The following is a 57,671-nucleotide window of genomic DNA, read 5'->3' as shown; positions in this document are numbered from 1 at the left end:
GCGCCATGCGCATGCCCGCCCTGCGCGCCTGGGAAGCCGCACCGGATCATAAAATCGCCATCTCCTACGGCGCGTGCGGCGTCGGTGGCGGGATTTTTCACGATCTCTACTGCGTGTGGGGTGGCAGCGACACTATTGTGCCAATTGATGTATGGATCCCCGGTTGCCCGCCGACGCCTGCGGCGACGATCCACGGTTTTGCCGTAGCGCTTGGCTTGCTGGAGCAAAAACTGCACGCCGTCGATCATCAACAAGCGGCTGATGAAATCGCCAGCGTACGTTGGCCGACGCTGCCGCTGGCATTACGCGTGACGCTTGAACGGCTGGCGCGCCAGCTGGCGGGTTATCGCCAGGGACGCGAAATTACCGACCAGCTTTTTGCTTTATTAACCGCAGGCGATCCCGCACAGGCCACACAGCGGGTGAATAACTGGCTGCAACAGGCGGCAGACCCGCGCCTGAGCTCCATTGTGCAGCAACTGATGAACGAGCTGGAGCGCGCCCATGTCTGAGCAGCAAGCGAAAGTGATGTTCTGGATGCTGCGGCAGAAGTTTGTCGATAACAGCGTCGAACTGGAAGAGAAAAGCCGCCAGGTGATGTACTACTCGCTGGCGATTGGTCACCACGTTGGGGTGATCGACTGCCTCAACGTGGCGCTTGAATGCCCGCTTGATGATTACCAGCACTGGCTGGCGTTGATCGACGACGCTGATGCCAGGCGCAAAATGCAGGGGTTATTAACCTTTGGCGAAATCGTCATCGATGCCAGCCACGTGAATACGCTGGCACCAACATTCGTGCAGTTATCAAAAACGGCGGAAGAACCCTGGCGGAGCTGGAGCCGCCAGTTGCTGCAACATTTACAGGATATGGCGCATGAACCGGCGATCTACCTGATGGTGCGGCTGCTGCGCTGAATGATTCATCATATAAATGTCACCCCAGTGATTTATACGTGAAGCTTGTAACACTACAAAAATAAGGGGTAATGTACTATTTACGCTCACTATTAAGGGCGACGTATCCATGATCTTACGGCAGTTGCTGGAACAGAATACTCACACTTCGTTACTCCGGGCGTTTATCCCTTTACCGCCGCCTTTCAGCCCCGTCCAGTTTATCGAATTACGCCTGAATAACGCCCACTTCTGGCGCTGCTTTGATGATGGCAGCGCCGAGAGTAGCGAGCATGAATACGGCGGAAAAGTCAGCGACAGTTCGCTGCATCTCGTGCTGCTGGCGCAAAGTGATGTGCTGGAGTTGCGTTTTGTTCGCACCGATAACGGCCAGTTCACGGAGCAGGACAACACGATGTTTAGCTGGCTGGCGCGGCTGGCAAGCCAGGCGCTGGAAGCACAACTTTCTCAGGTGGCATTGAGCGAGTCGATCGAAACGCTACGTGAAGAGCGCGACCATGATCGGGTGCTGGTCGACATTACCAACTCGGTGCTCTCGCATCTGGATCTTGACGATCTGATCGCTGATGTTTCGCAGGAGATCCACCGCTTTTTCGGTATCGATAATGTCCGCGTGGTTCTGCGCGACACGCTGCACTCCCGCCAGCTTATTTGCCATGCCACCCACTTTCCCACCTGCCCGCCGGAAACCGAGCGCTTTGCCCTGCGCAGTGATAGCCCGGTAGTGCTGGCGGCGCTCAATGAAAATCAGGGCGCACTGCTGCATCAGGTGCAGGATGCCGGGTTATGGCAGCGCGATCCGGTATTGCAACAGCTATTGATGCAGGGGTTAAACGTGGTGTTTATTTTGCCGCTGACCTTCAGCCACCACGCGCCTGGCGTACTGTTGCTGGCGCACCGGGACGCCTCGATTTTCAGTGAGCAAAACTGTCGATTGTTGCAGCAAATTGCCGACAGAATTGGCATTGCCGTCGATAATGCCGACGCCTACCGGCAGGTGATTCATTTAAAAGAGAATCTGAACAGCGAAAACCGCAAACTGAACGAGCAAATCGCCTCCAGCCAGAGTTTTGGCGACATCATTTACCAAAGTGATGCCATGCGCGACGTGCTTCAGCAGGTCAATATTGTGGCACTAAGCGACAGTACGGTGCTGATCCTCGGTGAAACCGGCACCGGCAAGGAGATCATCGCCCGCGCGCTACACCAGATGAGCCCGCGCAAAGATAAACCGCTGGTGAAAATCAACTGTGCCGCTATTCCCGCCAGCCTGCTGGAAAGCGAGCTGTTTGGTCACGATAAAGGCGCCTTCACCGGGGCGATTAACGCCCATCGCGGCCGTTTTGAGATGGCCGATGAAGGCACGCTGTTCCTCGATGAAATTGGCGATATGCCGCTTGAGCTACAACCCAAATTGCTGCGGGTGTTGCAGGAGCGCGAGATCGAACGCATCGGCGGCACAAAAACCATTCCGGTTAACGTGCGGGTTATTGCCGCCACCAACCGCGATCTGCGCCAGATGGTGATTGACCGCGAGTTCCGTAACGATCTGTTTTACCGCCTGAATGTCTTTCCGCTGGTGCTGCCGCCGCTACGCGAGCGACCAGACGATATTCCGCTGCTGGCGCGTTACTTCACACAAAAACTGGCGCGCCGCCTCAATCGCACCATTGATACCATTCCCGCCGATACTATCCAGCAACTGATGCGTTACGAGTGGCCTGGTAATGTGCGCGAGCTGGAAAACGTCATTGAACGCGCCGTACTGCTGGCGCGTGATAACACCTTAAACCTGCATCTGCACGCGCAACCGGTCAGCATGGTGCAGCCTGTCAGCCACGATCCCTTCCCCTTCACGTTGCCAAAAGTGGCGGAAATGATGCGCCCGGAGCCGCCGGAAAATGACGAAGCGGAACGCCAGCAGATTATCCAGGTGCTGCGCGAAACCAACGGCATTGTCGCCGGACCGCGCGGCGCGGCCGCCAAACTCGGCATGAAACGCACCACGCTGTTATCACGGATGCAGCGTCTTGGTATCGCCGTGCGCGAAGTGCTGTAACCCCCTTCGGGTTCTGTGAACCCGCTAACGCTCTCTGGTTTATCGCTGGTATGCGCTATGCATAAGACGGCGGGTGTCTACTATGCATTGAATCAGGAGAATCAAATGGATACCGGCAACGCGTTTGACCTGCGACTTCCTGCGGAAATGGCAAAAGTCGCCGAGCAGTCTGGATTGTATAAAGTCAGCAAACGAAAAGAGCTGTCGTTTTTCCTCGCGGTTACTGCGGGCGTATTTATCTCGATTGCGTTTGTGTTTTACATCACCGTTACCGCCGGGCCTGCGCCCGCGACTGCGCTGGCGAAGCTGGCGGGCGGCGTCTGTTTTTCCCTCGGGCTGATTCTGGTAGTAGTCTGCGGGGCGGATCTCTTTACCTCAACCGTGCTGACGGTGATGGCAAAAGCCAGCGGGTTGATTAGCTGGCGGCAACTGTTTACCAACTGGGTGATCGTCTATTTCGGCAACCTCGTGGGTGCGCTGTTTTTTGTGGCGTTGATATGGTTTGGCGGCCAGGCCATGAACGGCAACGGTTTGTGGGGGCTGAATGTGTTGCAAACCGCTGACCATAAAATGCACCACACCTTTATCGAAGCGGTGTGCCTGGGCACACTGTGCAATTTGATGGTCTGCCTGGCGGTGTGGATGAGTTATTCCGGTCATACGTTGACGGACAAAATCATGGCGATGCTGCTGCCGATCGGCATGTTTGTCGCCAGCGGTTTTGAGCACAGTATCGCCAACATGTTTTTGCTGCCGCTGGCGGTGATTATTCGTGACTTCTCACCGCAGAGTTTCTGGACCGCGGTACACAGCTCGCCGGATAACTTCCCGGCACTCACCATCAGTAACGTAATTACCGATAACCTGCTGCCGGTGACGATTGGCAATATTATTGGTGGCGGCGTGCTGGTGGGGGTGACGTACTGGATTATTTATCTGCGCCATCAGAACGACACGCATTGAGGAGAATGCCGGGCGGCAAGCTGGCTGCCGCCCGGTAAGTTTACTCTTCTGACACCGGCGGCGAATCCGGCCAGGCGTGGATCACCGCCTGAATCAACGTTGCCAGTGGAATGGCGAAAAATACGCCCCAGAAGCCCCACAGCCCGCCGAAGATAATCACCGATAAAATGATCACCAGCGGATGCAGGTTAACCGCTTCGGAGAACAGCACCGGCACCAGCAGGTTGCCGTCCAGCCCCTGAATAATCAGATACACCGCAAAGCAGCTCCAGAACTCGGTACCCAGCCCGAACTGGAACAGCGCCACGCCAACCACCGGAATAGTGACGACAAACGCGCCGATATAGGGGATTAGCACCGAGAAGCCGACCAGCACCGCCAGCAGCAGGGAGTAGTTGAGACCAAACAGGATAAAACCGATCCAGGTGGCGACACCGACGACAATCATCTCCAGCACTTTGCCACGGATGTAGTTGGTGATTTGCTGGTTCATCTCTTTCCACACCTGACCCGCCAGCCCACGGTTGCGCGGCAGCACGCGACGCACGGCGTTGAGCATCTGCTCTTTATCTTTTACCAGGAAGAAAACCATCAGCGGCACCAGCACCAGATAGACCGCCAGCGTCAGCAACCCGACCAGTGAGGCGAGCGAATATTTCACCACGGAATCGCCCATTGTCAGCATGCGGGAGCGCATGTTTTCCGCCATCGCATCGATGATCCCCGCATCCATTAACGCCGGGTAGCGGCGCGGTAAGGTGGCGGCAAAATCAGAGAGTTTGCTTAACATGCCGGGCATATCGCGGATCAGGTAAATCCCCTGCTGCCAGGCAACCGGCATCACCACAAACGCCATCACCAGCAGGATGCCGACAAACAGCACCAGAACGATGGTCGCAGCCCAGGTACGCGAACAGCCGATACGTTGCAGACGTGCGGTAGGCCACTCAAGCAGGTAAGCGATTACCAGCGCCACCAGCAGCGGCGCAAGAAGGCCGCTGAAGAAGAAGAGAATACAGAACCCCGCAAGCAGAATGACCAGCAGCGCAATCGCCTCCGGATCGCTGAAGCGGCGGCGATACCACTGCATTAACATTTCGAGCATAACGTTCTTTTATGAGCCTCTTGAGCGGGGGTAAGGAGTGGAATTGTATCGAAATGTCACAAAAAAGACTTCGCTTTTCGTATCCTTTGCGGGAAACATAGCAATCCACTGAATACAATGTTTTTCATCCCAAAAGGCGGCTACACTCGAAGGCCGGTGAGCCGGAACGACGCCGCCGAAAGCAGGTCAACAGTGTGTCACCCCAAATACAGGAAAGAGGTTATGTTCAGGCAGTTGAAACGAACACTGGTCGCAACCCTGATTGCCGCACTCAGTGCGGGTAGCGTTGCCCCGGCATGGGCTGATTCGATAGACAGCACATTGCCGGATATGGGCACCTCGGCGGGAAGTACGCTCTCCATTGGTCAGGAGATGCAGATGGGCGACTATTACGTTCGCCAGCTTCGCGGCAGCGCGCCACTGATTAATGATCCACTGCTGGTGCAGTACATTAATTCCCTCGGCATGCGTCTGGTGGCACACGCGGATTCGGTCAAAACCCCTTTCCACTTCTATCTCGTCAATAACGACGAAATCAACGCCTTCGCCTTTTTTGGCGGCAATGTGGTGCTGCACTCCGCGCTGTTCCGCTATACGGATAACGAGAGCCAACTGGCTTCGGTGATGGCGCACGAAATTTCCCACGTCACGCAGCGCCACCTGGCGCGCGCGATGGAGGACCAAAAACGCAACGCGCCGTTGACCTGGGCGGGCGTGCTGGGTTCCATTTTGCTGGCGATGGCTAACCCGCAAGCCGGGATGGGCGCGCTCACCGGCACGCTGGCCGGTACACAGCAAGGGCTTATCAGCTTTACCCAGCAGAACGAACAGGAAGCGGATCGCATTGGTATTCAGGTGCTGCAACGCGCCGGGTTTGATCCACAAGCGATGCCGACATTCCTTGAAAAACTGCTGGATCAGTCGCGCTACTCCACGCGCCCGCCGGAAATTCTGCTGACGCACCCGTTGCCGGAAAGCCGCTTGTCGGATGCCCGCAACCGCGCCAACCAGATGCGCCCGGTGGTGGTGCAATCATCCGAAGAGTTCTATATGGCGAAAGCCAGAACGCTGGGCATGTACAATTCCGGGCGTAACCAGCTCACCAGCGATCTGCTGGATGGCTGGTCGAAAGGTAATGTGCGTGAACAACGCGCGGCGCAATATGGCCGGGCGTTGCAGGCGATGGAAGCGAAAAATTACGCCGAGGCGGCAAAAATCTTGCAGCCGCTGCTGAGCGCCAGCCCAAACAACGCCTGGTATATCGACCTGGCGACCGATATCGATTTAGGGCAGAACAAAAGCGCGGATGCCATTAAACGCCTCAATGCTGCCAGCGAACTGAAAACCAACCCGGTGCTGCAACTTAACCTGGCGAATGCTTACCTGGAAGGCGGTCAGCCCGCTGAAGCCGCGCGCATTCTTAACCGTTACACCTTTACGTATAAAGAGGATGTCAACGGCTGGGATTTACTGGCGCAGGCCGAAGCGGCACTGAATAACCGCGATCAGGAACTGGCCGCGCGTGCGGAAGGATTAGCGCTGGTAGGCAAGCTGGATCAGGCCATTACTTTACTGAGCAGCGCCAGTTCGCAGGTGAAACTCGGCAGCCTGCAACAGGCGCGTTACGATGCGCGAATTGACCAGTTACGCGAGTTGCAGCAACGGTTCAAGCCGTACCAGAAAATGTAATAAGGAGAAGAGATGTCAGAGACGGTGAAGATTTACCATAACCCACGCTGCTCAAAGAGCCGCGAAACGCTGGCGCTGCTGAAGGAAAACGGCGTTGAGCCAGAAGTGGTGCTCTACCTCGAGACGCCGCCGGACGCAGCGACGGTGCAAAAGCTGGTGAAAATGCTCGGTATGTCCAGCGCGCGCGAGCTGATGCGCAGCAAAGAAGATCTCTACAAAGAATTACAGCTTGGCGATAGCGCACTGACGGAAGCGCAACTGGTGCAGGCACTGGTGGATAACCCGAAGCTGCTTGAACGCCCGATTGTTGTTAGCCACGGCAAAGCACGAATCGGTCGCCCGCCGGAGCAGGTTCTGGAGATTTTGTAAGATTAAAAAAACCCTCGCCGCGTGGCGAGGGTTCAGAGTTTGAGGATCTCTTTGACGAACGGAATGGTCAGCTTGCGCTGGGCAGTGATCGACGCGCGATCCAGTTCATCCAGCGTATCGAACAGTGTGCGCATTTCTCTGTCCAGCCGCTTTAACAAAAACCGCCCTACGTCTTCCGGCAGCTCAAACCCACGGATCCGCGCCCGCAGCTGTAAGGCTTGTAATTTGTCTTCGTCGGAGAGCGGTTGCAGCTTGTAGATTTGCCCCCAGTCCAGCCGTGAGGCCAGATCCGGCAAGCCCAGATTGAGCTGGCGCGGCGGTCTGTCGCCGGTTATCAGCAAGCGGGTTTTGCCCTGCTCCAGAATGCGGTTGTAGAGATTGAAAATCGCCATCTCCCACGGCTCGTCACCGGCCACGCATTCGATATTGTCGATACACACCAGCGAGAGTTGCTCCATCCCATCCAGCACTTCCGGCACAAACCAGGTGCGCTTATCAAGCGGCACATAGCCTACGGCATCGCCGCGCCGGGAGAGTTCGGCACACGCGGCATGCAGCAAATGGCTGCGCCCCGCGCCTTCACGCGACCAAAAATAGATGTATCCGCTGTGCGCCTGGCGCAGAACGTTTTGCAGTGCCGCCAGTAAAGAGGGGTTGTCACCCGGCCAGAAACTCGCAAAGGTTTCATCATCGGGTAAATACAATGGCAGGGAGAGCTGTGCCGGCGTGTTCAGAGGTACCTCAACAAGGCTTACAAAAAACGCAGTGAGTCTATCACAAAATGTTGCAAGGTTTGAACCGGGCACGAGGCCCGGTTCAATTCTGCACGATGATTACGACTTCGCGGCGTCATCTTCTGGCGCGTCCAGCACCACTTCTTCCGGACGCAGTACGCTAATCAGTTTAAAGATCAGGCTCAGACCCACACCAACGATCGTCGCCAGCGCCATGCCTTTCAGCTCGGCGGCACCAATGTGCACCTTCGCGCCGCTGACACCAATGATCAGGATAACGGAGGTCAGGATCAGGTTTTGCGCTTTGCTGTAATCCACTTTCGATTCGATCAGCACGCGGATACCGGAAGCGCCGATGACCCCGTACAGCAGCAGGGAAACACCGCCCATTACCGGCACCGGGATAATCTGGATAGCCGCCGCCAGTTTACCGACGCAGGAGAGCAGAATGGCGATGATCGCCGCGCCGCCAATTACCCAGGTACTGTAGACGCGGGTGATCGCCATCACGCCGATATTTTCACCGTAGGTGGTGTTCGGCGTTGAGCCGAAGAAACCAGAGATGATGGTTGAAAGGCCGTTGGCAAACATAGAGCGGTGCAAGCCCGGATCGCGGATCAGATCTTTTTTGACGATATTCGCCGTCACCACCAAGTGACCGACGTGCTCGGCAATGACCACCAGCGCCGCAGGCAGAATGGTGAAAATGGCAAACCATTCAAAACGCGGCGTATAAAACGTTGGCAGCGCGAACCAGTGCGCCTGGGCAATCGGCGTGGTATCAACAACGCCCATCGCGAAGGAGAGCGCGTAGCCCGCCAGCACGCCAATCAGGATCGGGATAATCGCCATAAAACCACGGAACAGCACCGAGCCGAACACCGTCACGCCCAGCGTCACCAGCGAGATGATCACGGTTTTGGAATCCGCTGACTGCCCTTCTGCTGGCAGCAGGCCGGCCATGTTCGCCGCCACGCCCGCCAGTTCGAGACCGATGACGGCAACGATTGCGCCCATCGCCGCAGGCGGGAACATCACGTCCAGCCAGCCGGTACCCGCTTTTTTCACAATGAACGAGACGATGCAGAACAGCACGCCGCACATAATGAACCCGCCGAGCGCCACTTCGTAGCCCAGCGGCAGCAACAGCAGCACCGGGGAGATAAACGCAAAGCTGGAGCCTAAATAGGCCGGGATTTTCCCTTTACAGATAAAGATATACAGCAGCGTTCCGACACCATTGAACAGCAGCACGGTGGCCGGGTTAATGTGGAACAGGATTGGCACCAGCACGGTTGCGCCGAACATGGCGAACAGATGCTGTAAACTAAGCGGGATCGTCTGCAAAAGCGGCGGTCTTTCACTTACCCCGATAGCACGGCGCGTCATAGTGTTTTCCTCTGAGTGTTGTTGTTGTCCACCCGTCCAAAATGGCGGGCAGTGTTATGAATTCCAAAAAAAAGCCGACTATCAAAGTCGGCTTTCGATTTCTTATCAGTTATTTCGTACCAAAGATTTTGTCGCCGGCGTCGCCGAGGCCCGGAATAATGTATCCGTGCTCATTCAGCCCCTGGTCAATCGACGCGGTGTACAGCTCAACGTCCGGGTGCGCTTTTTCCAGCGCCGCCAGACCTTCCGGCGCGGCAACCAGCACCAGCACTTTAATACTGTGGCAACCGGCATTTTTCAGCAGGTCGATGGTCGCGATCATTGAACCACCGGTCGCCAGCATCGGGTCAACAACCAGCGCCATGCGCTCGTCGATATTGGATACCAGTTTCTGGAAGTACGGTACCGGCTCCAGCGTCTCTTCATTACGGTAGATACCCACCACGCTGATGCGCGCACTCGGTACGTGCTCCAGTACGCCTTCCATCATGCCCAGACCTGCGCGCAGGATCGGCACCACGGTGATTTTCTTACCTTTAATCTGATCAACCTGTACCGGGCCGTTCCAGCCTTCGATGGTCACTTTTTCAGTTTCCAGATCTGCCGTTGCTTCATAGGTCAGCAGGCTGCCCACTTCTGAGGCGAGTTCACGAAAGCGTTTGGTGCTGATGTCGTTCTCTCGCATCAGGCCCAGCTTGTGTTTGACGAGTGGGTGTTTTACTTCCACGACCTTCATACTCTTCTCCTTTCCCCTGACAGGTGGCAGCCACAAAAAAAATCGCCGGATTATACCGCTTTTTCTCCGTTGCGCTACAGGAAGGCGCTTGATCGCGATCAATCAGACTGGAAAAGAGTATATCGCAAGAATCCGCCGCGCCCTTAAATAATGGACTCGCAAACGATTGCCTTGGCTGTTAGAATTGCGCCGAATTTTATTTCTACCGCAAGTAAACGCGTGGGGACCCAAGCAGTGACCGATAAAACCTCTCTCAGCTATAAAGATGCCGGTGTTGATATCGACGCGGGCAATGCTCTGGTTGACCGAATCAAAGGCGTGGTGAAGAAAACCCGTCGCCCGGAAGTGATGGGCGGTTTGGGCGGCTTCGGTGCGCTGTGCGCGCTGCCGCAAAAATATCGTGAGCCAGTACTGGTTTCCGGCACTGACGGCGTGGGCACAAAACTGCGCCTGGCAATGGATCTGAAACGTCACGACACCATCGGTATCGATCTGGTGGCAATGTGCGTTAACGATCTGGTGGTACAGGGCGCTGAGCCGCTGTTCTTCCTCGACTATTACGCGACCGGCAAGCTGGATGTCGATACCGCCGCCAGCGTGATCAACGGTATCGCCGAAGGCTGTCTGCAATCTGGCTGTGCGCTGGTTGGCGGCGAAACAGCGGAAATGCCGGGCATGTATCACGGTGAAGATTACGATGTCGCCGGTTTCTGCGTCGGTGTGGTAGAAAAATCAGAAATCATTGATGGCTCTAAAGTGGCTGACGGCGACGTGTTAGTCGCCCTGGCGTCCAGCGGCCCGCACTCCAACGGCTATTCGCTGGTGCGTAAAGTGCTCGAAGTGAGCGGTGCCGATCCGCAGTCTACGCAGCTTGAAGGCAAACCGCTGGCCGATCACCTGCTGGAACCGACCCGCATTTATGTGAAGTCCGTGCTGGAGCTGATCGAGAACGTTGACGTTCACGCTATCGCCCACCTGACCGGCGGCGGTTTCTGGGAAAACATTCCGCGCGTACTGCCGGATAACACCCAGGCGGTAATCGATGAATCCTCCTGGCAGTGGCCGGCCGTGTTCAACTGGCTGCAAAGCGCCGGTAATGTGAGCCGTCATGAAATGTACCGCACCTTTAACTGCGGCGTCGGTATGGTGATTGCGCTGCCTGCGGCTGAGGCCGATAAAGCCATCACTCTGCTGAATGCAAAAGGTGAAACCGCGTGGAAAATCGGTATCATCAACGCATCCGATTCCAGCGAGCGTGTGGTTATTGAATGAAAAACATCGTGGTGCTGATTTCCGGCAACGGAAGCAATTTGCAGGCAATTATCGACGCCTGCAAACAGAAGAAAATCAACGGCACCCTGCGGGCAGTTTTCAGTAATAAGGCCGACGCGTTCGGCCTTGAACGTGCGCGGGAAGCCAATATTCCCGCTCATGCACTGAGCGCAGATCAGTTCGCCAGCCGCGATGCGTTTGACCGCGAGCTGATGCAGGAAATCGACGCCTACGCCCCGGATGTGGTGGTGCTGGCGGGTTATATGCGTATCCTCAGCCCGGCGTTTGTCGCGCACTACGCCGGACGTCTGCTGAATATCCACCCTTCCCTGTTGCCGAAGTATCCCGGCCTGCACACGCACCGCCAGGTGCTTGAAAACGGTGATGAAGAACACGGCACCAGCGTGCATTTTGTTACCGATGAGCTGGACGGCGGCCCGGTGATTTTGCAAGCCAAAGTGCCGGTGTTTGAAGGTGATACGGAAGAAGAGATCACCGAGCGCGTACAGTCACAGGAACATGCGATTTACCCGCTGGTGGTCAGTTGGTTTGTTGATGGCCGCCTGAAAATGGACAGCAACAGCGCGTGGCTGGATGGTGTGCGCCTACCGCCTGAAGGCTATGCGGCCGACGAATAATTACTGCAATTTATCGTTTTTCCCCCTGCCCGCCGCGGCAGGGTTTCTTTCCTCTTCCCCTGCAAAAAGAAAAAGTTACTTTATTTCCATCACCTTAGATGCGAAAAACGGATTACTGTCATACTTTTTTGGCACAGTTGGACATCTGACGGCAAAGCTCGCCATAATAAGTTGTGTCATACGAAGGGACGCCAGCAACGTTCACCTGTCAGTCAGGGCACCGCGAGCGCGAGAAGGATTTGCCGTGTCCCGAGCAAGAACCGGAGTGTAAACAGGAATGGGTCAGGAAAAGTTATATCTCGAAAAAGAACTAAGCTGGTTGTGCTTCAATGAACGTGTTCTCCAGGAAGCCGCCGACAAAAGTAACCCGCTTATCGAACGCATGCGTTTTTTGGGGATCTATTCCAATAACCTCGACGAATTTTATAAAGTCCGTTTTGCTGAACTGAAACGCCGCTTAATCATTAGCGAAGAGCAAGGCGTTGCCACGAATTCCCGCCATCTGCTGGGCAAGATCCAGTCCCGCGTACTCAAAGCCGATCAGGAGTTCGACAGTCTGTACAACGACCTGCTGCTGGAGATGGCGCGTAATCAAATTTTCCTGATTAACGAACGTCAGCTTTCGCAAAATCAGCAGAGTTGGCTGCGCAATTACTTCAAACAATATTTGCGCCAGCACATTACCCCGACGCTGATTAACCGCGAAACCAACCTGGTACGCTTCTTAAAAGATGATTACACCTACCTGGCGGTAGAGATTATTCGCGGTGACGAAATCCGTTACGCGCTGCTGGAGATCCCGTCAGATAAAGTACCGCGCTTTGTTAACCTGCCACCGGAAACGCCGCGCCGTCGCAAGCCGATGATTCTGCTGGATAACATTCTGCGTTACTGCCTGGATGATATCTTTAAAGGCTTCTTCGATTATGACGCGCTGAACGCCTACTCGATGAAAATGACCCGTGACGCCGAATATGACCTGGTGCACGAAATGGAATCGAGCCTGATGGAGCTGATGTCCTCCAGCCTGAAGCAGCGCCTGACCGCCGAACCGGTGCGTTTTGTCTATCAGCGTGATATGCCCGATGCCATGGTCGAGATGCTGCGTGAAAAGCTGACTATCTCCCGTTATGACTCCATTATTCCCGGCGGGCGTTATCACAACTTCAAAGACTTTATTGGTTTTCCGAATGTCGGCAAAGCCAACCTCGTCAACAAACCGATGCCGCGTCTGCGCCACATTGGGTTTGATAAGTTCCGCAACGGTTTTGACGCCATTCGTGAACGCGATGTGCTGCTCTATTATCCGTACCACACCTTTGAACACGTGCTGGAGCTGCTGCGCCAGGCGTCGTTCGACCCGAGCGTGCTGGCGATCAAAATCAACATTTACCGCGTGGCGAAAGATTCGCGTATCATCGACTCGATGATCCACGCGGCGCATAACGGTAAAAAAGTCACCGTGGTGGTGGAGTTGCAGGCGCGTTTCGACGAAGAAGCCAACATTCACTGGGCGAAGCGGCTGACGGAAGCGGGCGTGCAGGTGATCTTCTCGGCGCCGGGCTTAAAAATTCACGCCAAACTGTTCCTCATCTCCCGTATGGAAGGGGAAGAGATCGTGCGCTATGCGCACATCGGTACCGGTAACTTTAACGAAAAAACCGCGCGGCTTTACACAGACTACTCGCTGATCACCGCCGACGCGCGCATCACCAATGAAGTGCGTCGGGTGTTCAACTTTATCGAAAACCCCTATCGCCCGGTGAGTTTCGATTATTTGCTGGTGTCACCGCAAAACTCGCGCCGCCTGCTGTACGACATGATCGACACGGAGATCGCTAACGCGCAGGAAGGTAAACCGTCTGGTATTACGCTGAAGCTGAACAACCTTGTCGATAAAGGGCTGGTGGACAGACTCTATACCGCCTCAAGTTCCGGCGTGCCGGTGAATCTACTGGTGCGCGGCATGTGTTCACTTATTCCGCAACTGGAAGGCATCAGCGAAAATATTCGTGTCACCAGTATCGTTGATCGTTATCTTGAGCACGATCGCATCTATATTTTTGAGAACGGCGGCGATAAACGCGTTTATCTCTCCTCCGCAGACTGGATGACACGTAACATCGATTACCGTATCGAAGTGGCCGCACCGCTGCTCGATCCGCGCCTTAAACAGCGCGTTCTGGATATCATTGATTTGCTTTTAAGTGATACCGTGAAAGCCAGGTATATCGATAAAGAACTGAGTAATAGCTATGTTCCGCGCGGCAACCGCCGTAAAGTGCGCGCACAACTGGCGATTTACGACTACATCAAATCACTCGAACAGCCCGACTAACCTATGCCGATACAAGAAAAGACGCCACGACCGGAGGAATTTGCCGCGGTCGATCTGGGTTCAAACAGTTTCCATATGGTCATTGCGCGCGTGGTCGACGGCGCAATGCAGATCATCGGCCGCCTGAAACAGCGTGTGCACCTGGCAGATGGTCTGGACAGCAATAACATGCTGAGTGAAGAGGCAATGGAGCGCGGGCTGGCTTGCCTGTCGCTGTTCGCCGAGCGCTTGCAGGGCTTTGATCCGGCAAGCGTGTGCATCGTTGGTACGCACACGTTGCGCCAGGCGTTGAACGCCACAGAGTTTCTTAAACGCGCGGAAAAGGTAATCCCCTACCCGATTGAAATCATTCCGGGCAATGAAGAAGCGCGCCTGATTTTTATGGGCGTGGAACATACGCAGCCGGAAAAAGGCCGCAAGCTGGTGATCGATATCGGCGGCGGCTCTACCGAATTAGTGATCGGTGAAGATTTCGAGCCGAAGCTGGTGGAAAGCCGCCGTATGGGCTGCGTGAGCTTTGCGCAGATGTACTTTATGGGCGGCACGATTAATGGCGAAAACTTCCGCCGCGCGCGCATGGCGGCAACACAGAAGCTGGAATCGCTGGCGTGGCAGTTCCGCATTCAGGGCTGGAATGTCGCGCTTGGCGCATCTGGCAGCATTAAAGCCGCCCACGAAGTGCTGATCGCCTCCGGTGAGAAAGATGGCTTTATCACCCCGGAACGGCTGGAGAAACTGGTCGCCGAAGTGCTGAAATATAAGAACTTCAGTGAACTGAGTCTGCCAGGCCTTTCCGAGGAGCGTAAAGCGGTGTTTGTGCCGGGGCTGGCTATTCTTTGCGGCGTGTTCGATGCGCTGGCGATCCGCGAATTGCGCCTTTCCGATGGCGCACTGCGTGAAGGTGTGCTGTATGAGATGGAAGGCCGTTTCCGCCACCAGGATATTCGCAGCCGCACCGCGCAGAGCCTTGCCAGCCAGTACAATATCGACCGTGAGCAGGCGCGGCGCGTGCTGGAAACCACAACTCAGATTTACGAGCAGTGGCTGGCGCAAAACGCGAAGCTCGCTAACCCGCAGCTGGCGGCGTTGCTGAAATGGGCAGCGATGCTGCACGAAGTAGGGCTCAATATTAACCACAGCGGGATGCACCGCCATTCGGCGTACATTCTGCAAAACAGCGATCTGCCCGGTTTTAATCAGGAGCAACAGCTGATGATGGCGACGCTGGTGCGCTGCCACCGTAAGGCTATCAAGCTTGATGATTTGCCGCGTTTTACGCTGTTTAAAAAGAAACAGTACTTGCCGCTGGTGCAAATTTTACGCCTTGGTGTGCTGCTGAATAACCAGCGCCAGGCGACCACCACGCCGCCAACATTGCGCCTGACCACCGATGCCAATCACTGGACGCTCAGCTTCCCGCACGACTGGTTCAGCCAGAACGCGCTGGTGTTACTGGATCTGGAAAAAGAGCAGGAATACTGGGAAGCGGTGACCGGCTGGCGACTGAAAATCGAAGAAGAGCACTCTCCGGAAGTGGCGGCCTGAGCCGCCCGTTCGCTACTCGTTAACCAGCGTCTCCAGCGGCGCTGGCTTACCAATCAAATAACCCTGTAAATAGTCGATACCCAGCGCGATTGCCGCGCTGCGTATCTCTTCGCTCTCCACATACTCTGCCACCACCAGCATTTTTTTCATCCGCGCCAGATGGCAAATCGACGCCACAATCTGATAATCGAGGCTGTTCGAGACAATATTGCGGATAAAACTGCCATCGATTTTCAGGATGTCGGCATTGACGGTTTTCAGCCGCGCATAGCTGGCATAACCGGTGCCAAAATCATCTATCGCCACCCGGCAACCCATCTGTTGCAGTTGCCCCAACGTCTGGTTGGCCTGCTGGAGGTTGGTCATCGAGTTGCTTTCTGTTATCTCAAAGATCAACTGCCAGGCTTCAATGCGATATTTGCGCAATAAACGCCGGACTTCCTGGGAAAACTGCGTGCGGCAAATTGAGGCCGGCGAGAGGTTAATGGAAAAACGCTGGGCGGGGAGTTTTTCGCGGTTTTGCGCCATAAACATCAGTACATGTTCAATCACCCATAAATCGATACGCGACGACAGGCCGAACTCATACGCGACAGGCAAAAACGCATCCGGGCTGATGCTGTCGCCGTTCTCTTCACGCATGCGCAGCAGGATCTCGTAATAGTCATCGCCGCGCACCCCACAAATCAGCTGCGCCATCAGGATAAAATGGTTCCCCTCCAGCGCCAGCTGCAGGCGATTCATCATATCCACTTTGCTTTTCAGGCTGCGTTGCAGATTCGCCGCGCCCCGGTTTTGCAAATTTTCCGGGTGGTTGGTCGCCAGCGACAAATCGGCGATGGTGCTCATCTCACCGAGCAGTAAATAGAGGTGTTTCACCGGCGAGCGGACATAGCAGTAACTCAGCCCCACCTGCGGCTGCAGCGGCATATCATCCCAGATAAAGCGAAACTTCTTGATGCGCGCGTCCAGCTCCTCAATGCGCGTCTGGTGCGATTGCGTATTCAGGCGGATCGCCAGATCGTGTCCGGAGAGTTGATACACGTTCTCTTCCGCCGACAGCAGCGGCCTGAGCCAGTCTGCCATGCGCTGCTTGTACTGAATGCGCAGCAGCACACCATAGTTGCGCCCCAGCAGTTCCAGCTCCGGTATGCGCAGAAAACAGAGCACCGACCATGGCGTATCCGCCAGAGCCCGGCCCAGCGCGCGAAGATTAGGCATATTGGCAACCGGGTCAATAAACGCCAGACGGCGGGCGCGATCATGCACCAGTCTCTGACGGGTCGCCATCATCGCCATGGCGAGAATGATGAAGGAAAACACCAGGTAACTTGATGAGGCGATCGCCAGTTGCACGTCGTAAGCAGGAAACCAAGGCAAATAACGGTAAAAAAAGTGAATAGAGATCACCAGCAGCGGTGTCCAGACCAGCGACATAAAACGGTAGCCGTAACGCATCGATCCCCACAGCATCACCGGCAAGAGAAGTGAAAGCGTGTAGTTGGTACTGAAAATGGAACTGTTTTTGTTCAGCGGCATTAGTAACAGCAGCAAAATGCCAATCACCACGGCGAACCAGACCACGATCTCAATGCGCGTAACTTTGCGATCAAACTCGTGACGCATTTGCGATAACCACGAAATCGCGTAGCGCGGATGGCGAATAACGCGGATCAACAAATAGCTAAACGGTACCCCGGTCATTGTCCCCACCAGCAATGCCTGGTAATTGATGAGCATCGGCACATTCCAGGCCAGCGCGCCGCTATCGCTTGCTGCCCGATCGTAAAGATTCAGCCAGACACCCAACTCAAGGATCATCAGGTAGATCGACGCCGGACAGAGCACCTGCCAGAAAATACGCTGGGAAACCAGTAATGCCGTGCCGTAAGCCACCCGGTGGCGGCGAGTGACAAAAATACGGTAACCCGCCCAGCTAAGTATCACGGGGAGCAGCAAATGCACGCCTTTACTGACCATTTCCAGCGACGGTGCAGGCCAATAATGGCAAATCAGCGCCAGCACAATGCCCGGTAGCGCCGCCCAGCCATAAAACATCATCAGGACGATCAGCAACGCCATCGGCAGATAATAGAGAATGACCGCCTGACCAGAAACGGTAGTAAATGTATTAGCGAGGCTAAACAGTGGGTATAAAACAACAGGCGTGATGAGCGGCAAAGCCCACCACTGATCTTTCAGGCGATGATATTTTTGAATAAGTGTTATAGATGCTCGGTTACCCAACCCAGATCCCGGCGGGTGTTTCAGGCAGGTATCCGACCCGACTGTGCTGCGCACTGGTGAAGTGCCAGTTTGTTAACAAACAGAAATTCTAATTCCGGACAATATCTGTTAATTGATTTGCATCAAAAAAAACGCGCCAGCCAGCTTTAATTCCCTGCTTTATGCGCATTATCGCCCATTTTTCATTGCTCACGTAAATATTTAATTTATCTTATATAATTCTTGGTGATAATTTAATCATTGTGATTTTGCGCCAGGCTTAATTGACCTGACTAAAAGAGTGTGCATTAATGACGCTGTCGCCCGTAGATCGGGTATTCCTAAAGGAACCATTGTGAGTCAGGCAACCAGTATGCGAAAACGACATCGATTTGACAGTCGCATGACCCGTATCGTACTTCTTATCAGCTTTATCTTTTTCTTCGGCCGCTTCGTCTATTCCTCTATTGGCGCCTGGTATCACCATCAGGATAAAAGCCAGTCGCAACAAATCAGCCAGACTATCGACCCCACCGCACAACGCTAGTTTTTACCCGATTTTGCTTACACGTATTACCGCGTGGGTTTACGCTCGTCTGTGCAAAGGTATGCGCCCCCTTGCACAAACGCGTTACTTATCTGTCGAGGTTTAACCAGCGCTCTTCCAGCCGCGCCAGCGCCGTGTAGGCTTCGCCAAGACCAACCGCCAGTTTGAACCCTTCCGGCCAGTCGCCGGTGGCGGAGATGCCTTCGCTTTCAAGCCGACGAACAAACCGCAAACGCCCGTAATCCGACACGCATTCAGAAAGAATTATAGCGATTTGCGTACGTTTAATGGCTAAGCCAAAGGTGAATTTGCGCAGCATCCGCACGTCTTTAATCCCGCCGCGCGCAGATTGAATAAAGGTGAACGCCACGTATACCGCCAATAGCGCGATCAGCAATGAGAATGTGGCTTTAAATACCGGCTCCGCCATCGGGTATTGGGAGACATAATGAATAGCGCTAAAAACAAGCGCGACGCCCAACACAGACGTGGCGAGAATCGACAGCGCGGCCAGCCACTTTTTCGGGTTAAGCAAATCATTAATTTTGCTGCGTACAAACCGGCAGATAGCCACCCAATCGAGCAACATCAAACTCAACACCACATTCACGGCCGCCAGCCAGCCGTTATAAATCGCATGTCCGCTGAAGAGGTAAAACGGTATCGCCGCCAGCGCCAGCGCCGGGGAGAACAGCCCGACCACACTGATCACCGACAGAATGACGAAACATATCACCCGAAATAACACGATGGTGCCGGATAAAAAGCCCTTACCAACAAATGGCACCGTCGCGCGAGGCGCAGGATTATCGCCGCCCCCTTTTCTCGCCTTCTCTTTTTGTGCCGTACGACCCGCTTTGGCGAACAGTAAGATTGGTGCGGAAACAGCCGCCGCATAGCTGGCGCTAAAAAAGGTGATAAACGGCAACATGATGATGAGTAACACCGTGCTGGTGAGTGCCGCTTTCATGCTCCACAGGCGCCTCTTCGCAACGCGGTAAACGCCACTTAACGCATCGGATAACGACAGGCTCAGCAGGATATTTTTGCGCCCGCGCCAGAAATTGGTTTCCGAAATATTCAGCACGTATTTCTTCATCCCCTCTTCCAGTTCGGGATCCATTTTCGGCAAATGGCGACAGGCGCGAAAAGCAGTCTCCTGCAACCAGCCATCCTCACCAGCAATCGCGGCGGCCAGCACCGGCGCTGCGCGCGACTCTGAAAGCAGCCCGGTGGCTTCCAGGCAAATTTTTGCCAGCAGGATGTTATCGCCCGCTTTTACGTGCTGCATCACAAAAGCAGAAAGCGCTTCTTCGAACGGTTGCAACACCTCACGGCGGGAGCCAAATGCGTCAATCAAAAAGCGCAGACAGTGAATGGCACGAATGCGCTGACTGGCATCCGTGAAATAGCGTTGGATCTCATCCCAGCAAAGATTGGCCAGCCGTTGAGCCTCGGTTTCGCTGCACAACTGCGCATACAAAACCAGCGCGTCACGGCCGCGAGAATCGGTAGGAATGTGCGAATCGGGCACTTCTGCGGGCTGCTGCAAAAAACGGTTGGTGACGAAATATTCCAGAAAACGGCGATGAACAAAGGCGAACGATTTGTCATTGCCGGGGGTCACTCTGGCAATTCGGGCAAAACTGAGCAGATCCAGCACCGCGTCCACATTTGCTGAATTGAAATAACTGCGGATCACTTTCACTGGTGCTTCAAGGCCAAACTTCGAGGAACGAAAGACAAACCACGCGATATCCGTTGAAATCGCGATCACTTCACGCGAGGAGATCCCCGCATCGCTGAGTTCCTGCTCGCAAAGTTTCATGCGGCTATCAATGTAGCTCTTATAAAGTTCAGCCTGATTAACCGGCAGCGTTTGGTTAATCGCAATCCACTCGCCAAGCAGCGCCATCATGAAGGGATTGCGCACTAAGGGAATCAAATCCGGGCGGTGGCTGAACAAGGTGTTTCTTACCTGCTCCGTGAATTGCGGATAGTGGCTGAGCGCCTCGGAAATGCCCGCTTCCGACAGTGGGCGGATCTCCAGCACTTTGTCCGCCAGAAATGCGCGCGTCGGCTGGCGGAACACGCGTGAGGCTAAAACACCGCGTGACGCCGGGTGTGAAGTCATAAAGCGCGAGATAACGCTGGAGAGTGAATTAATCACATCTGAGTTTTCACTGGCATCCAGTAGCTCTGAAATTTCATCAAATGAATCAAAGATAAAAAACAGGCGACCAGTGCTGCAAAGGGAATCAAAGTATTGATTAACAAAATTTCGGGTATACGCGTCACCACGACGAATGAGGCTTTTAATGACAAACTCTTCCAGATCCTTCACGGAAAACTCAGTACGCCCGGCCACCACGGTGCTTGTTGGCACCCATTCACGCAGGTTGATGTAGACCGGCACACGGTGCGTCTTATCGACTTCGGCCAGCATATCTTTAGCCAGCTTGCGCAGCGCGACGCTTTTACCGGAACCAGGCGCTCCCAGAATCAAAAATGAGCGCGAGGTTCGGTCTTTGCGGATCGCATCCTGCAATCCGATGATTTTCTTACGTGAAGCGACGCCTTTCACCTGGCGGATCTCGACCTCGGCTTCCAGTTCGGTGTAGTGTTCCGGGCTCCAGTTAGTGTCCTGATCGATCGTCATCAAATCGCGCTCAAGCACATTGCAAAATACCTTCAGCTTGCGCGGTAACTCTTTGTCAGCGATATCTTTTTTTAATGGCGGAAGCTCGCCTGCAACACTTCTGTCACGCAAACAAAAAAAGACAATCCCGACAATGATCACAATGGCAGCCAGCAACTGATCTGAGGCCTGACTAACAGGCTGGAGACGCTTCAACCAGTCCGGCGCATTTTGCAGCACCGGCAATGACCAGAGTGTCGGCAGGAGCGAATTCAGCGTGCTGGAAACACTGGAGAATGCGCCAAATGCCAGAACCAGTACCAGCGTGCGGATTTTGTTCGCGCCATAACCGGCTGGCATCAGCAATGGCCGCGTGAAATAGAGCATCAGGCAGATAAACACGCCAACTGAGGCTGCATTAAACCACGAGGAATACAGCCCGGTGCCCACCACGAAGCACAACGCCAACGCAAGGAGGAGTAAAACGAATTTTTGGCTACCCGACATGTGAGTCCCTTCTTTATTCTTGTGACGCCTTTTGCAATGAAACAGCACTATAACGCCTCCGGTACCGCAAACCGGAAGCAAACTACCTGATTTGGTGGGGGTTGTCTGAGGGAAAAGCCCGATGCGCTTCAGCGTGCAATAGGCGCCACTCTTTCACCGTGCATGCGGTGCTTTAATCCGCTGCAGCGCGACGGGCGAGGATCTCTTTCACATAGTGCTCAATCCCAATGTGATGTTCCCGATTGATGCGGGCAATAAAGGCCTGCAGGAAATCGTTCGTTGAGTGGAGCGTATCCGCAAGCAGTTTATCGAAATCGCGTTGCGTGAAACGGGCATTTCCCTTTAGCGTGGAATGCTGAAGTAGCGTGTGCGCAATGATTTCGAGCGCGGCGCGTCGGTAATTATCGCCAAGCAGGACATCCAGATCGCTTTGGCGAATAACAAAACTAAAATCGAAGCTGACAAACCCGGAATCGACCGGTAGCGAGTATGTCAGTTGATCGCCTTCCTGCCAGACCTGCGGCTCATAGCCATCTCCCATTAACTTTACTGACTGCATAGAGCTCCCGGTTCTGCACAGTGGATATTTTCGGTTACCTTAGTTGCGAAGAACATAGCGTAAAGCCATCACTAATGGCAGTGGTCCTCATGGCGAATGTAAGCGATCCTGTGAGCAGCCAGAGTAAATAAGCCGGGGAAAAAAATGAATCCAGATAGCAGCGAACTGCCGCCCTTAACGTGGCCAGAATTTACCGATGAGACAGCACGGCTGGCCTGGTGGCGCGCCTGCGTACAGGCCTGGCGCGAACAGTGGAATAACCCGGCGCCAGTTGCGCCGGTTAACCCCAAAGAGATTGAAGCGCTTGAACAACGCCTGGGCTGCGCGCTTCCGCCGCTGCTGCGTCGCTACCATGAAACTATCGGCGCACTCGAACTGGCCGAAAGGTTGTGCAGCGTCACGCCCGCGAAATACGCCAGCATTGAACCGCTGGTAGACGCTTATCCCGGCATTCATGACATTCTCGAAGGTGCGCCAGACGCGGCGTCGCAATGGGCGCAGGTTAATCAGTTGGTCGCCTTTGGCGACTATCTGGGCAACGGCAATTTATGGTGCTTTCATCGGCAAACCGGCGAAGTCTGGTATTTCGATCACGACAGCTCGCCGATGCTGACGCAGATTTTCACCGACGTGGGCCAGTACCTCGACGTGCTGATGTTCAAATGCCTGCTGGAAGCCCACGGCGAGGAGGATAACGAGGAGTTGCTGCGCGAGCACCTGGGTGATGACGTGGTGGAAAAGTGGATGTACTGAACAGCGCTATATTGGGACAACTGCAACGATGTGGCCACACCCGTGCTTTTCATGAGCACTTCTACACTGTTGAGAAATACGTTGAATAGCGGGTAACCGGGTAGCGACGAACCATTAAAGAATCACCAACAAGGCAGGCATCAACCTGCCTTGTTTATGTTTTGGCAAAACGTTAGCTCAGTTTAAAAACGGCTACCGTCTCTTCCAGCAATTGAGACTGCTCTTTAAGCGAATGCGCCGCTGCCGACGCTTCTTCGACTAACGCGGCATTCTGTTGCGTTACCGTGTCCATCTGCGCAACGGCCTGGTTTATCTGCTCAATGCCGCGGCTCTGCTCACCGGTCGAGAGCGCAATTTCCGCCATCAGCTCAGAAACCTGCTTAACTGTGCTGATAATGCGCTGCATGCTTTCGCCCGCCTGCGACACCCTTTCGCTACCCAGAAGCACCTGCCGGCCGGATTCCTCAATAAGCTCTTTGATCTCTTTCGCCGCGAGTGACGAACGCTGCGCCAGATTACGGACTTCACTTGCCACAACCGCAAACCCGCGCCCCTGCTCGCCGGCTCTTGCCGCTTCAACCGCTGCGTTGAGTGCCAGGATGTTGGTCTGGAAAGCAATGTCTTCGATTAAGGAGATGATGGTGTCTATTTTGCCAGCGCTGGATTCGATCTCTTTCATCGACATCACCGCCTTTTCCACAATCGTATTCCCTTCCTGCGCGGAGCTACGCATCGCTGTCGCAAGGGTATTTGCCTGTTGTGTGTTTTCGGAAGTGTGCTTAACCGTTGAAGTTAGCTGTTCCATGCTGGCAGCGGTCTGCCCAAGAGAAGCCGCCTGCTCTTCGGTACGGGCCGAGAGATCGGTATTACCGGCAGCGATTTCTTCTGCCGCGTAGGCCACGCTCTGACTGGAAGTACGCACCTGAGCAATGATTTCCAGCAGGGCAAGACGCATTTGCTCCAGCGAACCGAGCATGTCGCCAATCTCATCTTTAGAACCGTACACAACAGGAGTGTGCAACTCCCCTGCCGCCATTTTCTGGCAATGTAAGCGGGCGGCATCCAGCGGCGACAGAACGCGACGACGCAGCAGGATAAAGATAGCGACAATGATCAAGGTAAACAGTAAGGCGAAAACACCAATGGTCACCATGCTGTTCACGAAGCGATTCTGCGCGTCGTTGTTAAGGCGCTGGGCGTATTTTTCGCGAAAGGCCAGCAGGTTATCGAGTGTGATCTCAAACTGACGATCAAGCTGCGGAACAGTGGTGCTGACGAGCTGGTTGAAACGCGCCGTGTCGTTGTTGCTCGCGGCGTCCATCAACGGACGCAGGCCTTGATCAACATACGTTTGCCAGGCCTGGCTGTAAGGCGCGGAAAGCGCCTCTTCGCCCGCAACAGGTGGCGCAGCCTTGTAGTTGTTGAACGCATCGGTGGCTTTTTGCATCACCGCTTTCGCGCTCTCAAGCGACGCATCCGCTTTCTGTTTGTCGCCCAGGGAGGCGTTAATCATGGCTTCCATCAGACGCACACGCAGTGTGCGGCTATGGTTAATCGGGTCAATAACCGACAGCACGACCCTGATCTCTTTGTTCACGTTATCCAGAGACTGATTGCTGTGAGTAAGTGACCAAAGGTTAGAAGCCGAGCTGATGAGAAAAATACCAAGTAACAGACTAAAAACGAGAAATGAAAAACGCCTAACTGACATATTTATTACCCTGGGTTGAGGTGATTTCATGAATTTCTGCTCCCTTTGAAAGAAGCATACCGAAGACAACTTATCGGCAATCTGGCGTTAAAATTTAATTTAAATCACATTACACATTTGAATCAAAGAGTTAGAAAGAAGGTGCCTGAGAGAAAGAAAATATGCTTAGGATTCACCAATTTATTCAAACTAACGTTTCAAATATGCCGTTTCATGGAATAGCTATTCATCCTAGCGATGAGTCGAGCTCGTACAAAAAACAGACAACTCATTGCACAAAACGGAGAGCAGAAAATGAAATTTACGTACAGAGGTGAAATATAAGAGGCTAATAATTAAAAAGCGGGGAATTCGATACAGGCGATGGATTTTCCTCCTCATCAGAAAAGATAAAGGGAATAAAAACGTTAAATTAAGAAAGAAAATCAATATCGAAAAAAAATACTCAATTCAAACAATGCAGAAAATAAAATTCAAAATTTAATTCCTGCTTAATACCACATGACATCGGCTGGGTTCATTTCGACTCCCTCACCTATTACCACGGAATGATCCGATGTACTGAGCAGACGGTAATAGCCCTGAAACAGGCCATTACCGTTTTCATGCTTCAGCGTTTATGCGCCCTTCTCTTCACAAACATGCTCTTCGTAATTACATATCTGATAACGCGAAGGCCAGATTGCCTCTGGCCTGGTTTCCAACGCTTCGGCAATTAACCGCTCCCCTTTCGGCCAGTGCCGGGTTAAGGCATTGGCGAGCGTGGATGAAGCCAGCCCCGATTCGCGGGAAAGCGCCGCCAACGAGGTTCCTTTTTTCTTTAAACCCGCAATGATATCCGCCGGATGCCAGTCGTGGTGTTCCATTGTAATGCTCCTTTTCATGTTGACTATGAGTCATAGTCATAGCACAAGCTTTTAGAATTGTGACTAATAGTCCGTGGACTTATAGTCAGCAAAAAACAATGCTGTACGCATGAAAAATTCTGAAAATATCAAAGTCCTGTTAGGACAACGTGTCAGAACATTGCGTACGCAAGCGGGGCTTTCTCAGGAAGGCTTTGCGGAGAAGTGCGGCCTTGATCGCACCTATATCAGCGGCATCGAACGCGGCATCCGGAATCCGACCTTAGAAATTCTCTATATTCTTGCGACAGCCCTCCACACTGAACTCACCACACTGTTCACATTTGATGAATCTGACTGATCGGCGCACTTGATAATCGGATCACCACACAGCTAATTATGTGACTCATCGTCCGTGGTCTGATAAGCAACGAAGTACGATGCTGTCGGGCATGAAAAATACAAAAGATATTACAGTCCGTTTTGGACAACGCGTAAAAACCCTCCGCTTAGAACGAGGGCTTTCTCAGGAAGCTTTCGCCGACAAATGTGGGTTGGATCGCACTTATATTAGTGGGATTGAACGAGGGGTAAGGAATCCAACGCTGGAAGTTATTGCGGTTATTGCCGATGGGTTGGGCGTGAGGTTAGATAATCTATTTGAATTTTAAAAAACTACCTTTTGAAAAAATAAATTAAACCATACTGTTCTGAAATTATAATAAAGCGCGATACCAGCTTAGTTTTAATAGATAGACAATCATTAGCAAAGGCTATCTGTCTGGAGTGATATTATCATTTAAAAAAACCAGCAGCCGTAAGGCTTGCTGGTTTTTTTAGAGCACAACTGCTTAATCAGCAGGAGCTAAATCTTATTCCCACTCAATAGTAGCTGGCGGTTTTCCGCTGATGTCATACACCACGCGGGAAATACCGTTCACTTCGTTGATGATGCGGTTGGAGACGCGGCCGAGGAAATCGTACGGCAGATGCGCCCAGTGTGCGGTCATAAAGTCGATGGTTTCTACTGCACGCAGCGAGACAACCCAGTCGTATTTACGACCGTCGCCCATCACGCCCACGGAACGAACCGGCAGGAACACGGTGAACGCCTGGCTCACTTTGTTGTAGAGATCGGCTTTATGCAGCTCTTCGATAAAGATCGCATCAGCGCGGCGCAGCAGGTCGCAGTATTCTTTCTTCACTTCACCCAGCACGCGAACACCGAGGCCCGGCCCCGGGAACGGATGGCGGTACAGCATGTCGTACGGCAGGCCCAGTTCCAGACCAATTTTACGCACTTCATCTTTGAACAGCTCACGCAGCGGTTCAACCAGCCCCATCTTCATCTCTTTCGGCAAGCCGCCCACGTTGTGGTGAGATTTGATAACGTGCGCTTTACCGGTTGCCGAAGCAGCGGATTCGATCACGTCCGGGTAGATGGTGCCCTGTGCCAGCCATTTCACGTCTTCCAGCTTCAGTGCTTCTTCATCGAACACTTCCACGAACACACGGCCGATGATCTTACGTTTTGCTTCCGGATCGTTCTCACCGGCCAGTGCAGCCAGGAAACGCGCTTCGCCTTCAACGTGAACAATGTTCAGACCGAAGTGGTCGCCAAACATATCCATCACCTGCTGAGCTTCGTTCAGACGCAGCAGACCGTTGTCCACGAACACGCAGGTCAGATTTTTGCCGATGGCGCGGTGCAGCAGCATTGCGGTCACAGAAGAGTCCACGCCGCCGGAGAGGCCGAGGATTACTTTATCGTCGCCAACCTGCTGGCGGATGCGCTCAACGGCATCATCGATGATTTTTGCCGGCGTCCACAGCGCTTCACATTCGCAGATGTCGCGCACGAAGCGTTCCAGCATACGCAGGCCCTGGCGGGTGTGGGTTACTTCCGGGTGGAACTGCACGCCGTAGAAGCGTTTTTCTTCGTTCGCCATGATGGCGAACGGGCAGCTTTCGGTGCTGGCAACGGTAACGAAGTCAGACGGGATCGCCGTCACTTTGTCGCCGTGGCTCATCCACACGTCCAGCAGCACTTTGCCTTCTGCGGTCAGCGAATCTTCAATGCCGCGAACCAGCGCGCTGTCGGTCTGTACTTCAACCTGCGCGTAGCCGAATTCACGCTCGTTAGAACCTTCAACGTGGCCGCCGAGCTGCATCGCCATGGTCTGCATGCCGTAGCAGACGCCCAGCACCGGCACGCCAGCTTCAAACACATATTGCGGTGCGCGCGGGCTGTTGTCTTCGGTGGTGCTTTCCGGGCCGCCGGAAAGGATGATGCCGCTTGGATTGAAGTCGCGGATCTGCGCTTCGGTGACATCCCACGCCCACAGTTCGCAGTAAACGCCCAGTTCACGCACGCGGCGCGCAACCAGTTGGGTGTACTGAGAACCAAAATCGAGGATAAGAATACGATGTTTATGAATGTTGTCCGTCATTGACGTTACTTCCGAGGCAAGTTACGAAAGCGCCCGGTGAGAGCACCGGGCGCGAAAATCATTAAGAACCCATGCGGTAGTTCGGGGATTCCTTGGTGATGGTCACGTCGTGAACGTGGCTTTCCTGAATGCCCGCGCCACTGATGCGCACGAATTCCGCTTTGGTGCGCAGGTCGTCGATAGTACCACAGCCGGTCAGACCCATACAGGAGCGCAGGCCGCCCATCTGCTGGTGAATGATCTCTTTCAGGCGGCCTTTATAAGCCACGCGGCCTTCGATACCTTCCGGCACCAGTTTGTCGGCAGCGTTATCGCTCTGGAAGTAGCGGTCAGAAGAGCCTTTGGACATCGCGCCCAGCGAGCCCATGCCACGGTAGGATTTGTAAGAACGGCCCTGGTAGAGTTCGATTTCGCCCGGGGATTCTTCAGTACCGGCAAGCATTGAGCCAACCATCACGGCGGCAGCACCTGCGGCGATCGCTTTGGCGATGTCGCCAGAGAAACGGATACCGCCGTCAGCGATAACCGGAATGCCGGTGCCTTCCAGCGCTTCAACCGCGTCGGAAACGGCGGTGATCTGCGGAACGCCCACACCAGTCACGATACGCGTCGTACAGATGGAGCCAGGGCCGATACCGACTTTCACCGCGCTGACGCCCGCTTCAGCCAGTGCGCGAGCACCTGCGCCAGTCGCTACGTTACCGCCGATGATTTGCAGATCCGGGTATTTGGCACGGGTTTCGCGGATGCGCTGCAACACGCCTTCGGAGTGGCCGTGGGAGGAGTCAATCAGCAGCACGTCAACGCCTGCGGCAACCAGCGCGTCAACGCGCTCTTCGTTGCCCGCGCCAGCACCAACCGCTGCACCAACGCGCAGTTGACCCTGCTCATCTTTACAGGCGTTCGGTTTACGTTCTGCTTTCTGGAAGTCTTTCACGGTGATCATGCCGCGCAGGTGGAAGCTTTCGTCAACAACCAGCGCTTTCTCAACGCGTTTTTCGTGCATTTTAGCGAACACGACTTCGCGGGATTCACCTTCACGCACGGTAACCAGACGCTCTTTCGGCGTCATATACACGCTAACCGGCTGGTTCAGATCGGTAACGAAACGCACGTCACGGCCGGTGATGATGCCGACCAGTTCGTTGTCGTTATTCACCACCGGGTAACCGGCAAAGCCGTTACGTTCGGTCAGCTCTTTCACTTCGCGCAGGGTGGTGGTCGGCAGAACGGTTTGCGGGTCTTTAACCACGCCGGATTCATGTTTCTTCACGCGGCGAACTTCTTCTGCCTGGCGCTCAATCGACATGTTTTTGTGAATAAAGCCAATGCCGCCTTCCTGTGCCAGGGCAATTGCCAGGCGCGCTTCCGTCACGGTATCCATCGCCGCAGAGAGCATGGGAATGTTCAGGCGAATGGTTTTCGTGAGCTGCGTGCTCAAGTCGGCAGTATTCGGCAGAACGGTGGAATGAGCGGGAACGAGGAGGACGTCGTCAAACGTCAGTGCTTCTTTAGCGATACGTAGCATGGGCAATATCTCTGACCTGGGGGGTTAAATATTGCCGTGGCATTATACAGAGCGTAACCGATTGCATCCACACTTTTTTAAGAAAAATACTTGCCATCCCCTCGTTTCGGGTTACTATCGAACGAATAACTTGCTGATTTAGAATTTGATCTGGCTCACATGTCGTCGTTCCAATCCCCCTCAATTTTTACGGTTAGCCGCCTTAATCAGTCGGTGCGCTTACTGCTGGAACGCGAACTCGGCCAGGTGTGGATCAGCGGGGAAATCTCCAACTTTACCCAACCCGCTTCCGGTCACTGGTACTTCACCTTAAAAGACGATACCGCTCAGGTGCGCTGCGCAATGTTCCGCAACAGCAACCGCCGCGTCACGTTTCGCCCGCAGCACGGCCAGCAAGTGCTGGTGCGCGCCAATATCACGCTGTATGAACCGCGCGGCGAATACCAGATTATTGTCGAGAGCATGCAACCGGCTGGTGAAGGCCTGCTGCAACAAAAATATGAGCAACTTAAAGCTAAGCTCGCGGCCGAAGGGCTGTTCGACCAGCAATTCAAAAAACCACTGCCCTCCCCCGCCCATTGCGTTGGTGTTATCACCTCGAAAACCGGTGCCGCGCTGCACGATATTCTGCATGTGCTGAAACGCCGCGATCCGTCACTGCCGGTGGTGATTTACCCGACTGCGGTACAAGGCGAAGATGCGCCCGCGCAGATTGTGCGCGCCATTGAGCTGGCGAATGTCCGCGAAGAGTGCGACGTACTGATTGTCGGTCGCGGCGGCGGTTCGCTGGAAGATTTGTGGAGCTTTAACGACGAACACGTAGCGCGGGCGATTTTCGCCAGCCGCATTCCGGTAGTCAGCGCCGTTGGGCACGAAACCGACGTGACCATTGCCGATTTTGTTGCCGACCTGCGCGCACCAACGCCCTCTGCGGCGGCAGAAATTGTCAGCCGTAACCAGCTGGAGCTACTGCGCCAGGTTCAGGCGATGCAGCAGCGTTTAGAGATGTCGATGGATTATTATCTGGCAGGCCGCAGCCGCCGTTTCGCCCAGTTACACCATCGTCTGCAACAACAGCACCCGCAACTGCGGCTGGCGCGTCAGCAAACCGTGCTGGAACGCCTGCAACAGCGCATGCACAACGCGCTGGATAATCAGTTAAAACGCGCGTCCGTGCGCCAGCAGCGCGTACTGCAACGCCTGAATCAACAAAACCCGCAGCCGCGTATTCACCGGGCGCAAAGCCGTATTCAGCAACTGGAATATCGTCTGAGCCAGAATATTCGTGACCGCTTAAGCAGCACGCGTGAACGCTTCGGTTCGGCAATCACCCACCTGGAAGCGGTCAGCCCACTGGCAACGCTGGCGCGTGGCTACAGCGTAACGACGGCAACCGACGGCAAAGTGCTGAAACAGACCAAACAGGTAAAAGCGGGTGACAAACTAACCACGCGGCTGAATGACGGCTGGGTGGAGAGCGAAGTCAGCGCCGTCACGCCCGTGAAAAAAACGCGCCAACGTAAATCCTCTTAATTAGCGCGCTCAATAAATCAGACGAGCCTATACTTTTTGTTGTTCTTTTTTGTTTTATCAAGGAGATCAACATGAATGCACGTCATCCGTACAATGTTATCCCGCCCTATATCCTGCGCCGCATTATCGACAATGGTTCTGAACTTCAGCAACGCTGCGCCCGCCAGACCTTAACGCATGTACAAACGTTGATGGCGCACAGCCACGGCAAAGTCGATGCGCCGCTGGTCACTTCGCCAGGCGAACTGGTACGCGATATTTATGACGCCCAGCAAAAAGAGACGTTGCCCGGCGAGCAAGTGCGCTATGAGGGCCAGCCACCGACGGGTGATGTCGCTGTCACCGAAGCGTACGACTACTTGGGTGTCACCCACGATTTCTTCTGGCAGGTTTATCAGCGCAACTCGCTGGATAACCAGGGGCTCATTCTCAGCGGCACCGTGCATTACGGTAAGGATTATCAGAACGCTTTCTGGAATGGTCAACAAATGGTGTTTGGCGACGGTGATGGCGAGATCTTCAACCGTTTTACCATTGCCATTGACGTGGTGGCGCATGAACTGAGCCACGGCGTCACAGAAACGGAAGCCGGGCTGATCTACTTTGAACAAGCTGGCGCGTTAAATGAATCATTATCCGATGTGTTCGGTTCGCTGGTAAAACAGTACCACCAGCAGCAGACGGCGGATCAGGCGGACTGGATCATTGGTGAAGGCTTGCTGGCAAAAGGCATTCATGGCAAGGGGCTGCGTTCGATGTCGAAGCCGGGGACGGCTTATGACGACCCGTTACTGGGTAAAGATCCGCAGCCTGCGCATATGAAAGATTTTATTAAAACGCGTGAGGATAACGGCGGCGTACACCTGAATTCCGGCATTCCTAACCGGGCATTTTACCTGGCGGCAGCCGCTATAGGCGGCTATGCATGGGAAAAAGCCGGATACGCCTGGTATGACACCGTGTGTGATAAGTCGCTGGCGCAAAATGCCGATTTCGCGACCTTCGCCAAATTCACCATCAAACATGGCGAAAAACGGTCCGGCAAGAAAATCGCCGCTGCTATCGAACAGGCGTGGAAAGATGTCGGAGTTTTATGATGAACGAACCCGAATTAACCGACGATGCGGTAGTGGAGCTAGCCCGTGAAGGCGGGCTGGCTTACATTCCCAAACTGAGCGGCGCGCGTAAAATTGTCATCGCCCAACTCAGTGCGGAGCAGCGCCAGCGGCTGGTGGATATATTGCATCAGACGCTCCCGCTTGCAGAGCCGCCAGGCCAGCCGGACTCGCCGGGCCGCGGCGATCAGCGTTTCTACCGTTTGCAGATAACCTGGACCACCCAGCAAACGGATGTGTTGCTGCTTATCCCGGAAAGCAAAGCGCCACCGTCGTTTGTCGAACTGTGGCGCGAAGGGGAAGACTGTATTTGCAAACCTTAGAGCAGCGTATATTCGACGCGTTTTTTCGAAATCAGCCCGTGGCCGTGCTGGCAGAAAAAATCCACCGCGCCACAGGCTTTTAATACTTCCAGAGGCTGGTGGCACTCCGGGCAATTTGCTTGTACTTCAATGTTTTTGCCGCAGCCGTCGCAGTGGGCATGTGTTCCCACTATTTGCAGCGGGTTATGGCAAGTCGGGCAGGTAAGTTCCATAAGGCGCTCCTTAATTTTTCTCGGCGTTTATCATACACCGCTGGCGACAAAAAACCCGCCTGCAGACGGGTTAAGTGCCGCGTCAGGTTTGGTTTGCTATTCGCCCACCATCACGAAGCGGGAGCTCTCGAATGCCTGATAAATCCGCTGAGAAGGAAATGCCGGGAATACCGCCCGTTGAGCTGCGGTTTTCAACGCTGCGCAGTAAGCTTTATTCCCTTCTCTGGTCTCGATATTGTTCAGTTTGCCATCATAAGCAAATTCCAGATGTAAGCGGCATTTTTTCCCTTTCCAGACAGAACGATCGGTAAGCCGGGATTCGATAGCGTTTTTTATCGCGCGGGCCTGTTTCCCGTACTCATCCTGGTCGGTAAAGCGCCCGGAGTCGCAACTGCCAAGCGCAGTGGTTTTATGGCAACCGGAGGGGTGAAGCGGTGTGCAACCTGCCACTACACTGCCCAGCAGTATTAACAGTAAAATCTTCTTCATTTCATATCCCTTTTGAAATTATTTATTGAAGCCAGTTATTAACCCGTTGTTTTTATAGCTATAAAGAGTGTACTGCTATCGACAGGCTGAAACAGCGCCTGAATTTTGTAGGTGAGCCAATTCTGGCAAACAAAAAACCCGCCAGGCGGCGGGTTTGAAGCAAGTGATTACTTACTTTTTTTGATGTGTTTAATCAGGCGCTTACGTTTACGCATCTGGTTCGGGGTCAGGGTGTTACGTTTTTCAGCAAACGGGTTTTCCCCTTCTTTGAACTGAATACGGATTGGCGTACCCATCACATCCAGCGATTTGCGGAAATAGTTCATCAAATAGCGTTTGTAAGAATCCGGCAAGTCTTTCACCTGGTTGCCGTGGATCACCACAATCGGCGGGTTATAACCACCGGCGTGGGCATATTTCAGCTTCACGCGACGACCACGCACCAGCGGCGGCTGATGATCTTCCGCCGCCATGTTCATAATACGGGTCAGCAGCGCGGTGCTCACGCGACGGGTGGAGCTGTCATAAGCTTCGCGAACGGATTCAAACAGGTTGCCAACACCGCTGCCGTGCAGCGCAGAAATAAAGTGCACGCGGGCGAAATCAATAAAGCCCAGGCGGTAATCCAGCGTCTCTTTCACCTGCTCTTTCACTTCCTGGCTCAGACCGTCCCATTTATTGACGACGATAACCAGCGAACGACCGCTGTTAAGAATAAAGCCGAGCAGCGATAAATCCTGATCGGAGATACCTTCACGGGCATCAATGACCAGCAGCACAACGTTAGCATCTTCAATCGCTTGCAGCGTTTTGATAACCGAGAACTTTTCTACTACATCGGTGATTTTGCCGCGCTTACGCACCCCTGCGGTGTCGATAAGTACGTACTCACGCTCATCGCGCTGCATCGGAATGTAGATGCTGTCTCGCGTGGTGCCCGGCATGTCGTACACCACCACGCGGTCTTCACCAAGAATGCGGTTAGTTAGTGTGGACTTACCGACGTTGGGACGCCCCACGATGGCCAGTTTGATTGGCAGATCCTGCGGGTTGAAATCGTCTTCCGGCTCTTCTTTCTCGCCGTTTTCGTTGGCTTCGAACTGCGCCCAGTATTCCGCCTCTTCGTCCACAACTTCCGGCGGGTTCAGCTCATCCATCCACGGCATCAGCACGTGCTCCAGCAAGCTGGTAACACCGCGCCCGTGGGAAGCGGCGATAGCGTGGATTTCGCCCAGACCGAGGGAGTAAAAATCTGCTGTTGCCTGATCCGGATCCAGACCATCGGTTTTGTTCGCCACCAGGAAGGTCGGTTTTTCGCGTGAACGCAGATGTTTGGCAATGGCCGAATCGGCAGGCATCAGCCCCGCGCGCGCATCGACCATAAACAGCACGACATCGGCTTCTTCAATCGCCAGCAGCGACTGTTCCGCCATACGTGTTTCCACGCCGTCTTCGGTGCCATCGATACCACCGGTATCGATGCAGATAAATTCGCGGCCTTCAACTTCAGCACGACCGTACTTACGGTCACGAGTCAGACCCGGGAAATCCGCCACCAGCGCATCACGGGTGCGTGTTAAACGGTTAAATAGCGTGGATTTTCCAACGTTAGGGCGCCCGACAAGCGCGACCACAGGTACCATGTTTAAAGCCTCATTACAGAAAATTCATTAGCAAAACGTCGCGGGTTGCGCGCCGTTTTAAAAACAGGAAAACGGCTCCTGCAACAGGAGCCGTCTTCAGGAACGACAAACCCGACGCGCTTAGCGCGAAAGGGCGTACACTGTGCCGTCTTTTGCCTGGATCAGCAGTTTGCCACCGGCAACCACCGGCTCGGTCAGGAAACCGGAGCTGTCGACTTTTTGCTGCGCGACAAAACGCCCATCTTCGACGTTAATCCAGTGCACGTAGCCTTCGCTATCGCCTGTCACAATGTAACCATTATACAACGCCGGAGCGGTAAGGTTACGGTGCAGCAGATCACTTTGTGTCCACAGGGTTACGCCGCCGTCAGTAGTCAGCGCCAGAACACGATCGCTCTGGTCAATCATATAGATGCGGTTACCATCAACCACGAAATCGCTCACTGAACCCAGCTCGCGTTTCCACATAATCTGGCCGCTACGCAGATCCAGCGCCGTCATGTTGCCATTATAGGCCAGCGCGTATACCACGTTACCAACAACAACCGGCGTGGTGTCGACATCGCTCAGACGATCGATCTCTGTCGGGCCGTTAGCCTGGGAGATGCGCTGCTGCCAAATCATCTGACCCTGCTGCATCAATACCGCGCTCACGCGACCATTATCGCCGCCGACAATGGCAGCGCCAAAGGCGGAAGTCGGAGCAGATTCACCGCGCAGAGAAAGCGCAGGCATATCGAGGTTGACGGTCCATTTGGATGCACCATCGCTTTCGTTCAGCGCCTGCAACTGCCCGTTGCTGGTGTGGATCAGCACTAAACCGTCGCTCACGACCGGGCGAGAAAGCGCTTCACCAGCGACTTTCGTCTTCCACGCCTGCGAACCATCGCTGGTATTCAATGCATAAACCTGCGCTTTTTCGCTGCCCACATAAACATGGCCACCGGAAACGGTCACACCGCCAGAAAGCAGTGCAGCACGAGTGGAGAACCAGCCATCTTTTTCAGCCAGGTTAACCGACCAAATTTCATGGCCATCTTCAATGCTAACCGCTTTCACTACACCGTGACGATCGGCGGCGTAAACCACGCCATCAGCAAACGCCGGATGCAGGTTAGAGTAGAAGTCACCAATACCGTTACCCACGGAGGTGCTCCATGACGTAGTCGGTGTGAACTGGTTTTCAACCACCGGCAACGGGGACATTTTGACAACGTCTTCTTCGCTGTTAAACAGGGAACAGCCGCTCAAAAGCGTGACGGAAAGCAGCCCTGGCAGAAGTAATTTACGCAATTGCATCGGGTCCCTCTTAGATGGACAAATTATTGATTTTCATCTGCATCATTTCACTCAGCGCAGGAGAAGCATTGTTTTTAATGCCGTTTTCCCATGCGGTGCGCGCGCCTTGTTTATCGCCTTTGCTCAGCAGTGCTTCGCCGCGCAGATCGGCAACAATCGCTGACCAGCTTTCCGCTTTGACAGCATCCAGCGTTTTCAGCGCAGCGTCTTGTTGCTTTTGCTGTACCTGAATGCGCGCCAGGCGCACATTGATTATCGACTTGAGATTTTCATCATTCGTCGCAGCCAGCCCTTGTTGCAGCTGAGCGGCAGCTTTATCCAGCTCGTTCTTCTCAACGTATTGCTGCGCCAGTTCCAGCGACGCCAGCGCGCCGTAGGTGTTTTTGTTGTCAGCAGCGAATTTTTCTGCCGCTGTGAACGACTCTGGTTTGCCCGCCGAAAGCGCGGTCACCGCGTTTTCATACGCCTGTGAAGAGGCTCTCGCCGTGTCCGCCTGATGGCCGTTCCAGTAGCGCCAGCCAACCAGCGCACCAATACCCAAAACGACGCCAACGGCCAGCGCTTTACCATTCTCGGCAAAGAAGCGCTTAATCGCGTCTACCTGGTCGTTTTCGTTTTCGTAAATTTCCACGCAGTCCTTCTCCTTAACGATAATTCACCGGGGAGATTAGCCCAGTAGTGTGCGCAAATGCGCCGCAACGCTCTCCTGCGTTACCGTACTCTGCTCACCAGAGCGTAAATCCTTCACCACAACATTACCGTCGGCAATTTCAGTTTCACCGAGCACCAGTGCGACGCGAGCGCCCCACTTGTCCGCGCGAGCAAATTGCTTTTTAAAATTGCCGCCGCCGTGGTTCATCATCAGCCGTACGCCAGGTAACGCATCGCGCACCTGTTCACCCAACTGCATAGCAGCGGATTGCGTATTGGCGCCAGACGCCACCAGGTATATATCGACAACGGATTCTGCTTTAAATTCCGGATTAACTGCCTGAACTAACAAAACAAGTCGTTCAAGACCCATTGCGAAGCCAACCGCCGGGGTCGCGCGACCACCAAGCTGCTCCACCAGGCCGTCATAACGACCGCCTGCGCAAACGGTGCCTTGCGCGCCAAGACTGGTGGTTACCCACTCGAAAACAGTGCGATTGTAGTAATCCAGACCGCGCACCAGGCGCTGGTTGACCGTATAAGCGATACCCGCAGCATCGAGGAATGCGCAAAGACCTGCGAAGTGTTCGCGGGACTCGTCATCAAGGTAGTCACCCAGTTTCGGTGCATCGTTCAGCAACGCCTGAATGTCCTGGTTTTTGGTATCCAGTACGCGCAGCGGGTTGGTATACATACGACGCAGGCAGTCTTCGTCCAGCTTATCTTTATGCTGCTCGAGGAAAGCTACCAGCGCATCGCGATAGGTCGCACGCGCTTCGAGCGAACCAATAGAGTTGAGTTCAAGGGCAACGTGCGAAGCAATGCCCAGCTCGCGCCACCAGCGGGCGGTAAGCATAATCAGCTCGGCATCGATATCCGGCCCCTGCAGGCCAAATACTTCCACACCCAACTGATGGAATTGACGGTAGCGCCCTTTCTGCGGACGCTCGTAGCGGAACATCGGCCCAACGTACCACAAGCGCTGTTCCTGATTGTACAGCAGACCATGCTCGATGCCGGCGCGTACGCAGCCCGCGGTACCTTCGGGACGCAATGTCAGGCTGTCGCCGTTGCGATCGTCAAAGGTATACATCTCTTTTTCAACCACGTCGGTCACTTCACCGATCGCGCGTTTGAACAGCGGGGTCTGCTCTACAATCGGCAAACGGATTTCACTGTAACCGTAGCTGCCGAGCACGTTTTTTAAAGTGCCTTCAATGCGCTGCCAGATGGCGGTTTCGCCAGGCAGATAATCGTTCATGCCGCGAATGGCTTGAATATTTTTTGCCACGTTTATTCTCTTTATTAATACAAAAAATGAACCCTCGGGGCCGCGACGAACAACGGGTCGCGCCGGGCGGGTTCATCATACACGGGAAGCCTGCCGCTTCCCAGCAACCTTATTTTTCTACCTGTTGCACATCGATACGACGCGCTTCATCCAGCATCGACGCTTTCGCGCGAATGCGGGCTTCAAGCTGGCTGATCATATCGCTGTTATCGAGGCGATCTTTGCGCACACCATCTTCATACAGGCCGCTTTTCTTGTTGCCACCGGTCACACCCAGCGTGGAAACCAGCGCTTCGCCAGGGCCATTGACCACGCAACCGATAATGGAGACATCCATCGGCGTGATGATATCTTCCAGCCGCTGTTCAAGGGCATTGACCGTACCGATAACGTCAAATTCCTGGCGGGAACAGGTCGGACAGGCGATAAAGTTAATACCGCGAGAACGGATACGCAGGGATTTCAGGATGTCGAAACCGACTTTGATCTCTTCCACCGGATCGGCCGCCAGCGAAATACGCAGCGTGTCGCCAATTCCTTCGGAGAGCAGCAGACCTAAGCCAATCGCGGATTTCACCGCGCCTGCGCGCGCGCCACCGGCTTCGGTGATCCCCAGATGCAGCGGTTGATCGATCTGTTTTGCCAGCAGGCGATAGGATTCAACAGCGAGGAATACGTCCGATGCTTTCACGCTGACTTTGAACTGATCGAAGTTCAGGCGATCAAGATGATCGACATGGCGCATAGCGGATTCGAGCAGCGCTTGCGGCGTTGGCTCGCCGTACTTTTCCTGCAGATCTTTTTCCAGCGAACCGGCATTAACGCCGATGCGGATCGGGATGTTTTTATCGCGCGCGCAATCAACAACGGTGCGAATACGCTCTTCGTTGCCGATGTTTCCGGGGTTAATACGCAGGCAGTCAACGCCATATTCGGCGACTTTCAGCGCAATGCGGTAGTCAAAATGGATGTCCGCAACCAGCGGGACACTCACTTGTTGTTTGATCAACTTGAATGCTTCCGCCGCGTCCATGGTCGGGACGGAGACACGGACGATATCCGCGCCGACGCGCTCAAGCGCCTTGATTTGATTGACCGTAGCTTCAACATCCGTGGTACGGGTGTTTGTCATGGACTGCACGGCGATGGGCGCGCCATCGCCAATGGGCACATTACCAACGTAAATCCGTTTCGATTTCCGACGCTGAATCGGGGCCTGGTTATGCATGAAAAATCTCCCGCGTTGCCCGTCTGTTACTGTGCTGCTGATTGTTCGGCATTGAGGGTCAGACGCGCAACCTGGTTAGTTCTGATAAAACGGCTCAGATCGACAGGTTTACCCTGATACTGAATCTGAACGGCTGACGGCGCGCCAATTTTCAGCTTATATGGCGCCTGGCCGGTTAAATTGAGCGTGGCGTCTTTACGTTGCAAGCCACTGAATAATTTCTTCCCGGTGGCATCGCTCACTTCCAGCCAGCAATCGGCAGTAAAGTTCATCACCAGTGCGTTAGTATCCGCTTGCGCACCTGCGACACCGGCCTGGCTGGTCGGTAACTGCGCGGCGCTCGCAGGAGCGGCAGGCTGCTGCATGGTGTCGACATTTGCCTGCGACGGTGCAACAACGGTGTTCTGGTTTGCGGTAGTAGCAGGGGTTTGCGGCGCGCTGGCGGCTGGCGTTTGTGCCGTTGCCGACGGGGCTGGCGCTTCAACAGGCGTGCCGGAATTATCAACCGGGTCTGCTGCAGCGGTGTCGTTATTCAGCGGTACGCTTTGCGCGTTGCTGTTGCCCGCGTTCAGTTCCGCAGAAGATTGATCCGCCATATTGGTGATCTCTTGCTGCTGCGCTTTGTGGTTATCCCACCACCATGCGCCCGTCAGACCGATGGCGACCAGAAACACCAGCCAGGTGATGAAACTCATCATCCAGCCACCGCGTTTTTTGCGCGGCTTGCCTAAAGCAAAGGTCTGCATTGGCGCAACTTTTGCCGCTCTGACCGGCGCTTGTTTTTCAAGAATCGGCAGCAGCTCTTCTTCAGGAATGTGCACCAGGCGGGCATAGGAGCGGATGTAACCGCGTACAAAAGTCGAAGCCAGATCGGCAGGCGACCGGTCCTCTTCGATATCGCGTACCGTGGAAACCTTCAGGCACAAGCGCTCTGCAACCGCTTGCTGGCTGAGTCCAAGTTGTTCACGGGCGTTGCGCAGACGTACGCCAGTGGTTTGTGCTTCATTTTGGTCGTGAGTGGCTTCAGTATTCATTCGCTACAACTACTGGTACGTGAAAATTAAACATTCAGGCGCGCATAACCGCAATGCCTACACGCGCCGCGAAAAAACCGGGTCGGTTAAACCTGGCCCACAGTATAGGACTGTCAGGCTCGTCATAACAGAACAGCTTTCAGCACTTTTTGCTAAGCCGTTGTTCCATCACTACATACTGCCTTAAAGTCAGGAGAAACGCACCGTAATTATTAATGGCCTGTATGTGTACAGGCCAAATAGTCGACATTTTCACAAAATGCAGCATATTCTTCGCGCTGCAACTTATGATTATAGTGCCTTGATCTCAATCGGCTCGCCCTGCATACGCTTACGCATCGTACGTTTAGTACGGTCGATCACATCGCCCGCCAACTGACCACACGCGGCATCGATATCATCGCCACGCGTTTTACGCACGATGGTGGTGAAACCATAACTCATCAGCACTTTACAGAATCGATCGATACGGCTGTTAGAGCTGCGGCCATAAGGCGCGCCCGGGAACGGGTTCCATGGGATCAGGTTGATCTTGCACGGTGTATCTTTCAGCAACTCCGCCAACTGGTGGGCATGTTCAGTGCCATCGTTGACATGATCCAACATCACATACTCAATGGTTACGCGACCCTGGTTCGCGTTGGATTTTTCCAGATAACGGCGTACAGCGGCGAGGAACGTCTCGATGTTGTACTTTTTGTTGATCGGTACAATTTCATCGCGAATTTCGTCGTTTGGCGCATGCAGAGAGATGGCCAGCGCAACGTCAATCATATCGCCTAATTTATCCAGCGCCGGAACCACGCCGGAGGTGGAGAGCGTAACGCGGCGTTTGGAGAGACCAAAGCCGAAATCATCCAGCATAATCTCCATCGCCGGAACGACGTTGGTCAGGTTGAGCAGTGGCTCGCCCATGCCCATCATCACCACGTTGGTAATGGGGCGGCTGCCGGTGACTTTCGCCGCGCCGATAATTTTCGCCGCGCGCCACACCTGGCCGATAATTTCCGAAACGCGCAGGTTACGGTTAAAGCCCTGCTGAGCCGTGGAGCAGAATTTGCACTCCAGCGCACAACCCACCTGGGAAGAGACGCACAACGTCGCGCGATCCTCTTCCGGAATGTAGACGGTTTCAACGCGCTGATCGCCCACGGCAATCGCCCACTTGATGGTGCCGTCGGAGGAGCGTTGTTCTTCGACCACTTCCGGCGCACGAATTTCGGCGACGTCTTTTAATTTGTTGCGCAGCACTTTGTTGATGTCGGTCATCTCATCAAAGTCGTCGCTGCAATAGTGGTACATCCACTTCATCACCTGATCGGCGCGGAAGGGTTTTTCGCCTAAATTTTTGAAAAATTCACGCATCTGCTGACGGTTTAAATCCAGCAGGTTAATTTTTGCATCTTTGTTTGGCACCGTGAGAGCGTCGTTCTCAGGCATGACAATTTGTTCAGTCATAATGTATTCCGGCCTCGTTATTACACGTTGTGGCCCGTGGAGGGTTAAAAAGAAGCGCCCCAGGAAAGCATCGGCTCATCCTGGGGCGCAGCATTGTACAAATTCTGACGCACAGATACCACGTTTGCACGCGGCTTTTCACAAATTAAAGTGTAAACCTCGTTACACGTTTAACGAGTGATTAACGAGTGCGCGGGCACACTTCGCCTTCGGCGAAGAAGTAGGCGATTTCACGCGCAGCGGATTCAACGGAGTCAGAACCGTGGGTGCCGTTCTCGGTGAAGCTGTCTGCGTAATCAGCACGCAGCGTGCCTGCCAGCGCGTTAGCCGGATTGGTTGCGCCCAGCAGGTCACGGTGACGCTGCACCGCGTTTTCACCTTCCAGTACGGAAACCACGATCGGGCCGGAAGTCATGAACTCAACCAGACCGTCAAAGAACGGGCGACCTTCGTGCTCGGCATAGAAACCGCGCGCCTGCTCAACGGTCAGGTGCAGCATTTTGGTGCCGACAATTTTGAACCCTGCCGCTTCAAAGCGAGAGAAGATGCTGCCAATAACGTTTTTTGCCACCGCGTTCGGTTTAATGATGGAAAAAGTACGTTCAATAGCCATGTTTACCTCTGTAAGTTGTTCTGTTGCCCTGAATAGGTGTGGCGCGGATTATAAAGAGCAATACGGGCGTTGCCTATGGATGAAGGTAACATTTTTTTAAAATGAGACTATTTTTAGCAACACTCCCCGCCAACAGCGCCATTTCATTGGTTATTGCACCGCAAACTGCACTGTCGCTATCTGCCCTGCGTCATCCATAACCAATAACTGATACTCCCCGCTTTTATCAAGTTTCAGGCTCAATAAGTTGTTATGCGAGGCTAACGGTTCACCATTCAAAAACCACCAGCGACTGCCTTCGCCGCCGCTGCTTTGTAGCGGCAGCAAGGCAAATGCCTGGCCGGGAATGCGTTTGATAACCGCGCCTTCACGCACGCCGCTTAATAACAGTGGCGGCGGTGCGTTATCGTCACGAGGCGGGCAACGTTTATCCGCCGCCGGTAAACGTGCAGCGCGCCGTTCACCGGCTGGCAACCACGGCTCCAGCGGTAGCGGCCAGGCGATCAAAGTTTTCTGCTGCGCGTCCGGGCAATCTGCGGCAACCCTGCGCCCCTCTTTATTCAGCCAAAGCGGGAAATTGATCCCGTGCCCGCCTTCCTGCTCCGGCAATAAGAGCGTTGGCGGCTGGCTGCCGTCCAACAGCCAGGTGGTGAGTCGGCGGCGACAATTGCTGTCGCCAGACGGTAAGCTTTGCCCGCCCGGCCAGCAGATGACGCCGCTGCTGACCGTTTGCGGGCGCGGGTCGCGCGGCAGTCTCGCCTGTTCAAGCGCTGAGCGCGGCTGCAACAGGTTATTGACCTGGTTAAGTAACGGTACCGCGCTGGCAAAACCGAACTGCCCGGCCACGGGCGTACCATCAGGTCGCCCCGTCCAGATGCCTATCACGTAGCGGGCATTAATCCCTATCGCCCAGGCGTCGCGATAGCCATAACTGGTGCCGGTTTTCCACGCCAGCGGCACCACCTGCGGCAAAGCTTCGTCGGGCACCGGTTGTGCTTCTCCGGCGAGAATGCGGCGAATAATCCACGCCGCACCCGGTGACATCAACCGCCGCTCCATCAGCGGGGCATCTGGTGTCAGACGCAGGCTTCCCGCTTTCCCCTCACGGGCAAACGCGGTGTACGCGGCCGCAATATCTTCCAGCCGCGCACCCGCACCGCCAAGGATCAGCGACAAATTCGGTTCCGCTCCCGTCGGCAAAATCAACGGCAAACCGACATTGCGCAGATTTCCGGCAAATTTTTTCGGCCCGTAGGCTTCCAGCACCTGCACCGCCGGTAAATTAAGGGAACGTACCAGCGCTTCATTCATGCTTACCGGGCCATGGAAACCGCTGTCAAAATTACCGGGTCGATAATCGCCCACCCGGCGCGGCACATCCTGTAGCAGCGAGGCCGGATGAATCAGCCCCTCATCCAGCGCGAGCCCATAAATAAAGGGCTTTAACACCGAGCCCGGGGAACGGACGGCGCTGACCATATCCACATGGCTGAAACGGCTGTCGTCATTGATATCCACGGAGCCAACCCAACCGCGCACTTTCATATCTGTGTGATCAACGACGATTACCGCCAGCGAGCTGCGCGCTGGCAGGCGGCTTTTCACATTTAACGCCAGATCTTCAAGCTGACGTTGCAGGCTGGCATTCAGCGTGGTGGTGATTTTCAGCGCCTTGCTTTCACCAAGCATCCGCCGGGCGAAGAGCGGTGCCAGTTGTGGCATCTGTCGCGGAGCCAGCCAGACCGGCTCTTCTCGTGACTCCGCCACCTGCGTTGCCGACCACACCTTTTGCGACACCATGCGCTCCAGGACTTTGTCGCGCGCGGCCTGCGCACGTTGCGGCCAGCGATCCGGGCGTAAGCGGCTGGGTGCCTGCGGCAGAACCGCTAACAGCGCCGCTTCGGAATAGCTGAGCTTCGCCGGAGGCTTACCTAAATAAGCCCAACTCGCAGCACCCACGCCTTGCAGCGTGCCGCCAAACGGTGCGCGGTTCAGATAAAGGGTGAGTATTTCACGTTTTGAGAGGTGCCACTCCAGTTGCAGCGCTCGCCATAGCTGACGCACCTTGCCGCCGAAAGTACGCGGATGCGGATCGAGCAGGCGAGCTACCTGCATTGTCAGCGTGCTGCCGCCGGAAACGACATGGCCGGAACGCAAATCCTGCCAGGCGGCGCGCGCAATCGACAGGGGATTAACCCCAGGATGAGCCCAGAACCAGCGATCCTCATACTGGATCAGCGCCTGCAGATAGTGGGGCGATACCTCTTCAATGGTGACCGGGTAGCGCCAGATACCGTCGGCATCGGCAAAGCGCCACAGCGGCGTACCGTCTTCGGCCACCACCACCCGCGCCGGAGCAACCTCGCTAAGCGGCAGCGGCCAGATCTTGTCGGCAGCCATAACGCCCAACACCAACAGTAGCGGAACACCCACCAGCCAGCGCCAGCGGGTGCGTATCAGACGTACGATCCTCACGTTACGGTACGATAATCAGCGGACCACTGGTCGCACCGGTCGCCCGCCACTGCGGAACATACATTGACTCCACCTGCGGAGCAGGAACCTGGTAAGTGCCCGGTGTGACCGCGCGCGCCAGGTAAACCAGCGTGACCCACTCCCCTGCGTTTACCGGCACCGCAGCAACAAATCGGTCATCACGAAACTCCATATGCTGGATATCCACTTGTTGCATGCGATTAAGCAGATCCTGCACTTCACTGCCGCTATCTTGCAGACTGGCGCTGCTATCGGCGAGGTTCTGGTTTTCCAGTTCCAGCCCGGCGGGCAGTAGATCAACCACCAGCGCGTCCGGTACGTTCTGGCTGGCGTTCACGTCGAGACGCACCAGCACCAGTTCACCGCTTTTCAGTGACGAAAGTGATTTACTGCGACCATCGGTTCCCAGGAACGTACGCTCAATTTTTAATACCTTCCCGGACGGCGCAGGTGCCTGCTCCGGATAACCAGTACTGTCGAGACGCAACCACAGCGGTGTGCTGCCGCTATTGGTAACCTGCAATGCCCCCAGTTGATCGGCACTGAGATTGCGGCTTTGCGGACGATCGCCACCGAGCCCTGCTGCATCCAGAGAGGTTTGTGCCTGCCACACGCCAGTAGCGTTTTGCAGATTACGCCCGGCCATAAACAGCGCGTTGCTCTCCTGTGTCGACAACCAGCGCTGGCCGTAGGCCTGATCGGCGAGCGTTGCCAGCAGACGCGGCTGCTCCTGTGGCAGCAGGTTGTTCTCTTCCAGCAGCGCCAGGATCAATGCGTTATCACGCAGTTCGCTGCCGTAATCCGCCAGCCAGTGCCCGGACTGCGGGCGAGACGTTTTCAGCCCCAGCGCTAACGCTTGTTCGCTGCGCTGCGCATCGCCCATCAGTTTCAGCGCCACGCCCAGCTGCATCAGCGGCAGCGCCGCTTTGGCCTGCTCGTGACGTTGCCAGATTTCACGCAGTGCGCCTAACGGCGCTTTCTGCTGGCGCGCCAGCACCAGACCGGCATAGCTTTGTACGGCGAACCTGGTTGCCGGCGCGTCATCGGTATAGCGAATGGACATGGCCGCAGGATCCTGCAAATAACGCAGTAAGCGGTTATTGGCATTATTCAGCGCGTCCATGGGCACGCTATACCCCTGCGCAGACGCGCTAACCAGGAAGTCGGTGACGTAGGCCGTCAACCAGTACTCTTCCGGCCCGCTCTTGTCCCACAGCGCGAAACCGCCATCTTCGCGTTGCATCTGCAGCAGCCGGGAGATACCCAAATCCACCGCCGCGCGGCGCTGCTCATCACTGTCTCCTTTGATGCCCAGCGCTTTCAACTGCGCGGCGTTGGTATAAAGCGACGGGAACAACCCGCTGGTGGTCTGTTCAAGACAGCCGTACGGATAAGCACGCAGTTCTTCGATATAGCGCGCCAGATTCAGCGGCGGCTTGCCGCTAAGCAGTAAGCGGCCTTGCAAGGTCATGGGTGAAACATTGGCAAGATGCTGCCCAGGCGTATGCCAGCTCTCACCCGGATTGAGCATCACACCGCTATTGACCGTCTGTGCCGCGAACGGGGGCCGCACCCCGATTTTCCACTGTTTTTGCTGCGGTGCGAACGTTTCACCCGGTAAGGCCAGGCCGCTGATTTGCGCACTAATCTCGCCATCGCCAAAGCCCTCCAGCGCGCGCACCGGAATAAACAGCGTGGTGCGCTCGCCGGCAGCGAGCTTAACCGGTTCCGGTTGACCGCTTTCCAGTGCCAGCAGGCCGCTCGCCGCCAGCGCGACAGTGAGCGTTTGCGGTTGATCGGTCAGGTTAGTCAGATCCAGCGTCAAGCGAGAAGTATCGCCACTGCCAAGGAAACGGGGCGTATTAAGATCTGCAATCACCGGCGCTGCAACAATCACTTTGCTTTCGTTGCTACCAAAGTCTTCCGCCGTCCAGGCCTGGGCCATTACGCGCAGCTCGCCGTTGAAATCGCCAATCGGCAAGCTCACCGTACCTTCGCCATTTTCATCAAGCGTTACCGGCTGTGCCTGCTGAGCAATAATGGTGACATGGTTGACCGGCGGTTTGCCGCCGCGGTTAAGCTCGTCGCCATCGCCGCCAAAGCGCAGCGCCGCCAGACGTCCCTGCCCTTCAATCACCTGACCGTAAATATCGTAAATATCCGCACCGTAGCGTTTCTGGCCGAAAAAGCCCTGCCACGGATCCGGCGTCACATAATCGGTAATGTTCAGCACACCGCTGTCCACGGCAGAAAGCAGCACGTTGATCTGTTTTGGCGTGGCACCGTTTTTAACCGCTGCTTTGACTTTCACCGTCAGCGGTTGGTTAGGGCGCATTTTCTGCGGTACGTCGAGCGTCACGTCAAGGCGGCGGTTCTCATCGCCCATCGGCAGATGCAGTAAACCTACCGCGCGTTTTGGCGTGGCGGATTTCGATTTATCGCCAGGGCGCACCACCAGCGTGCTGATGTAGAGATCGTGGCGCTGCCATTTCTGATCGACAGGAATACTCAGATCAACGCCCTCTGCCGGTACATCGATCTCTTTCCACCACAGCGGACCTTCACTGGATTCGATCATTGCATAGCCCTTGCCTGCGGCAGGCGCGGTGACGTGCAATTTGATGGTATCGCCCGGTTTGTAGGCCGGTTTATCCAGTTTCATGGTGACGCGATCCGGCCTTGCCGCACCCGCGCCATTGGTGTTGTCCTGCCAGCTGTAACCGGCCCAGAAGCGCACGCTACTGATGGTGTCATCCGGCCCTTTCACTTCCAGGCGGTAGGAACCCCAGTCCACCGGGAAACTGACTTTTCCGGTTTCATCTGCTTTGAGCGTCAGGCTTTGTTCGCCTTCGACCAGATCTTTCTGATCAAACTGTGATTGCCAGCCTTCGCTTTCCGACCAGTTCCAGAAGTAATCGCGGCGTTCACGAATCAAGCGCACCTGCAAATCGCTGACCGCTTTTTTCGCACCACTGGCATCGGTATAGACAATGTCAAAAGCGGCATTGCTGCCCTCATCAACAATCGGCTGGTTCACGGTAGTGTCAGTGCGATAGTCATACACCGCTTTGGAGGCAAACTGCGGACGAATGCCCGGCAACGCTTGCGCGGGCCAGATAGCCTGTTCTGCGCGGCGTGTCACCGGGCGACCGCCTGACTCCAGCAGGCTGGCTTGTAAAATCACCTGCAACGGTGAGTGCGAATCCTGCCACTGGCTCGGCGTGGTGATTTCGCCTTGCCCTTGTTTATCCAGAGTCAGATGCACTTCATCCAGGCTGCGGCTTAGATTCTCTTCGGCAATATCGCCAAACTGGAAGCCCGGTAGTGCGGGAACGGCTTCGCGCAGAGGGCGCAGGAACAGCTGGCCTTGCAGGCTGTTACCGCTGGCGGGCGCGCCATACAGATAGTGGCCGTCAATGTTAAACACCACGTCTGCGGCAGGCTCAACAGGCTCTGGTTGCGGCGTAATATTCAGCGCCATGCGTTCTGGCATAAAATCTTCAACGTGAAAACTCCATTCACGAGAAAGATTATCCCCGGTGTTTGCACGGATGTGCCACATGCCGGTTTGCGCGCTGGTTTCCAGCGGATAAGTAAACTGATACAGCCCATTTTGCGGCTGGCTGACCACCGTGCGAATCACCTGCCCGTCCGGTTTTACCACTTCGAGTTTTACCGGCTGCGCTGCCAGCGGCTTACCGTCGCTGTCGCGCAGCAGGCCATTAAGGATCACTGTTTCGCCAGGGCGGTAGAGATCGCGCGGGCCAAACATAAAGAACTGTTTGCTGTAGCCCGGATCGCCTGCAATGGCGAACTCGGCAAGATCCAGCGCCGGTAATTTCAGATCCAGCAGCGTGGTTTCACTCGTTTTGCGCGCGAGGATCAACGCCGCTTCTTTATCGGTGCTGAGCGTGGCATGACCATCGCTATCGCTGGTGGCCTGCGCCAGGGTTTGCCCTTTCTCGTTCAGCAGCATCACTTCAATGCCGGCGAGCGCAGCGCCGTTTTCCAGGCCCTGAGTGAAGATATCCAGCCGGTTGTGGTAACGGTGCGCAGAAAGGCCAATGTTACTGAGGGTGAACAAGGTGGCGGCATTGCTGTAGTTGTAATGCCCGGCCTGGTTCATCACCGCGATGTAAACGCCGGTTTGCTGTAACGGCTGAATACCGCCCAGTGGCAACAGCAGTTTTTCACGCGTGTTGCGGGTTGGGTTGAGATCAAAACGGCCGGTATAAACCAGGTCGGCCATTTTCAATAGCGTTTCAGATTCCCAGTTCGACAGTGAACTGCGGTACTCCCACTGGCTGATAAACGCGGCCAGCGATTCCGGTTTTACGCGGTAAAAATTGACGTCAACGTTGTCCACGTTCAGCGCCATCACCGGCAGCCCGTCCACTACTTTGCCTGGCAGCAGCGAACCACGGCTGGCGAAACCTACGCTCGGTTGCACATCGCGGGTGGTGATGGTTTTTTCGTAATCGCTACCGAACGTAGCCTTGTTCAGCGCCAGCAGCCCTTTATCGACCGATACCAGCAGCTCGCGGTTAGGTTCGAGATGGCGCAGGCGCAGCTCTTTCAGGTTTGGCGCCAGTTCCCAGGCACCATCCACTTTGCCGCTTTTTTTATCCACCAGATGCACGGCGGAAGCAAAGTTCTGGTCTGGCTCCAGTGGCACCGAGAAGGTCAGCACCAACGTTGCTGCGCCGTCAAGCTGCACTTCGGAGGCATCCAGCAGGGTTAACGGTTTGCCTTCGCTGCGTGCGGCAAGCTCAGCAAGCTTTGCTTTATCCTGCGGGATAGCCGCCGGTGTTTTTTGCTCTGGTGCAGGCGCAGCCTTCGATTCGGGTGCGCTGGCGGCCTTAGGCTTATCGTTATCATCGCAGCCCGCGAGCGTAAAGGTGGTGACGAGCGCAAGAGTTAGCGCCGCAAGACGTAGCGGTTTCATTCGTTATCCCTGGTTAAGTAACCTGTTGAAAGAGGCTCACACATTATTATGCGCAACCGTGACAATTACAAAACCGCCGATGAATTCTGGAAAGCGCCTCGCAAAGCGCAGCTAACGTTCTTCACCCTTCCTGTTAACCCGATCACAGCCCGTAATGTAACATGTTACGTTATGGGTCATTTGTTTTTAAAACAATAAGATAGCTGGATATTTCTTATTGCTGGCTGCTAACGTTAAGCGGTCTGTGCACCTTTGTGCGCGGTTCTAATAAGAGAGAACATTATGTCCAGAGCCGTGAATGCCCTACAAAATTTTGGTAAGTCCCTCTTTGGTCCGGTGCTCATTTTGCCCATCGTCGGTTTGTTTATTGCCTTCGGAAATATCTTTGGCAACGGCAACCTGGCCGAATATTTGCCCTTTCTTGGTCATCCGTTTATTCAAAACGTCGGCCAGTTAATTGCCAAATCCGCCGTTTCGGTGCTGGCTAACCTGGCACTGGTGTTCGCCGTCGGTATCCCGGTCGGGCTGGCTTCGCGGGATAAAGGCTATGCCGCGTTAATTGGTCTGGTGACGTTTATTGTTTTCATCAACGCCATGAATGTCACTCTGCAGATGCAGGGCGCGCTGGCCCCTGCCGCGCAGATGAAAGCCGCCGGGCAAAGCATGGTGCTGGGCGTACAAGTGCTGGAGATGGGCGTCTTTGCCGGGATCCTCACCGGCGCGCTGTCGGGCTATCTGTACGATAAATATTCCGGCGTGCAGTTTTCCGGCGCGATGGCGATTTACTCCGGCCACTGTTTTGTCGCCATTATTATGCTGCCGGTGTCCATCGTGCTCGGCGTGGTGATGAGTGAGTTATGGCCCTTTGCTCAGCACGGTATCAGTGCGCTGGCGCTGGCAATTAAGGGGGCCGGGCCATTCGGCGTCGCGGTGTACGGTTTTCTGGAGCGCATTCTGGTACCGACCGGGCTGCATCACCTGGTTTACACCCCGTTCCTCTATACCGAGTTAGGCGGTACGGCAGATGTCTGCGGCAGCACCTATCAGGGCGCACGCAATATCTATTTCGCGGAAATGGCCTGCCCGAGCGTCACACAATTAAGTGGCACGGCGGTGTGGGATGCGCGCGGCATCAGTAAAATGTTCGGCCTGCCGGCTGCCGCGCTGGCGATGTATGTCACCGCGAAACCCGAGCGCAAAGCCGCAGCAAAAGCGATTCTGATCCCCGCCGCGCTCACCTCGTTGCTGGTGGGCGTGACCGAACCGATTGAGTTCTCGTTTCTGTTTGTCGCGCCGCTGCTGTTTGTGGTCCACGCCGTACTGACCGGCATTGGCATGATGCTGTTTTCCCTGTTCGGCGTTCATGCCATCGGCGCGAACGGCATTATCGATTTCATTCTCTACAACCTGCCGCTCGGCACCGGAAAATCCAACTGGCCGATGTACATCCTCGTCGGGCTCATCATGTTCGCCCTCTACTTCGTTATCTTCCGCTTCCTGATTTCGCGCTTCGATATGAAAACGCCAGGGCGTGAGGATGACAGCGAAGAGACACGCCTTTACAGCAAGCAGGATTACCAGGCCAAAGGCAATAACGACGCGGTTGGCGAAGCGATTATCGAAGGGCTGGGCGGGCGCGCCAATATTGAAGTGGTGGATAACTGCTACACCCGTCTGCGCGTAACGGTAAAAGACACGGCGGTGATTAATGAGCCGCAGTTGAAAGCGACAGGCGCAAAAGGCGTGATCAAACAAGGTAATAACGTTCAGGTGGTCTACGGGCTGCATGTCAAAAAAATGCGAGAAGCGGTTGAGATGTTTCTCTAAAGGAGTCCAGAAATGATTAAACCCCCGTTTATTTTATCGATCGCCGGTGGCGGCAGCACCTATACGCCAGGCATCGTCAAAAGCCTGATGGTGAGACTGGAAGATTTTCCGCTGGCGGAAATCCGCCTTTACGATATCGATGAAGCCCGGCAAAACACCATCGCACCGGTGGTGGAAAAAGTGATCCGTGACCACAGCCAGAGCATTAAATTTACCGTCACCAGTGATGCGGAAACGGCATTTCGCGGCGCACATTTTGTCTTCGCGCAGATGCGCGTCGGGCAGTACAAAATGCGTGAGCAGGATGAAAAGATCCCGCTGCGCCACGGCGTGGTGGGTCAGGAAACCTGCGGGCCTGGCGGGCTGGCTTACGGGCTGCGTACCATTTTGCCGATGGTAGAACTGATAGATTTGGTGGAACGTTACGCTGACAAAAGCGCCTGGATCGTTAACTACTCCAACCCGGCAGCGATTGTCGCCGAAGGGGTGCGCCGCCTGCGTCCCAACGCGCGCGTGCTGAATATTTGTGATATGCCGGTGGCGGCAATGCGCAATATGGGCGCGATCCTCGGCGTTGATCGCCACAAACTGGAGGTGGATTACTTCGGCCTGAATCACTTTGGCTGGTTTACCAAAGTGCGGGTCGATGGCGAAGACCGGCTGCCGGAACTGCGTGAGCACGTGGCCCGTTTTGGTCTGTTGACTGAAGATGCCGCGCAAACCGATCCGCAACATTCCGATCCGTCATGGGTGAAAACCTGGCGCAATATTAAGCCGATAATGGATCACTTCCCGGAATTTTTGCCGAACCCCTATTTGCAGTATTACCTGATGCCAAACGACATTGTGGCGCATCAAAACGCCGATTACACCCGTGCCAATGAAGTGATGGACGGGCGCGAGAAAAAACTGTTTGCCGCTGCGGCGGAATATCAGCGCACCGGTATTCTGCCGGATGCGTTCCATGTTGGGGTACACGGCGCATTTATCGTCGATGTCGCGTGTTCGCTGGCTTTTGACCTGCGCCAGCGCCATCTGGTGATTGTGGAAAACAAAGGGGCGATTGCTAACCTGCCTTACGATGCCATGGTGGAAGTCCCGGCCTATATCACCAGTGAAGGGCCGGAACCGGTGCGGATGGGTGCGGTGCCGCTGTTTCATCAGACCTTATTGATGCAACAACTGGCGTCGGAACAACTGCTGGTGGAAGCCACCATTGAAGGCAGTTACGAGAAAGCGCTGCAGGCATTTACCCTCAACCGCACCGTACCGACCATGCAGCATGCGAAAGCAATTCTGGATGAGATGATCGAGGCCAACCGTGACTACTGGCCAGCGCTGCAAAAAGCATGGGAAAACGGCAAACCAGCATAAAAATAACGAGGTCGCTCGCGGCGTTAGCGAAGTCGGCTTGTCGGGTCATGAAAAAACGTTAACAATTCAGGTTACTGTTGATGACACGGAGACAACCATGTCCACCTCGTTTTTTGTCGCGGCCGACTGGCTGATAGAGCACAGCGATGATCCCGAAATCCAGCTGATTGATGCGCGGATGGCGCCAGTGGGTCAGGAGCATCGCGACATGAGAGCGGAATACCGCGCCGGGCACCTTCCCGGGGCGGTCTTTTTTGATATCGAAGCCCTTTCCGATCACACCACGCCGCTGCCGCATATGCTGACGCGCCCGGAAGCGTTCGCCGTGGCAATGCGTGAACTGGGCATCAACCAGGATAAACATCTGGTGGTGTATGACGAGGGCAATCTCTTCTCTGCCCCGCGCGCCTGGTGGATGCTGCGTAATCACGGCGTGGAGAATGTCTCGATTCTGGCCGGTGGGCTGGCAGGCTGGCAGCGCGATGCCCTGCCGCTGCAAAAAGGCGACGTGCCGCTGCCGGAGTCCGATTTCAATGCCAATTTCGACCCGCACGTGGTGAAAAAACTGACCGACGTGCTGCTGGCAAGCCACGAAGGCACGGCGCAAATTGTCGATGCCCGCCCTGCTCCACGTTTTAATGGCGAAGTGGATGAACCGCGCGCGGGTCTGAAGCGCGGCCATATTCCCGGTGCGCTGAATGTACCGTGGGTCGATTTAGTCGTTGAAGGTGAACTGAAAACTACCGATGAGCTGGCGGCGATTTTCCGCCGTCAGGGTGTGGATCTGCACAAACCGATTATCGCCAGCTGCGGCTCCGGCGTGACGGCATCGGTGGTTATTCTTGCACTGGAAACGCTTGGTGCAAGTAACGTAACGCTGTATGACGGCTCCTGGAGTGAATGGGGGGCGCGCGACGATTTACCCATCGAAACGGCGTAAATGGATAACCGACTGGCGCCACTGTTGACGCGCGGGGAATCACTGACCCGCGCGGAATATCGCGTTCTTGCGCATCTGACGGAACACCCGTTGCTGGTGGGAAAGATCACGGTGCGCGAGCTGGCACAGGCGACATTCGTCTCCACCGCCACCATTATTCGCCTGTGCCAGAAGCTCGGTTTTAGCGGCTATAGCGAGTTTATCTGGCACTGCAAACAGCGGCTGGCAGACACGCCGCACATTACCGGCCCGCACAGTGAACCCGCCGAGCTACCCGCCGCTTTCGCGCAGTTTATGGCGAATTATCAGCGTACGTTTCAGTGGGTGAGCGCGGAAAAACGGCAACAATTCGCTGCCCTGCTGCTTGAGCAGGAAAGTTTTTTTCTTTACGGTGCCGGTTTTTCCTATCTGTTTGCCGAGTACCTGACCAAGAAATTGCAGGTGCTGGGCAAGACGGCGTTTATTTCCGGACCGGGCGACAGCCGGAATATCTTTCTCAGTAACGCGGCGCGCTACCAGGTGTTTATTGCCGTCTCCCGCAGCGGTGAAACGGAACAAGTGCTGGATAAAGCCCGTATTGCGCGCACGGTCGGTATGACAGTGGTGGCATTTACCCGCGCGTCGGTAAACCCGCTGGCGGAGATGGCGGATATCCATTTCGCGCTGTACGACGAAGCGGTGCATTTTGCCGCTGAAGCCGCCGGCATCACCTCGTTCGAGTCAAATCTGGTCCTGCTGATGGATTTGTTGCTGCTGGAAGCGACGCAATAATGCTTGCCGCAGCGCGGCAAGCATCAGCAAACGTGCGAATTACGAATGGTTCAGTTCACGCCGTGCCCAGGCGGCCTGAATGTATTCATGGAGCGCGACATACAACTCCTCAATCGACATTTTCTCACGCTGTGCGCCTTTCAACACCCCACCGGGCAGGCTTATCACCGCTTTGTTCTTCTTCAGCTCAAACGTAAAACTGCGGAACAAACGCCCGACAGTGCAGGTCGGCGGCTGATAGCCTTCCCGCCAGTAGAGATCGATAAACACCCACTCATTGACGCTACGAATATCAATATTTTCAATCTCCGCCAGCAACAGCGGCGCGCTGAGCTGATAGCTCTCGATACCTTGCGCAGTCAACGTGAACAGCGGCTGACGCACACGTGTATGCATCGTCCAGCTCGCCAGCCCAAAGATCAGCCCACCGGCGACCAGACCAAAGATTATCTTCTCCATCGAGCTATTGGCGGTGGCGTTCCACTGGATACTCAGCGCGAGGACTAAACCGGCACCAGCAACACAGAGCACCGCCAGCACCAGGAACAACCAGAAATTTTTCTTACGCAGCGAGACAACGACGCTTTCTGTTGAGTGTGCTGCCAGATTCTCTAATTCGGCCTGATAAGCGTCATGGTGCGCTTCCACATTGCTCGCCATGCCGGCGGTTAACGCGGCTGACAAAGCCGAAGCATCGCGGAATAAACTGCGCATCCACTGGTAATCCGCCTCGTCCGCCGGGCGCGACGCCCTGGCCAGCAGCGTTTCATCCAGCGGCACATTGAGTTGCTCGATACGCACGCGCGTCGGCGGGTGGCTGTCTGTTGGGTGCGCCAGTTCCTGCTCAAGTGAGGCGGCAACATCAAAACGCCCGCCCTCACGCAGCGAAGTAAACAGACTGTGCACCAGGTCGTGCGTCTCAAGTTTGCGGTTAAAGAACAGCTCCATCGGCGCGTTAAAGCGTTCATTGAGCGCAGAGAAACGCAGCAGCGAAGCCGCCAGCGCCTGCGGTGAGCTGGTACGTGCGCCCGCCGCGTCCGCCGCCAGTTCACGCACGCGGCTCCAGCCATTGACCGTTTCGTGGAACTGACGGTAAAACCACAGGCCAAGATGAATGGTCGGGTTGAGCGCCAGCCGCTCAAGCCAGCCGCTGCTCACCACATCGCGATAAAAGTAGTCGAGACTATTTTCCATACCGGCATACAGCCCGGCGAAATGCAGGGTGTAGACGGTATCATTACCGGAAAAGTGCCCCAGCTCATGGCCAATCACGGCGGCCACTTCGTCTTTATTCATAAACGCGGCGTAGCTGAGCGGGAAATAGAGCGTGTTGCCGGTTAAGCGCGCACCGTTTTCAATTTGCACCGGGCTTGCGGTGACGTAAAAACCCTCAAATAAACCGACAACAATATTATCCGGCACAATAGCCTGCCCGCGCTGGGCTAATTCTCTGACCCATCGCCATAATTCCGGCGCATCGGCTTCAGAAACAGCCGCACCATGAACCTGCATATCTTGTGGCTCAAACAGCGCAAAGCAGCGTTTTAGTAAGAACAGGCTTTTCAGCACCATAAATACCAGCGAACCAATGATCAGCAAAACAAATATCACCAGTTTGATATTAAAGGCGCTCGCCCTGCCAAGCGTGTAGATCCAGCACACTTCATATAACAGCACGCAGACCAGCGCGAAACCAATCGACGCCATTACGCCAACCATAATAAATGGCAGTAATTTACGACAAAGGGTAAACGCGGCAATTAACTTTTCCGCAGATATACGGGCTTTCCGTACGCTTAAAACACAGAGAATTACCGCGCTGGTACTGGCAATCAAGCCCAACAGAGAAAACAACATTCCGGCTTTGGCGAGGATCTGGCGCGACATATCGGCAAATACGCTATGGCCAACAAAACCATATTGTGTGACCTGGTAAACATCCACTTCGTTAATACGGATATTCTGCCAGCAGGCGTAGAAGAAGAGAATTAACGGTACGCCGAAGCAGTACAGCAGGCTTTTTTTGTCCATAAAAATTAACCGTAAAGAAACGTAAAAACGCACCGTATCACAGGTATAGGATTAATACATAATTTATGGAATTAACAGCAAGACTGCGTGGCGTTATTAATAAAAGGCTAATAATTAAATTATTGAAATAATAGCAGGCGGTACATAACATACCGCCCGATAATTAAATAATGCGATTTTGCTTAAAGTCGCGCAGGAAACTTCCCCAGCGTCGTTCGTAGAAAGGGGTAATATGCGCCATCATAAAATGGCTAATCCCTTTTTCACCTTCAACGATCTGGCAAATATCCACCGGTTCATCGCCTGGCAGCGTATCGGTCGCCACACTGCCCGCGGCGTGAATAATCTCTTCGATATCACCTTCGGCTTCGATACCAATCAGCAGATTGGGCTGCTCATCCGCCTTCTCTTTGATTGAACAGAGAAACGCGCGCTTCACGGTTTTGATGCTTTTGAACAGCGTGGTCAGCGAATCCACCATTTGCGCGGGCGGTTCGGCTACTTCGGAAAGCAGCAGCGCCGTGCCGCCCTCCAGTACTTCCTGCTGGCTTAATGGACTGCCCTCTTCGCCCACCAGGTGGCTGATTTCTCGCGGCGTGAACTCTTTGCCGGTCGGTAACTTTGCATTGAGAAACAGCGTCTCGCCGAGCGTCATTTCAAACAGTGTGCGCGCGGGCATCACCACAAACGCCTGCTCCTCTTCCACTGCCTGTTGCAGGGCTTCGAGCGAGGTAAAGAATGGGATCACAGAGGTGCCGTCATCTTTTTCCCAGTGCTGTAAATCGAGCGCGCTGTCTTCAACAATGGCTTCGCCTTCCGCCGCCGTGCCTGGCACCCAAACGGTGGATTCCAGCAGCGTGCGGAAAAATGCCGGACGAA

General features: G+C 54.8%; 46 protein-coding genes (2 of these 46 running past the window's edge). 21 read left to right on the top strand and 25 right to left on the bottom strand.

Features of this window, described 5'->3' with window-relative positions; translation table 11 throughout:
- The 4 genes from ACFX4U_RS18885 to focA all read left to right on the top strand — a co-directional run.
- A protein-coding gene (locus ACFX4U_RS18885; protein WP_305735341.1) for an NADH-quinone oxidoreductase subunit B family protein crosses the window boundary here: on the top strand, positions 1-512 show its 3' portion. 265 nt of this gene lie to the left of the window's left edge; 512 of the gene's 777 nt are visible here — the last part of the coding sequence; the start codon falls outside the window, past its left edge; its stop codon occupies positions 510-512.
- A complete protein-coding gene (locus ACFX4U_RS18880) occupies positions 505-918 on the top strand; it encodes a formate hydrogenlyase maturation HycH family protein (protein ID WP_200550197.1) in 414 nt (137 codons plus the stop codon). The genes ACFX4U_RS18885 and ACFX4U_RS18880 overlap by 8 nt, the downstream gene beginning before the upstream one ends.
- 109 nt (positions 919-1,027) lie before the next feature.
- A complete protein-coding gene (locus ACFX4U_RS18875; RefSeq protein ID WP_313507604.1) occupies positions 1,028-2,977 on the top strand; it encodes a sigma 54-interacting transcriptional regulator in 1,950 nt (649 codons plus the stop codon).
- Positions 2,978-3,082: 105 nt separating this feature from the next.
- Positions 3,083-3,940 carry a formate transporter FocA gene (focA, locus tag ACFX4U_RS18870; RefSeq protein ID WP_313507605.1) on the top strand — a complete coding sequence of 286 codons (858 nt, stop codon included), beginning with the start codon at positions 3,083-3,085 and terminating at the stop codon, positions 3,938-3,940.
- 40 nt (positions 3,941-3,980) lie between these two features.
- Here focA and ACFX4U_RS18865 read toward each other — a convergent pair whose 3' ends face one another.
- Positions 3,981-5,045, bottom strand: a complete 1,065-nt coding sequence (locus ACFX4U_RS18865; RefSeq protein ID WP_017458961.1) for an AI-2E family transporter — start codon at positions 5,043-5,045, stop codon at positions 3,981-3,983.
- A gap of 222 nt (positions 5,046-5,267) precedes the next feature.
- Between ACFX4U_RS18865 and bepA the strand changes: the two genes are divergently transcribed.
- Together bepA and arsC are read left to right on the top strand one after the other, a co-directional pair.
- Positions 5,268-6,734, top strand: a complete 1,467-nt coding sequence (gene bepA / locus ACFX4U_RS18860; protein WP_313507606.1) for a beta-barrel assembly-enhancing protease — start codon at positions 5,268-5,270, stop codon at positions 6,732-6,734.
- A gap of 12 nt (positions 6,735-6,746) precedes the next feature.
- Positions 6,747-7,103 carry an arsenate reductase (glutaredoxin) gene (arsC, locus tag ACFX4U_RS18855; RefSeq protein ID WP_305735338.1) on the top strand — a complete coding sequence of 119 codons (357 nt, stop codon included), beginning with the start codon at positions 6,747-6,749 and terminating at the stop codon, positions 7,101-7,103.
- 32 nt (positions 7,104-7,135) lie between these two features.
- On the opposite strand, the gene ACFX4U_RS18850 is transcribed toward arsC, so the two are convergent.
- The 3 genes from ACFX4U_RS18850 to upp form a co-directional block, all read right to left on the bottom strand.
- Positions 7,136-7,837 carry a DnaA inactivator Hda gene (locus tag ACFX4U_RS18850; protein WP_305737566.1) on the bottom strand — a complete coding sequence of 234 codons (702 nt, stop codon included), beginning with the start codon at positions 7,835-7,837 and terminating at the stop codon, positions 7,136-7,138.
- Between the two features lie 99 nt (positions 7,838-7,936).
- Positions 7,937-9,226, bottom strand: a complete 1,290-nt coding sequence (uraA, locus tag ACFX4U_RS18845) for a uracil permease (RefSeq protein ID WP_313507607.1) — start codon at positions 9,224-9,226, stop codon at positions 7,937-7,939.
- Between the two features lie 109 nt (positions 9,227-9,335).
- Positions 9,336-9,962: a uracil phosphoribosyltransferase gene (gene upp / locus ACFX4U_RS18840; protein WP_017458966.1), complete on the bottom strand. Its 627-nt coding sequence runs from the start codon at positions 9,960-9,962 to the stop codon at positions 9,336-9,338.
- 234 nt (positions 9,963-10,196) lie between these two features.
- On the opposite strand from upp, the gene purM reads away from it, so the two are divergent.
- The 4 genes from purM to ppx all read left to right on the top strand — a co-directional run bounded on the left by purM (position 10,197) and on the right by ppx (position 15,755).
- On the top strand, positions 10,197-11,234 hold the full coding sequence (gene purM / locus ACFX4U_RS18835; RefSeq protein WP_305735336.1) for a phosphoribosylformylglycinamidine cyclo-ligase: 1,038 nt from the start codon (positions 10,197-10,199) through the stop codon (positions 11,232-11,234).
- On the top strand, positions 11,231-11,872 hold the full coding sequence (gene purN, locus ACFX4U_RS18830; RefSeq protein WP_045510372.1) for a phosphoribosylglycinamide formyltransferase: 642 nt from the start codon (positions 11,231-11,233) through the stop codon (positions 11,870-11,872). Before purM ends, purN begins: the two co-directional genes overlap by 4 nt.
- A 277-nt stretch (positions 11,873-12,149) precedes the next feature.
- The gene (gene ppk1, locus ACFX4U_RS18825) at positions 12,150-14,210 is read left to right on the top strand and encodes a polyphosphate kinase 1 (protein WP_305735335.1); all 2,061 of its coding nucleotides are present in this window, start codon (positions 12,150-12,152) and stop codon (positions 14,208-14,210) included.
- A 3-nt stretch (positions 14,211-14,213) separates the two neighbouring features.
- Positions 14,214-15,755 carry an exopolyphosphatase gene (ppx, locus tag ACFX4U_RS18820; RefSeq protein WP_017458970.1) on the top strand — a complete coding sequence of 514 codons (1,542 nt, stop codon included), beginning with the start codon at positions 14,214-14,216 and terminating at the stop codon, positions 15,753-15,755.
- A 12-nt stretch (positions 15,756-15,767) separates the two neighbouring features.
- On the opposite strand, the gene ACFX4U_RS18815 is transcribed toward ppx, so the two are convergent.
- The gene (locus tag ACFX4U_RS18815) at positions 15,768-17,984 is read right to left on the bottom strand and encodes an EAL domain-containing protein (RefSeq protein WP_313507638.1); all 2,217 of its coding nucleotides are present in this window, start codon (positions 17,982-17,984) and stop codon (positions 15,768-15,770) included.
- Between the two features lie 352 nt (positions 17,985-18,336).
- On the opposite strand from ACFX4U_RS18815, the gene ACFX4U_RS18810 reads away from it, so the two are divergent.
- Entirely contained in the window at positions 18,337-18,528 is a 192-nt protein-coding gene (locus tag ACFX4U_RS18810; RefSeq protein WP_071908227.1) for a YfgG family protein, read from the top strand.
- Between the two features lie 88 nt (positions 18,529-18,616).
- On the opposite strand, the gene ACFX4U_RS18805 is transcribed toward ACFX4U_RS18810, so the two are convergent.
- Positions 18,617-21,673, bottom strand: a complete 3,057-nt coding sequence (locus ACFX4U_RS18805) for an NACHT domain-containing protein (protein ID WP_313507608.1) — start codon at positions 21,671-21,673, stop codon at positions 18,617-18,619.
- A 172-nt stretch (positions 21,674-21,845) separates the two neighbouring features.
- Complete coding sequence (locus ACFX4U_RS18800; protein WP_313507609.1) at positions 21,846-22,232, bottom strand: hypothetical protein; 387 nt, start codon at positions 22,230-22,232, stop codon at positions 21,846-21,848.
- Positions 22,233-22,376: 144 nt separating this feature from the next.
- On the opposite strand from ACFX4U_RS18800, the gene ACFX4U_RS18795 reads away from it, so the two are divergent.
- On the top strand, positions 22,377-22,985 hold the full coding sequence (locus ACFX4U_RS18795) for an SMI1/KNR4 family protein (protein WP_313507610.1): 609 nt from the start codon (positions 22,377-22,379) through the stop codon (positions 22,983-22,985).
- Between the two features lie 172 nt (positions 22,986-23,157).
- On the opposite strand, the gene ACFX4U_RS18790 is transcribed toward ACFX4U_RS18795, so the two are convergent.
- Together ACFX4U_RS18790 and ACFX4U_RS18785 are read right to left on the bottom strand one after the other, a co-directional pair.
- Positions 23,158-24,696 (bottom strand): methyl-accepting chemotaxis protein, encoded by a 1,539-nt coding sequence (locus ACFX4U_RS18790; protein ID WP_349350508.1) that lies wholly within the window; start codon positions 24,694-24,696, stop codon positions 23,158-23,160.
- Between the two features lie 617 nt (positions 24,697-25,313).
- Positions 25,314-25,562, bottom strand: coding sequence for a helix-turn-helix transcriptional regulator (locus ACFX4U_RS18785; protein ID WP_305735329.1), 249 nt, complete (start codon positions 25,560-25,562; stop codon positions 25,314-25,316).
- A gap of 109 nt (positions 25,563-25,671) precedes the next feature.
- Between ACFX4U_RS18785 and ACFX4U_RS18780 the strand changes: the two genes are divergently transcribed.
- Complete coding sequence (locus ACFX4U_RS18780; protein ID WP_200550184.1) at positions 25,672-25,902, top strand: helix-turn-helix domain-containing protein; 231 nt, start codon at positions 25,672-25,674, stop codon at positions 25,900-25,902.
- A 91-nt stretch (positions 25,903-25,993) separates the two neighbouring features.
- On the top strand, positions 25,994-26,212 hold the full coding sequence (locus tag ACFX4U_RS18775; RefSeq protein ID WP_200550183.1) for a helix-turn-helix domain-containing protein: 219 nt from the start codon (positions 25,994-25,996) through the stop codon (positions 26,210-26,212).
- Positions 26,213-26,413: 201 nt separating this feature from the next.
- Here ACFX4U_RS18775 and guaA read toward each other — a convergent pair whose 3' ends face one another.
- Complete coding sequence (guaA, locus tag ACFX4U_RS18770; protein ID WP_017458981.1) at positions 26,414-27,991, bottom strand: glutamine-hydrolyzing GMP synthase; 1,578 nt, start codon at positions 27,989-27,991, stop codon at positions 26,414-26,416.
- Between the two features lie 61 nt (positions 27,992-28,052).
- Entirely contained in the window at positions 28,053-29,519 is a 1,467-nt protein-coding gene (guaB, locus tag ACFX4U_RS18765) for an IMP dehydrogenase (RefSeq protein WP_045510389.1), read from the bottom strand.
- A gap of 159 nt (positions 29,520-29,678) precedes the next feature.
- On the opposite strand from guaB, the gene xseA reads away from it, so the two are divergent.
- From xseA to ACFX4U_RS18750, 3 genes are all read left to right on the top strand, one after another.
- Positions 29,679-31,052: an exodeoxyribonuclease VII large subunit gene (xseA, locus tag ACFX4U_RS18760; protein ID WP_380218640.1), complete on the top strand. Its 1,374-nt coding sequence runs from the start codon at positions 29,679-29,681 to the stop codon at positions 31,050-31,052.
- A 71-nt stretch (positions 31,053-31,123) separates the two neighbouring features.
- Entirely contained in the window at positions 31,124-32,149 is a 1,026-nt protein-coding gene (locus tag ACFX4U_RS18755) for a M4 family metallopeptidase (RefSeq protein ID WP_313507613.1), read from the top strand.
- A complete protein-coding gene (locus ACFX4U_RS18750; RefSeq protein ID WP_200551041.1) occupies positions 32,149-32,490 on the top strand; it encodes a protealysin inhibitor emfourin in 342 nt (113 codons plus the stop codon). The genes ACFX4U_RS18755 and ACFX4U_RS18750 overlap by 1 nt, the downstream gene beginning before the upstream one ends.
- On the opposite strand, the gene ACFX4U_RS18745 is transcribed toward ACFX4U_RS18750, so the two are convergent.
- The 12 genes from ACFX4U_RS18745 to ACFX4U_RS18690 form a co-directional block, all read right to left on the bottom strand.
- The gene (locus tag ACFX4U_RS18745; RefSeq protein WP_313507614.1) at positions 32,487-32,702 is read right to left on the bottom strand and encodes a zinc ribbon domain-containing protein; all 216 of its coding nucleotides are present in this window, start codon (positions 32,700-32,702) and stop codon (positions 32,487-32,489) included. The two genes, ACFX4U_RS18750 and ACFX4U_RS18745, sit on opposite strands and share 4 nt — an antisense overlap.
- A gap of 96 nt (positions 32,703-32,798) precedes the next feature.
- Entirely contained in the window at positions 32,799-33,191 is a 393-nt protein-coding gene (locus tag ACFX4U_RS18740; RefSeq protein WP_313507615.1) for a cell envelope integrity TolA C-terminal domain-containing protein, read from the bottom strand.
- A 167-nt stretch (positions 33,192-33,358) separates the two neighbouring features.
- Positions 33,359-34,834, bottom strand: coding sequence for a ribosome biogenesis GTPase Der (der, locus tag ACFX4U_RS18735; RefSeq protein WP_313507616.1), 1,476 nt, complete (start codon positions 34,832-34,834; stop codon positions 33,359-33,361).
- A gap of 120 nt (positions 34,835-34,954) precedes the next feature.
- Positions 34,955-36,133 (bottom strand): outer membrane protein assembly factor BamB, encoded by a 1,179-nt coding sequence (gene bamB / locus ACFX4U_RS18730; RefSeq protein WP_200550176.1) that lies wholly within the window; start codon positions 36,131-36,133, stop codon positions 34,955-34,957.
- A 10-nt stretch (positions 36,134-36,143) separates the two neighbouring features.
- Positions 36,144-36,764 carry a YfgM family protein gene (locus ACFX4U_RS18725; protein WP_305735323.1) on the bottom strand — a complete coding sequence of 207 codons (621 nt, stop codon included), beginning with the start codon at positions 36,762-36,764 and terminating at the stop codon, positions 36,144-36,146.
- Between the two features lie 36 nt (positions 36,765-36,800).
- Positions 36,801-38,075, bottom strand: coding sequence for a histidine--tRNA ligase (hisS, locus tag ACFX4U_RS18720; protein ID WP_020454712.1), 1,275 nt, complete (start codon positions 38,073-38,075; stop codon positions 36,801-36,803).
- A 109-nt stretch (positions 38,076-38,184) separates the two neighbouring features.
- Positions 38,185-39,303 (bottom strand): flavodoxin-dependent (E)-4-hydroxy-3-methylbut-2-enyl-diphosphate synthase, encoded by a 1,119-nt coding sequence (gene ispG / locus ACFX4U_RS18715; protein WP_017458992.1) that lies wholly within the window; start codon positions 39,301-39,303, stop codon positions 38,185-38,187.
- A gap of 26 nt (positions 39,304-39,329) precedes the next feature.
- On the bottom strand, positions 39,330-40,337 hold the full coding sequence (gene rodZ, locus ACFX4U_RS18710; RefSeq protein ID WP_313507618.1) for a cytoskeleton protein RodZ: 1,008 nt from the start codon (positions 40,335-40,337) through the stop codon (positions 39,330-39,332).
- Between the two features lie 291 nt (positions 40,338-40,628).
- Positions 40,629-41,795: a bifunctional tRNA (adenosine(37)-C2)-methyltransferase TrmG/ribosomal RNA large subunit methyltransferase RlmN gene (locus tag ACFX4U_RS18705; protein WP_313507619.1), complete on the bottom strand. Its 1,167-nt coding sequence runs from the start codon at positions 41,793-41,795 to the stop codon at positions 40,629-40,631.
- A gap of 181 nt (positions 41,796-41,976) precedes the next feature.
- The gene (gene ndk / locus ACFX4U_RS18700; protein ID WP_017458995.1) at positions 41,977-42,408 is read right to left on the bottom strand and encodes a nucleoside-diphosphate kinase; all 432 of its coding nucleotides are present in this window, start codon (positions 42,406-42,408) and stop codon (positions 41,977-41,979) included.
- Between the two features lie 150 nt (positions 42,409-42,558).
- Complete coding sequence (gene pbpC, locus ACFX4U_RS18695) at positions 42,559-44,883, bottom strand: peptidoglycan glycosyltransferase PbpC (protein ID WP_313507620.1); 2,325 nt, start codon at positions 44,881-44,883, stop codon at positions 42,559-42,561.
- Between the two features lies 1 nt (position 44,884).
- A complete protein-coding gene (locus tag ACFX4U_RS18690; RefSeq protein ID WP_349350492.1) occupies positions 44,885-49,849 on the bottom strand; it encodes an alpha-2-macroglobulin in 4,965 nt (1,654 codons plus the stop codon).
- 282 nt (positions 49,850-50,131) lie between these two features.
- Here ACFX4U_RS18690 and ACFX4U_RS18685 point away from each other — a divergent pair, with 282 nt between their 5' ends.
- The 4 genes from ACFX4U_RS18685 (at position 50,132) to ACFX4U_RS18670 (ending at position 54,761) form a co-directional block, all read left to right on the top strand.
- On the top strand, positions 50,132-51,676 hold the full coding sequence (locus ACFX4U_RS18685) for a PTS transporter subunit EIIC (RefSeq protein ID WP_313507622.1): 1,545 nt from the start codon (positions 50,132-50,134) through the stop codon (positions 51,674-51,676).
- A gap of 12 nt (positions 51,677-51,688) precedes the next feature.
- Positions 51,689-53,050: a 6-phospho-alpha-glucosidase gene (locus ACFX4U_RS18680; protein WP_305735316.1), complete on the top strand. Its 1,362-nt coding sequence runs from the start codon at positions 51,689-51,691 to the stop codon at positions 53,048-53,050.
- Between the two features lie 97 nt (positions 53,051-53,147).
- The gene (sseA, locus tag ACFX4U_RS18675) at positions 53,148-53,990 is read left to right on the top strand and encodes a 3-mercaptopyruvate sulfurtransferase (protein ID WP_305735315.1); all 843 of its coding nucleotides are present in this window, start codon (positions 53,148-53,150) and stop codon (positions 53,988-53,990) included.
- Positions 53,991-54,761 carry a MurR/RpiR family transcriptional regulator gene (locus ACFX4U_RS18670; RefSeq protein ID WP_313507623.1) on the top strand — a complete coding sequence of 257 codons (771 nt, stop codon included), beginning with the start codon at positions 53,991-53,993 and terminating at the stop codon, positions 54,759-54,761.
- Between the two features lie 39 nt (positions 54,762-54,800).
- Here ACFX4U_RS18670 and ACFX4U_RS18665 read toward each other — a convergent pair whose 3' ends face one another.
- Both ACFX4U_RS18665 and sseB read right to left on the bottom strand, forming a co-directional pair.
- Positions 54,801-56,792: a M48 family metallopeptidase gene (locus ACFX4U_RS18665; protein ID WP_313507624.1), complete on the bottom strand. Its 1,992-nt coding sequence runs from the start codon at positions 56,790-56,792 to the stop codon at positions 54,801-54,803.
- A gap of 163 nt (positions 56,793-56,955) precedes the next feature.
- A protein-coding gene (gene sseB, locus ACFX4U_RS18660) for an enhanced serine sensitivity protein SseB (protein ID WP_305735313.1) crosses the window boundary here: on the bottom strand, positions 56,956-57,671 show its 3' portion. Its footprint extends 61 nt past the window's final position; the window shows 716 of its 777 coding nt (coding positions 62-777); its start codon lies off the right edge, out of view; it ends in the stop codon at positions 56,956-56,958.

Source organism: Kosakonia sp. YIM B13588 (assembly GCF_042788165.1).
GTDB classification, from domain to species: domain Bacteria; phylum Pseudomonadota; class Gammaproteobacteria; order Enterobacterales; family Enterobacteriaceae; genus Kosakonia; species Kosakonia sacchari.
This window is presented reverse-complemented; position numbering and strand designations above follow the sequence as displayed.

Coding starts and splice junctions, on each gene's coding strand:
- ACFX4U_RS18680 (WP_305735316.1), top strand. CDS start 51,689: ATGATTAAACCCCCGTTTATTTTATCGATCGCCGGTGGCGGCAGCACC.
- ndk (WP_017458995.1), bottom strand. CDS start 42,408: ATGGCTATTGAACGTACTTTTTCCATCATTAAACCGAACGCGGTGGCA.
- ACFX4U_RS18800 (WP_313507609.1), bottom strand. CDS start 22,232: ATGCAGTCAGTAAAGTTAATGGGAGATGGCTATGAGCCGCAGGTCTGG.
- purN (WP_045510372.1), top strand. CDS start 11,231: ATGAAAAACATCGTGGTGCTGATTTCCGGCAACGGAAGCAATTTGCAG.
- ACFX4U_RS18775 (WP_200550183.1), top strand. CDS start 25,994: ATGAAAAATACAAAAGATATTACAGTCCGTTTTGGACAACGCGTAAAA.
- xseA (WP_380218640.1), top strand. CDS start 29,679: ATGTCGTCGTTCCAATCCCCCTCAATTTTTACGGTTAGCCGCCTTAAT.
- ACFX4U_RS18670 (WP_313507623.1), top strand. CDS start 53,991: ATGGATAACCGACTGGCGCCACTGTTGACGCGCGGGGAATCACTGACC.
- ACFX4U_RS18665 (WP_313507624.1), bottom strand. CDS start 56,792: ATGGACAAAAAAAGCCTGCTGTACTGCTTCGGCGTACCGTTAATTCTC.
- ACFX4U_RS18755 (WP_313507613.1), top strand. CDS start 31,124: ATGAATGCACGTCATCCGTACAATGTTATCCCGCCCTATATCCTGCGC.
- arsC (WP_305735338.1), top strand. CDS start 6,747: ATGTCAGAGACGGTGAAGATTTACCATAACCCACGCTGCTCAAAGAGC.
- der (WP_313507616.1), bottom strand. CDS start 34,834: ATGGTACCTGTGGTCGCGCTTGTCGGGCGCCCTAACGTTGGAAAATCC.
- guaB (WP_045510389.1), bottom strand. CDS start 29,519: ATGCTACGTATCGCTAAAGAAGCACTGACGTTTGACGACGTCCTCCTC.
- guaA (WP_017458981.1), bottom strand. CDS start 27,991: ATGACGGACAACATTCATAAACATCGTATTCTTATCCTCGATTTTGGT.
- ACFX4U_RS18875 (WP_313507604.1), top strand. CDS start 1,028: ATGATCTTACGGCAGTTGCTGGAACAGAATACTCACACTTCGTTACTC.
- ACFX4U_RS18795 (WP_313507610.1), top strand. CDS start 22,377: ATGAATCCAGATAGCAGCGAACTGCCGCCCTTAACGTGGCCAGAATTT.
- ACFX4U_RS18880 (WP_200550197.1), top strand. CDS start 505: ATGTCTGAGCAGCAAGCGAAAGTGATGTTCTGGATGCTGCGGCAGAAG.
- ppx (WP_017458970.1), top strand. CDS start 14,214: ATGCCGATACAAGAAAAGACGCCACGACCGGAGGAATTTGCCGCGGTC.
- sseA (WP_305735315.1), top strand. CDS start 53,148: ATGTCCACCTCGTTTTTTGTCGCGGCCGACTGGCTGATAGAGCACAGC.
- ACFX4U_RS18745 (WP_313507614.1), bottom strand. CDS start 32,702: ATGGAACTTACCTGCCCGACTTGCCATAACCCGCTGCAAATAGTGGGA.
- ACFX4U_RS18805 (WP_313507608.1), bottom strand. CDS start 21,673: ATGTCGGGTAGCCAAAAATTCGTTTTACTCCTCCTTGCGTTGGCGTTG.
- ACFX4U_RS18685 (WP_313507622.1), top strand. CDS start 50,132: ATGTCCAGAGCCGTGAATGCCCTACAAAATTTTGGTAAGTCCCTCTTT.
- bepA (WP_313507606.1), top strand. CDS start 5,268: ATGTTCAGGCAGTTGAAACGAACACTGGTCGCAACCCTGATTGCCGCA.
- ACFX4U_RS18690 (WP_349350492.1), bottom strand. CDS start 49,849: ATGAAACCGCTACGTCTTGCGGCGCTAACTCTTGCGCTCGTCACCACC.
- ispG (WP_017458992.1), bottom strand. CDS start 39,303: ATGCATAACCAGGCCCCGATTCAGCGTCGGAAATCGAAACGGATTTAC.
- uraA (WP_313507607.1), bottom strand. CDS start 9,226: ATGACGCGCCGTGCTATCGGGGTAAGTGAAAGACCGCCGCTTTTGCAG.
- ppk1 (WP_305735335.1), top strand. CDS start 12,150: ATGGGTCAGGAAAAGTTATATCTCGAAAAAGAACTAAGCTGGTTGTGC.
- ACFX4U_RS18705 (WP_313507619.1), bottom strand. CDS start 41,795: ATGACTGAACAAATTGTCATGCCTGAGAACGACGCTCTCACGGTGCCA.
- rodZ (WP_313507618.1), bottom strand. CDS start 40,337: ATGAATACTGAAGCCACTCACGACCAAAATGAAGCACAAACCACTGGC.
- bamB (WP_200550176.1), bottom strand. CDS start 36,133: ATGCAATTGCGTAAATTACTTCTGCCAGGGCTGCTTTCCGTCACGCTT.
- ACFX4U_RS18785 (WP_305735329.1), bottom strand. CDS start 25,562: ATGGAACACCACGACTGGCATCCGGCGGATATCATTGCGGGTTTAAAG.
- ACFX4U_RS18750 (WP_200551041.1), top strand. CDS start 32,149: ATGAACGAACCCGAATTAACCGACGATGCGGTAGTGGAGCTAGCCCGT.
- ACFX4U_RS18780 (WP_200550184.1), top strand. CDS start 25,672: ATGAAAAATTCTGAAAATATCAAAGTCCTGTTAGGACAACGTGTCAGA.
- ACFX4U_RS18790 (WP_349350508.1), bottom strand. CDS start 24,696: ATGTCAGTTAGGCGTTTTTCATTTCTCGTTTTTAGTCTGTTACTTGGT.
- upp (WP_017458966.1), bottom strand. CDS start 9,962: ATGAAGGTCGTGGAAGTAAAACACCCACTCGTCAAACACAAGCTGGGC.
- focA (WP_313507605.1), top strand. CDS start 3,083: ATGGATACCGGCAACGCGTTTGACCTGCGACTTCCTGCGGAAATGGCA.
- ACFX4U_RS18865 (WP_017458961.1), bottom strand. CDS start 5,045: ATGCTCGAAATGTTAATGCAGTGGTATCGCCGCCGCTTCAGCGATCCG.
- ACFX4U_RS18740 (WP_313507615.1), bottom strand. CDS start 33,191: ATGAAGAAGATTTTACTGTTAATACTGCTGGGCAGTGTAGTGGCAGGT.